Below are 57,671 nucleotides of genomic sequence, written 5' to 3' on the forward strand. Positions count from 1 at the left end.
CGGAACCGCCGGGGGCGGGGCGGCATTGCCCGGCGGGCGCACATCGCGTATGCAGGGACGCTCCGGTACCAGGGTGCCGGAGGTGAACTGCCGGGAACCGGCGGGTAGATGGAGAGCTACGGAGGCGACATGGCACTGCGACTGGGGCTGGGGCTGCCGCAGACCGGCGCGTACGACCTGACGGCCGACGTGACGGAGGTGGCACGGGCGGCCGAGGAACTGGGGTACGACAGCGTCTGGGTGCTGGAGCGGCTCATGCGCCCCGAGGAACCGCTGGACGACATGTACCTGGTACCGGGGATGCGGTGGGCGGACTACTTCCGGTCCGTCGCCGACCCGCTGGTCACCCTGTCACTGGCGGCCGCCGTCACCGAACGGGTGCGGCTGGGCACGGCGGTGCTGGTCGGCCCGCTGCACCAGCCGCTGCTGCTGGCCCGCGCCCTCGCGTCGCTGGACGCGGCCGGCGGCGGCCGGCTCGTCGCGGGACTGGGCACCGGCTGGTCCCGGGACGAGTACGCCGCGGCCGGCGCCGAGCACGCCGCCCGCGGGGCGGCCCTGGACGAACTGCTGGACGTGTGCGCCGCGGTGTGGGGGCCGGATCCGGCCGCCTACGAGGGCCGGCGGACCCGGTTCTCCCCCGCGGCGATCGGCCCCAAGCCCGCCCGCCCGATCCCCGTGCTGCTGGCGGGCGGCACGGACAAGGCGCTGCGCCGCCTGGTGCGGCGGGCCGACGGATGGCTGCCCTCGATGCTCTCGAACGAGCAGATCGCCGCCACCCGGTCGCGGATCGCGGAGCTGGCCGGGGAGGCGGGCCGGGACCCGGCGGAGCTGTCGACCACCGTACGGGCGGCGGTCGAGCTCACCGACCGGCCGGTGGAGGGCAGGCGCCGTCCGCACCACGGCAACGTCGAGCAGATCGTCTCCGACCTGGCCGGCGCGGTGCGGGCGGGCGTCCAGGAAGTCCTGCTGGACACGCAGTTGACGTGCCGCGACGCGCAGGAGCTGATCGGCACCGCCAAGGTGCTGCGGGAGGCGGTGACCGAAGCGGGCCTGTGAGGCGGGACGGGCGCCCCCGGGCTGCGCCGTCCCGCCCCCCGGCCGCCGGTCAGTCCTCCGGGAGCCGCACCGGCTCGATCTCCTCGAACACGTCCCCCGGGCCGGGGTTGGCGGGGTCGGTGGTGCCGCCCAGATGGTGCATGACGCCCCACACGGCGTTGAGCGCGGTCTGCACGGCGCCCTCGGCCCAGCCCGCGGTCCAGGAGATGTCGTCCCCGGCGAGGAAGAGGCCGCGCCGGTCGGCGGGCAGCGTCTCCTGCATGAAATGGGTGAACAGCCGCCGCTGGTAGCGGTAGTGGCCCGGCAGGTTGGCCTTGAACGCGCCGAGGAAGTACGGCTCGTCCTCCCAGGAGACGGTGAGCGGGTTGCCGGTGATGTGCTTGCGGATGTCGACGCCGGGATAGATCTCGCCGAGGGACTTGAGCATCACCTCCATCCGCTCGTTGGCGTCCAGCGGCAGCCACTTGAGGCTGTCGTCGCACCACGTGTACGACAGGCAGATCACGGCCGGCTTGTCGGGGCCGTCGTCCAGCAGGTAGGTGCCGCGCGTCATCCGGTCGGTGAGGGTCATGCTCATCGTGTCCCGGCCGGTCTCCGGGTCCTTGTCGAGCCAGAACGGCCGGTCGACGGGCACGAACAGCTTGGAGGACTCCATGTAGTGGGTGCGCTCCACCGCGGTCCAGTGGTCGATGGGCAGCAGCGCGTCGTCGCAGTCGATCCGGCTCAGCAGCAGCCAGGACTGGGCGGTGAAGACCGCCGCGCGGTAGGTGCGGATGTCCCCGTCCGCGTCGGTGACCGTCACCCGGTTCCCGGCCGTGCGGTGCAGCCTGGTGACGGCGGGGCGGTGCGCCCCGCCGGGGTGCAGGGAGCTGAGGCTGGTGCCCTGGGGCCAGTGGACGAGCTTGTCCGGCTGGTGCTCCCACAGCCGCAGCGGAAGCTGCTGGCAGCCGCCGACGATGCCGCGGTGGTCGTCGTCCGCGCCGGTGTAGACGACACGCAGGATCTCCAGGATGGAGTTGGGGAAGTCGGTGTCCCAGCCCCCGGTGCCGAATCCGACCTGTCCGAAGATCTCCCGGTGCCGGAAGGAGGAGAAGGCCGCGGAGTCGCACAGGAAGCCGTAGAAGGTCTGGTTGTCCAGCGTCTCCACCAGCCGGGACCAGATCTCCCGGATCCGGGGGACGTCACGCTCGCGTATCGCCTGCTGCATCGCGGAGAAGTCGGCGCCCTCCTCCAGGCAGGCGTTCCACGCCTCCATCACCTGGTGGTAGACGGGCGGCAGTTCCTCCAGGGTGCGCGCGTAGTGCGGCTCACCCTTGAGATCGACCACGGTGGAGGGGGTGTCGGGAGCCAGCGGGTTGGGGAACGGCTCGGTCTCCAGGCCCATCAGGTCGATGTAGTGCTGGAACGCGGTCGAGGACGGCGGGAAGCGCATGGCACCCATCTCCGCGCGCAGCGACGGGTCGCCGCCGTCGAACGTCGCCGTACGCAGCCGGCCGCCGAGCTGGTCGGCCTCGTGGACGACCGGCTTGAGCCCCATCCTCATCAGCTCGTACGCCGCCACCAGGCCCGAGAGGCCGCCGCCGATCACCGCGACCTCGGTGCCGTGCTCGGTCGGCGGGACGGCGCCCAGGCCCGTCGGATGCGCGAGGAAGTCGTCGTAGGCGAACGGGAAGTCGGGGCCGAACATGGTCAGCGGGCCCTGGGGCGGCTGCTGTGCGGTGTCGCCCTGCTCGTCGTGGTCGTGGGCGGCGGTGGGCACGGTGGAGGTCATGCGGGGGTCGCTCCTGGGAGTACGGGACGGCTGCGCGGGGCGCGCGGCCGGCCTGGAGGGGTCAGTGCGCGTAGAGCTCGGGGCGGCGGTCGGCCAGGTACGGGTTGCGGTCGCGCGAGGCCCGCAGCACCCCGGGGTCGACGTCGGCGACCAGCAGCGCCGCCGCGTGGCCGTCGGCCCGCACCGGCACGGTGCCGTCGGGCGCGGCCAGACAGCTCAGCCCGGCGAAGTCGAACGCGCCCTCGGGGCCGACGCGGTCGGCGTAGGCGACATAGAGCTGGCTCTCCACCGCACGCGCCGGGACGAGGGTCGTGGCGACGGTGTCGTAGGGCCGCATCAGCGCGGTGGGCACCAGCAGCAGGTCGGTACCCGCCAGGGCGTGGGCGCGGACGGCCTCCGGGAACTCGACGTCGTAGCAGATCAGCAGGCCCAGCCGGAGCCCGTCGAGGTCGGCCTGGACGGGCAGCCGGGTGCCGGGGGTGTAGTGCTCGGCCTCGTAGGGGCCGTACAGGTGCGTCTTGCGGTAGTCGGCGAGTGCCGCGCCGTCCGGGCCGACCAGGCGGACCGCGTTGTGCACGGCGCCGGCCTCGCCCGCCTCGGGGTACCCGTAGACGACGGCGACCCCGTGCTCGCGTGCGATGCGGGAGACGGCCGCCGCGGCGGGACCGTCGGCCCGCTCCGCGACCTCGGCCGGGTCCTCCAGCGCATAGCCGGTGAGCGAGAGTTCCGGCGTGACCAGCAGTCGGGCGCCGCGCGCCGCGGCGTCCCGCGCGGCGGCGTCGAGCGCGGCCGGCCCGCGGGAACCGGGCTGGTCCTGGGTCTGGAGGAGAGCGATACGCACGCATTCGAAGCTACGGGCGCGCCCGGTGCGCCACAAGCAGCGGATCTTGCGGAGGGACCCGCACTCCGTTGCGTGCCTCCGCCTCGGATCGGCGATGTGTTGCGCCGGGTGTCCTGGCTCACAGCCGGGACACCCGGATCACAGCGGAGGCCCGGCCGTGTAGCGCCGGAGCAGCGGGGAGAGCACCAGGACCGACTTCGTCCGCTCGACGAACGGCTCGCCCGCGATCCGTTCCAGCACGGCCTCGAAGTGCCGCATGTCCGCGGCGAAGACCTGCACGAGCGCGTCGGCCTCGCCGGTCACGGTTGAGGCCGCCGCCACCTCGGAGTAGTGGGCCAGCGCCCGGTGGATGTCCTCCGGGGAGGTGCGGGAGCGGCAGTACATCTCGATGAATCCCTCCGTCTGCCAGCCCAGCGCGGACGGATCGACCCGCACCGTGAACCCGGTGATGGCACCCCGCTCACGCAGCCGGTCCACCCGGCGTTTGACGGCGGGAGCCGACAGGCCGACCTCGGCCCCGATGTCGGCGTAGGTACGGCGGGCATCCTCGGCGAGGGCGTGGACGATGCGTTCGTCGAGATCGTTCAGTGGCACGGCGACAGTAGAACACGGCCCGGCGGGCGGTCCGGCGCGGCGGATACGGCGGGCCCGCGCAGCCGCGCCCGGAAGCGCCGACCCTGGTCAGGGCGACCGGTGGCTCCGGGGCGCGCACCGTCGGCGGCGCGGCGGGCGCCTCGGGGCCGCCCCGCGCGGCCCGGCCGGCGCCGGGCGGCGGGACGCTGCCGCGGGCCGGGCACCGGCGCGGACGGGCGGGGTCACCAACTGGCGTGCAGGGGCTTGCCCTCCGCGTAGCCGGCGGCGCTCTGCACGCCGACGACGGCGTTCCCGGCGAACTCCTCCAGCGTCGCCGCGCCCGCGTAGGTGCACGCCGAGCGCAGACCCGCGATGACCGAGTCGATCAGGTCCTCGACACCGGGGCGGGCCGGGTCCAGGAACATCCGGGAGGTCGAGATGCCCTCCTCGAACAGGCCCTTGCGGGCCCGGTCGTAGGCGGACTCCTCGGCGGTCCGGTTGCGCACGGCGCGCGCCGAGGCCATCCCGAAGGACTCCTTGTAGAACCGCCCGTCGGCGGACTGCTGGAGGTCGCCGGGGGACTCGTGGGTGCCGGCGAACCAGGAGCCGATCATCACGTTGGAGGCTCCGGCGGCCAGCGCCATGGCGACGTCGCGGGGGTGCCGTACCCCGCCGTCGGCCCATACGTGCTTGCCGAATCTGCGGGCCTCGGCCGCGCACTCCAGGACGGCCGAGAACTGCGGCCTGCCGACGCCGGTCATCATCCGGGTGGTGCACATGGCGCCGGGGCCGACGCCGACCTTGACGATGTCGGCGCCCGCCTCGACCAGATCGCGCACGCCTTCGGCGGCGACCACGTTGCCGGCCGCGATCGGCACGGTCGGGTCCAGCGCGCGGACCGCCCGCAGCGCCTCGAGCATGCCCTCCTGGTGGCCGTGCGCGGTGTCCACCACCAGGGTGTCGACCCCCGCGGCCAGCAGGGCCCCGGCCCGAGCCGCGACCTCGCCGTTGATGCCGACGGCGGCGGCGATCCGCAGGGCTCCGCCGGAGTCGACGGCGGGGGTGTAGAGCGTGGCGCGCAGTGCGCCCTTGCGGGTGAGGATGCCCACGAGCCGGCCGTCGGAGTCGACGGCGGGCGCGAACTTGCGGTGGGCGGCGTCGAGCCTGTTGAACGCCTCACGCGGGTCGATGTCCGCGTCGAGCACTGTCGGCTCGGCCGTCATGACCTCGGAGAGCTGGGTGAAGCGGTCGACGCCGGTCAGGTCGGACTCGGTGACGACGCCGACGGGCCGGCCGTCGCGGCAGACGACGCCCGCGCCGTGCGCCCGCTTGGGCAGCAGCGAGAGCGCGTCGGCCACCGTCTGGGTGGGCGCGAGGGTGATGGGGGTGTCGAGGACGTGGTGCCGCTGCTTGACCCAGCCGATGACCTCGGTGACGACATCGATCGGGATGTCCTGCGGGATCACCACGAGCCCGCCGCGGCGGGCCACGGTCTCGGCCATCCGGCGCCCGGCGATGGCGGTCATGTTGGCGACCACCAGCGGGATGGTGGTGCCCGTCCCGTCGGGCGAGGAGAGGTCGACGGCCTGCCGGGAGCCGACCGCGGAGCGGTTGGGCACCATGAAGACGTCGTCGTACGTCAGGTCGTACGGGGGCCGCTGATCATTGAGAAAACGCACGTACTTCAGTCTCCCATGTCCGCACACCCATGCGAGGGCGGACGATCCACCGGAGTAGCGGGATCCGACTGGTGGGATCGCACGAGGCCGTGACCGGGAGCGCGGGGGCCGCGTACGGGGAGTGAGCGCATCCGGGGTCCGCGGAGGGCGGCCCGCTCACGACGGGTGCCCGCTGCCGCCGACCCGGTCCGGTACGCCCTCGGCGTCCGGAACCGCCGCCTCGCGGCGCACCGCGTCGGTGCCGGCCGGCTCCCGGCGGGTACGGCGGGCGTCCAGCAGCCGTTTGAGGCCGCGTACGGCCGGTTCGGTCCAGCGGGCCGTCAGCGGGCCGAGGATCACCATGATCATCACATAGGAGGTGGCCAGCGGGGTGATCCGGGAATCCGTGCTCGCGGCGAGCCCCGCGATGACGATGGAGAACTCACCGCGCGCGACCAGCGCCCCGCCGGCCCGCAGCCTGCCCCTGCCGCCCACACCGGCCCGGCCCGCCGCGTACCAGCCGGTGAGCACCTTGGTCACTACGGTGACCGCGGCCAGCGCCAGCGCGGGAAGCAGCACCGGGGGGATCTCGGCGGGTGCGGTGTTGAGCCCGAAGAAGACGAAGAAGACGGCCGCGAACAGGTCGCGCAGCGGGGTGAGCAGACTGCGCGCGTTCTCCGCCGTCTCGCCGGAGAGCGCGATGCCCACCAGGAAGGCGCCGACGGCGGCCGAGACCTGGAGCTTCGCGGCGATCCCGGCGATCAGCAAGGTCAGTCCGAGGACGACGAGCAGCAGCATCTCGGGCGTGTCGGAGCTGACGGCGCGGCTGATGTGACGGCCGAACCGCAGCGCCGCGAAGAGCACGATGCCCACGGTCCCGACCGCGACGATCATCGCGAGGCTGGTCCCGGCCAGGCCGAGCCCGGCCACCAGCGCCGTGAGCAGTGGCAGGTAGAGGGCCATGGACAGGTCCTCGATCACCAGTACGCCCAGGATCACCGGTGTCTCCCGGTTGCCGAGCCTGCCCAGGTCGGTGAGGACCTTGGCGATGACGCCCGAGGAGGAGATCCAGGTGACGCCCGCCAGCGCCACGGCCGCGACCGGCCCCCAGCCCAGCAGCAGGGCGGCCACGGCGCCCGGCACCGCGTTCAGCGCGAAATCCACCAGCCCGGACGGGTACTGCGTCTTCAGACTCGTCACCAGTTCCGAGGCGCTGTACTCCAGCCCCAGCAGCAGCAGGAGCAGGATCACCCCGATCTCCGCGCCGACCTCGATGAACTCCTCGCTGGCGGTCAGCGGGAACAGACCGCCCTGCCCGAACGCCAGGCCGCCCAGCAGATACAGCGGGATCGGGGAGAGGCCGATCCGGCCCGCGAAGCGACCGACCAGTCCCAGGCCCAGGATGACGGCGCCGAGTTCGATCAGCAGGACGGTGGTGTCGTGCACGGAGGGCCTTTCAGTCGTCCGGCGGCTGTCCGTGGTCGGGCGGCTGTCCGGGGCGGCGCACGGCCCGGCGGGACCGGACCGCGCAAGCGGTGCTGCTCAGGTACCGGCGATGATCCGGGTCAGCTCGTCCACACCCTCGCGGGTGCCGACCGCGACCAGGGTGTCGCCCGCCTCCAGCCGGAAGTCGGGGGTCGGCGAGGGCACCGCGCCGGTCCGCCGCAGCACCGCGACGATGGACGCGCCGGTACGGGTCCGCGCCTGCGTCGCACCCAGCGGCTCCCCGCTGTAGGGGGACTGGCCCGACATCGGGATCCGGACGGTGACCAGGTCGATCTCCATCTCGCAGCTCCCCAGCCGCGGGCTCTCCCCCGGGGCGAGGATCTCCGCGAGGGAGGCGGCCTCCTCGTTGTCGAGCTGCACGGTGGCCTGGCAGGCGTCCGGGTCGTCCTCGCGGTAGAAGCCGAGGAACCTGCGGCCGTCCTGGTGGGCCACCACCGAGATGTGCCGGCCGTTCCGGGTGGTGATGTCGTACTGCTTGCCCAGCCCCGGCAGCTTGGTGCTCTTGGTCGTCATGGCTGGCTGCCTTTCGCGAACCTACTGTGAAGCGGCGGTACTGTCCGGGTCCGTGCGTTCCAACGCGGGGCGCGGCCCCGGTTGTTCCTCGTTCAACAGCCAGTCGGCGGCCGCGGTGTCGGTGACCAGGCTGGTGACCAGTCCGGAGCGGAGCACGGCGCCGATGGCCGCGGCCTTGCGGTGCCCCCCGGCGATGGCGACGACCTCCGGGATCCGGCGCAGCCGCTCGGCCTCCACGGTGATGCAGCGCTCCCCCAGATCCCGGCCGATCCGGCGGCCCTGCGAGTCGAAGAGGTGCGCCGACATCTCCGCGGCCACCCCCAGTGACGAGTAGTGGTCCCGCTCCTGCGCGCTGAGCATGTCGTGCACCGTGGAGATCCCCGGCTCCCAGGAGCCGATGGAGACGGCGGCCACGGTGACCTTGTCGAAGTACTCGAAGGCCCGGGCGATACCCGTCTGGTTGCGCAGCGCGGCGGCGGTGGCGCTGTCCGGCAGCAGCATCGGCGCGTAGACCGGGTGCGCCTCTCCGCCGGCCACCTCGGCCGCCCGCCGTACGGCCTCCACCGAGCCGCGGTCGGCCGTACCGGCGTCGTAGACCCCGGTCAGCTGCACGACGGTGCAGGGCGGCAACTGGCGTAGCGCGGTCGCCATGTGGATGGTGGAGCGGCCCCAGGCCAGTCCCAGCACATCGCCGTCGGTGACCAGTTCGCCGAGCAGATCCGCGGCGACCTCGCCGAGGTTCTCCGGATCCGCCGCGTCGTCCACGGCCTCGGTGGGCGACTCGACGACGACCGCATGCCGCAGGCCGAAGCGGGCGCGGAGCGCGTCCGAGCGCTCGGCGTCCAGCTCGGCCGGGACCCGGATCTCGATCCGCACCAGGTCACGTTCGAGCGCGGTCTCCAGGACCCGTGCCACCTTGAAGCGGCTCACCCCGAACTCGTCAGCAATCTGGATCTTGGATTTGCCCTCCAGGTAGAAGCGGCGCGCCATCGCCGCGGCCTGCATGAGTTCGGCGGGTCCCATTCGCGTGGATCGCCCCGACGACACCGCTCTCACCTCACTGTCTTGCTGTGTCCGCGCTGCCGGCGCTCACGCGCCGCGCGTTCATCCTTGCAGATCCCCGGCCCATGGTGACCGTCCTCACTCCCGGCCCTCCCCGGCGGGCCCCGCCGCCGCTGCTGCCTGCCGCCGCAGCGCCCGCACGGCCGCCGCCGGATCCTCGGCCCCGTAGACGGCCGAGCCGGCGACGAACACGTCGGCGCCCGCCTCCGCGCACCGCTCGATGGTGGCGGCCGAGACGCCGCCGTCCACCTGCAGCCACATCTGCAGCCCGTGCTTGTCGATGAGCTGCCGGGTCCGGCGGATCTTCGGCAGCATGATGTCCAGGAACGCCTGCCCGCCGAAGCCCGGCTCCACCGTCATGACCAGCAGCATGTCCAGCTCCGGCAGCAGGTCCTCGTACGGCTCGATCGGAGTGGCCGGCTTCAGCGCCATGGAGGCGCGGGCGCCCTTGGCACGGATCTCGCGGGCCAGCCGCACCGGTGCCGCCGCGGCCTCCGCGTGGAAGGTGACCGAGCCGGCGCCGGCCTCCACATAGGCGGGAGCCCAGCGGTCGGGCTCTTCGATCATCAGATGGCAGTCCAGCGGGATGTCCGTCGCCCGGCCCAGCGACTCGACCACGGGGGTGCCCAGGGTCAGATTGGGCACGAAGTGGTTGTCCATCACATCGACGTGGAGCCAGTCGGCGCCCTCCGCGCCTCCGACCCGCCGTGCCTCCTCGGCGAGGCGGGCGAAGTCTGCCGACAGGATGCTGGGGTTGATCTGAGCCATGACTACCAGTATTCCGTGTGTGCGTTCGAGGTGATCACGCGGTGCGGCGCAGCAGCGCCAGATACATCGCGTCGGTGCCGTGCAGATGCGGCCAGAGCTGGATGTCGGGGCCCGCGCCCAGGTCCGGGACGCCGGGCAGCAGCGGGCGCGCGTCCAGCCGCTCCGCGGCCGTCGTCCCCTCCTTGGCCAGCTCCCGCAGGACGTCGTCCACCACAGCACGGGTCTCGGCCAGGTGCGGCGAGCAGGTCACATACGCGACGACGCCCCCGACTCGGGCCGCCTCGAGCGCCTGACGCAGCAGCGCGCGCTGCAGCGGTGCGAAGCCCGCCAGGTCCTCCGGGCGCCGCCGCCAGCGCGCCTCGGGCCGGCGCCGCAGCGCCCCCAGCCCGGTGCAGGGCACGTCGACCAGCACCCGGTCGAAGCTGCCGGGCAGCCAGGCGGGGCGGGTCCCGTCCGCGGCGACCACGGCCCAGGGGCCCGGATTGCCCCGCAGGGCACGCTCCACGAGCCGGGCGCGGTGCGGCTGCTTCTCGGACGCGAGCAGTGCGGCGCCCCGCTCGGCCGCCAGCGCGCCCAGCAGCGCCGCCTTGCCGCCGGGGCCGGCGCACGCGTCCAGCCAGCGCGCGTCGGCGCCTTCCACGCGCGCCTCGGCCAGGGCCAGCGCCACGAGCTGGCTGCCCTCGTCCTGGACTCCGGCCCGGCCCTCGGCCACGGCCTCCAGCGCACCGGGCTCGCCGCCCTCGGCCAGCCGGACCGCGTATGGCGACCAGCGGCCTGGCACGGCCTCACCGGTGGCCCGTGCGGCGCTGTGCAGCTCCTCGGTGGTGGCCCGCCCGGGGCGGGCCACCAGGGTGACCTCGGGCCGTTCGTTGTCCGCCTCCAGCAGCGCGGTGATCTCCTCGCGTCCGCCGCCCAGCGCGTCCCACAGCGCGGAGACCACCCAGCGCGGGTGCGCGTACCGCAGTGCGAGGTGCTCCTCCGGGTCCTCGTCGTAGGGCGGTGCGACGCGCTCCAGCCAGCCGTCGAGGTCGTGCGCGGTCAGCCGCCGCAGCACCGCGTTGACGAACTTCGCCCGGCCGTCGCCCAGCACCACCCGGGCCAGCTCGACAGTGGCGCTCACGGCCGCGTGCTGCGGGATGCGGGTGCCGAGCAACTGGTGGGCGCCCAGCGAGAGGACGTCCAGCACCGGCGGGTCGACCTCGCGCAGCGGCCGGTCGACGCACTCGGCGATGATCGCGTCGTAGGTGCCCTGGCGGCGCAGCGTTCCGTAGACCAGTTCGGTGGCCAGCGCGGCGTCCCGCGCGTCCAGTCCGCCCTGTGCCGGGTCCTGCTCCCGGGCCTTGCGCAGCAGCGGCGGCAGGACGAGGTTCGCGTAGGCGTCCCGCTCGTCCACCGCGCGCAACGCCTCGAAGGCGAGGATGCGGACGGGATCCTTGCGGGGGCGCCGGTAGCGGTTGCCGCCCCGGCGGGGTCGAGTGCTCACAGGTGAAGGTGCTCCGCAAGATCAGGGTGTCGAGACCCCCACCCTACGGCCCGGCCGGGGAAAGGCGGCGACGGGTCGGTCACGGCCCCGGCCCGCCCGGTTCAGGAGTCCGGGGTGTCCGGGGCGTCGAAGCGGGCGCCCTGTTCGATGCGGGTGCCGCGGGCCCAGTCGGCGGCCCGCATCGGCTTCTTGCCCTGGGGCTGCACCCACTCCAGCTCCACGGGGTGCGAGCCCGTCCCGACGTGCACGGCGTTCTTGCCGACGCGCAGTTCACCGGGGGCGGGCGCGGCGGTTGCGGAGCCGGCGCCGCTGTCGGGCAGCAGCGAACGGACCTTCAGCCGCTCGCCGCGGAAGGCGGTCCAGGCGCCGGGCGCGGGCGAGCAGGCGCGCACCACCCGGTCGACGCGGAGCGCGGGCGCCGCCCAGTCGATCCGGGCGTCCTCCACGGAGATCTTCGGCGCCAGGGAGACGCCGTCCTGCGGCTGCGGCACCGCCTGCAACGTGCCGTCCTCGATCCCGTCCATGGTGGCGGCCAGCAGGCCGGCGCCGGCGAAGGCGAGCCGGGTCAGCAGGTCGCCGCTGGTGTCCCGGGACCGCACCTCCTCGGTCACCACCCCGTAGACCGGCCCCGAGTCCAGTCCTTCCTCGATGAGGAAGGTGCTGGCGCCGCTCATCTCGTCGCCGGCGAGCAGCGCGTGCTGCACGGGCGCGGCGCCGCGCCAGGCGGGCAGCAGCGAGAAGTGCAGGTTGACCCAGCCGCGGGCGGGCACGTCCAGCGCCACCCTGGGCAGCAGCGCGCCGTAGGCGACGACGGGGCAGCAGTCCGGCCCGATCTCGCGCAGCCTGGCCAGGAAGTCCTCGTCCCGGGGGCGTGCGGGCTTCAGCACCTCGATGCCCTCCTCCTCGGCACGCTGGGCCACGGGGCTGGGCACCAGCTTCCGGCCCCGTCCGGCGCGCGCGTCGGGCCGGGTGACGACGGCGGCGACCTCGTGCCGTGCGGAGGCGATCAGGGTGTCGAGCGCGGGGACGGCGACCTCGGGAGTGCCGGCGAAGACGAGCCTCATCAGTGGCGAACTACCTCTCACATGGGGAAAGACAGCACAGTTTACGGTCAGCGCGAGCCTGGCGCCCCGGGGGGCGTGCGGGCTTCCGCGCGCCCTGCCGGTACGACCTCCGCGCCCCCGGAGCGTGACCAGAGAGCCCATCGCGGCGTTGGTCAAGTCAGATTGACCGAACCGAGCGCCGCCCCGCCACCGCGCCGCGGCCTCGCTCCCCCCTCTTCCGCACAGCAAGCCATCCTATCCAGCTCCTCAGCTGAACACCCCCATGCCAACAGGTCCGAGAGGCTTCTTCATGGCCGACCACGCAACCCACGACGCCCAGGCGCGGGCCAGCCTGCATCTCCTGGTGCGGGACATCGAGCGGGTCCGCCGGCAGGTGGACGCGCTGCGCACGCTCACCGCGCAGTTGGGCAACGTCTACCGTCCGCGCCGCACCGGCCCGGCCGCGGGCTTCGTCGTCTACGGCCGCGCACCCGCGCCGACCGTCCGGCTCGCCCAGGAACTACGCGACAGCGTCGAGACCCTGGTGACGGCGGCGGTGGACTTCGACCGCTCACTCGGCTTCTCCTGGGACGCCGTGGGCTCGGCCCTGGGCGTCACCAAGCAGGCCGTACACCGCCGGTACGGCTCCAACCGGCGCGGCCCCGCGGCCGGCGCCCCGGAGAACGCCGAGGCTCCCGCACCGCCCCCGTCGTCCCCCTCGCCGGTGCCCCGGCAGTCCGAGGCCGTGCCCGCCGCCGCCCGGTCGCTCCCGACGGCGCCCGGTGGCTCTCCGGCGCACCGGTCGGCGCCGGTCCCCGCGGCCCGCTCGATCCCGCCGCAGCAGCCCCCCGCGCAGCAGCCGTACGAAGCCCGGCACGAACCGCGGCACGACGGACGCCAGGACGGCCGTCAGGACCCCTACCGGGAGGTGCGGCAGGAGCCACGTACGGGGGCACTGCCCGCTCCCCGCAACGGCTGACCAGGCGACGGGCCGAGCCCGTACGGCGCGCGCCGCCGCCGCGTGCCCGTACCGCGTCTCGGTCCGGTCGGACCCGGTCCCGCCGGGAGGGCTTCGCAGCCCCGCCGCGCCCCGCAGCACATCCGTACCCCGCCGCTGTCCGGTGCCGCCCGCACCGGACAGCGCGCCACGCCCGCACCGGTGTGCCGCCGCCGCGGGGCCGGCCCGACGGCGCGGCGCATGCCCGTCCGACACCGGCTGACCGGCTCCGCCGGGCCACAGCCCTCCCGCCCGGCGTCACCCGATGTCCAGCGGATCGATCCGCACCTGGGCGATCGGCCCCTCCCGGCGGGTCAGCCGGCCCACCTGCGCCGTCTTCAACGCCGCCGCCAGCGCTGCGCCACTGCCGCGCGGCACCCGCACCAACGCCCGCTCCCACTGCTCCCCCGGCGGCGGGTCCCCGGGGTTGCGTGGCCTTCCGGGCTCCAGCACCGGAAGGGGCACCGGGCCGAGCACCTGGGCGCCCTCGGGCAGCCCGGCGCCCTCGGCCGCGGCCAGCAGCCCGGCCACGGCCGCGGGCTGACCGGTGACCGCCGCCATCCGGGAAACCGGCGGAAAGCCCAGCTCAGCGCGATCGGCCAGCTCGCGCAGCGCATGTCCCGCCGGGTCCCAGCGCACCAGTGCCTGCACCGGCCGCACGGACTCCTCCGCGACCACCACCACCGTCCCGCCCTCACCCTGCGGCCGGACCAGCGAGGCGGCACCCAGCCAGCGGCGCAGCGCCTCCTCGCCCGCGCGGAGATCGGGGCGGCTCAGCAGCGCCCAGCCGTCGAGCAGCAGCGCGGCCGCGTACCCCTCGCCGCCCACCGGCACGGGCTCCGCGCCGGGAGTGGCGACGACCAGCGCGGGACGCCCCGGCACCGACTCCAGCACGTGGCTGCCGCCCGAGGTCCGCACCGGCACCGCGGGGAACGCCCGGCCCAGCTCCTCCGCCGTGCGGCGGGCGCCGATCACACTGCCGCGCAGCCGCGTCCCGGAGCACATCGGACAGCGCCACTGCGGGGTCTCCCGCGCGCACCAGCCGCACCGCAGCGCCGTGCCCTCCGCGGCCGCCTCCAGCGGGCCCGAGCAGTGCGCGCACCGGGCCGGCTCGCGGCACCGCTCGCAGACCAGCCGCGGAACATAGCCGCGGCGGGGCACCTGGACCAGCACCGGGCCGTGCTCCAGCGCGTCCCGCGCAGCACGCCAGGCCAGGCTCGGCAGCCGGGCACTGCGGGCTGCCGGATCGCGGCCGGCGTCGCCCTCGGCTGCCGTGCGGACCCGGGGCATGACGGCCCGCACGGTGTCCCGGTCGGCGGCCAGCGGCCGCGCGAAGCCCGATTCCACGAGCTGCGCGGCCTCCACCGTGCAGCCGTGCGCACCGAGCAGGAACGCCGCCTGCTCGGTCACCGCACGCTGGAGCAGCACCTCGCGGGCGTGCGGCTGCGGGGCCCGCTCCTCGCTGTGGTTGCTGTCGCCGTCCTCCCAGACGGCGGCGAGCCCCAGGCGGCGCACCGGAGCGAACATCGCCGCCCGGGTGCCGACGACGGCGCCCACCGCTCCGCGGCTGACCGCGAGCCACCGCCGGTAGCGCGGCTCGGGTCCGGCATCCGCGGTCAGCAGCACATGCTGCCCCTCGCCCACGAGCGTGGTCAGCGCCGCGTCCACCCGGGCCGCCGCCTTCCCGTCGGGCAGCACCGCGAGCGCCCCCCGGCCCGCGGCGAGGGCGGTGGCCATGGCGCGGGCCAGCTCGTCCGCCCAGCTCTGGGGGCCGGGCAGCGCGGTCCACACCGCACGGGGCGCGGCCTTCTCGGCGACGGCCCGCAGGAACGCGGGCCCCTCGGGATAGCGCGCCCACCCGCCGGGCTCCGGCGCCGCGGGGGCGGCCGGACGGCGCGGCGAGGGCTGCTTCTCCGCCCTGGCGCGGCGCGGCGGGACGGCGAGCTGGACGACATCGGCGAGCGATCCGGCGTACCGGTCGGCAACCGCCCGGCACAGCCCGAGCAGTTCGGGCGTGAGCACCGGTTCGGGCGAGAGCACCTGGGCGAGCGGGGCGAGCCGCCCGGTGAAGTCGGTGTCGGCCCGGCGTTCGACGATGAACCCGTTGATGAGGCCGCCGCCCTCGCGGCGGCCCTCCCGCTCCCCCGCGCCGAAGCGCACCCGGACCCGCACACCGGGCTGGGCCTCCTCGTCCATCGCGGCGGGAACGGCGTAGTCGAAGAACCGGTCGAGGTGCACCGGCCCCTTGTCGACCAGCACCCGCGCCACGGGAAGCCGCTCCGCCATCTCGGCACCCCGCCAGGTCCGCGGCTTGGCCCTCGGCTGCCTGGCCTTGCGCTCCCGCACGGTCTCCCGGATCAGCGCGAGCTGCTCCGGGGCATGCGGCTGACGCTCTCCTTCACCGCTGCCGTCGCCCCTGCTCACAGCCTCAGTCTCGCAAACGGCTCGGACAGCCGCCGCCCACCCGGCCGGCCCCGCGCCCCTCCGCCCGGCGGGGGCCGCGGACGGCCCCCCCTCGGGGTGACGGCCCCGGCTCCGGCCCGGACTGCCCGGACGGGTGACGGTCTCGGGCCGGTTCTGCGCCCCGGCCCGGCCGGGGTCCGGACACGCCGGAGGCCCGGCACCCCGCCAGCATGGGGTGCCGGGCCTCCGACGGTCGAACGGAGGGGATTTACTGACGATGCGGACGCGGCGGTGGGCTAGAGCCCGGCCGCCTTGCGCAGGGCGTCGACCCGGTCGGTGCGCTCCCAGGTGAAGTCGGGGAGCGCCCGGCCGAAGTGGCCGTAGGCGGCCGTCTGCGAGTAGATGGGGCGCAGCAGGTCGAGGTCGCGGATGATCGCGGCCGGACGGAGGTCGAAGACCTCGGAGATGGCCTGCTCGATCTTCTCGTGGTCCACCGCGGCGGTGCCGAAGGTCTCCACGAAGAGACCGACCGGCTCGGCCTTGCCGATGGCGTAGGCGACCTGCACCTCGCAGCGCGTGGCGAGGCGGGCGGCCACCACGTTCTTGGCGACCCAGCGCATCGCGTAGGCGGCGGAGCGGTCGACCTTGGAGGGGTCCTTGCCGGAGAAGGCGCCGCCACCGTGGCGGGCCATACCGCCGTAGGTGTCGATGATGATCTTCCGGCCGGTGAGTCCGGCGTCACCCATCGGGCCGCCGATCTCGAAGCGCCCGGTCGGGTTGACCAGCAGCCGGTAGCCCTCGGTCTCCAGCTTGATGCCCTCGTCCACCAGGGCCTTCAGCTCGGGCTCGACGACGAACTCGCGGATGTCGGGTGCGAGCAGCGAGTCGAGGTCGATGTCGGCTGCGTGCTGCGAGGAGACCACGACGGTGTCCAGCCGCACGGCCTTGTCGCCGTCGTACTCGATGGTCACCTGCGTCTTCCCGTCCGGGCGCAGGTAGGGGATCGTGCCGTTCTTGCGGACGGCGGAGAGCCGCTCCGAGAGCCGGTGCGCCAGGGTGATCGGCAGCGGCATGAACTCGGCGGTCTCGTCGCAGGCGTAGCCGAACATCAGGCCCTGGTCGCCGGCGCCCTGCTCGTCGAGTTCGTCCTCGTCGCCCTCGACGCGCTTCTCGTAGGCGGTGTCGACGCCCTGCGCGATGTCGGGCGACTGGGCGCCGATCGACTCCGAGACGCCGCAGGAGGCGCCGTCGAAGCCCTTCTTGGAGGAGTCGTAACCGATCTCGAGGACCTTGTTGCGCACGAGCGTCGAAATCGGGGCGTAGGCCTTGGTCGTCACCTCTCCGGCCACGTGCACGAGGCCGGTGGTGATCAGTGTCTCGACGGCGACCCTGGAGTGCGGGTCTTCCTTGAGGAGGGCGTCGAGGATGGTGTCGCTGATCTGGTCAGCGATCTTGTCAGGGTGACCCTCGGTCACAGATTCCGAGGTGAACAAGCGGCGCGACACATCGCTCCCTGGGGTTGCAGCGGCTGCTGGCTGAGCATGGGCGGACCGGTCGGGGGCTGCGCCCAAGCACGGTCCGCGGCCAGTTTATCCATCTCCACCCGCATCCAATCACGGACTCTCGAACTACGAGACGACCATGACCTGCTCGATCCGAACTCCAGGAGCACCGGAAGGGTACGGGAGATCTGGATATGTCAGGGTGTGTCGGACAGCGAAGACGCTGGTCAAGAGCGCCGTTCCAGCCGTGTTCGACGGCTTCCGGCCCACTCGGTCACCCTGTCGACATTTCCGGCGCCCCCGCGGCGGAAGCTCTGATTCCGCGTCCATTCCTCGGGACGGCTCCCGCGCCGTGCCGGACCGGGCCCCGGGCTCAGTCCCGGGGAAGCTCCGGGAGCCGCTCGGCGATCAGGTCCCAGACGGTATCCGCGAGCGCCTCCTTCGGCCCGTGCGGAACCGGCGTCTCGCTACCGTCGGTGCCCAGCACCACAGCCTCGTTCTCCTCCGAGCCGAAGGTCCTGCTCTCCCCCACCTCGTTGACGACCAGCAGGTCGCAGCCCTTGGCGGCGAGCTTGGCGCGGCCGTGCTCCAGCACCCGGTCCGTCTCGGCCGCGAAACCGACCACCACCTGACCCGGGCGGGGGCGATCCGCGGCGAGCCCGGCGAGGATGTCGGGGTTCCGGACCAGTGCCAGCGGCTCGGGCTCCTGGCCGGCCTTCTTCTTGATCTTCCCGGTGGCATAGCCGGCCGGGCGGAAGTCGGCGACCGCCGCGGCCATCACCACCGCGTCCGCGTCGGCGGCGGCCGCGGTCACGGCGGTCCGCAGCTCCTCCGCGCTGCCCACCCGCACCAGGTCCACGCCCGCGGGGTCCGGCAGCGCGCTGTTGGCGGAGACGAGCGTCACCCGCGCCCCGCGCGCCGCGGCGGTGCGGGCGAGCGCGTACCCCTGCTTGCCGGTGGAACGGTTACCCAGGAAGCGCACCGGGTCGAGCGGCTCGCGGGTGCCCCCCGCGCTGACGACGACATGGCGTCCCGCGAGGTCGGGGCCGGCTCCGGCCGCTCCGCGCCGCAGCACCCGCCGGCACACCTCGAAGAGCGCCTCCGGGTCCGGCAGCCGTCCCTTGCCGGTGTCCTTCCCGGTCAGCCGCCCGACGGCGGGCTCGACGACCAGCGCGCCGCGACGCCGCAGCGTGGCGACGTTCTCCCGGGTGGCGGGGTGCTCCCACATCTCGGTGTGCATCGCGGGGGCGAAGACGACGGGGCAGCGCGCGGTGAGCAGGGTGTTGGTGAGCAGGTCGTCGGCGAGTCCGTGCGCCGCCTTGGCCAGCAGGTCCGCGGTCGCGGGGGCGACGACGACGAGGTCGGCGCCCTGGCCGATCCGTACGTGCGGCACCTCGTGCACCGTGTCCCACACCTCGGTGGCCACCGGGTGGCCGGTCAGCGCCGACCAGGTGGCGGCGCCGACGAAGTGCAGCGCGGAGGCGGTGGGCACCGCCCGCACGTCGTGCCCGCTCTCGGTGAGCCGCCGGGCCAGCTCGCAGGCCTTGTAGGCGGCGATGCCGCCGCTCACTCCCAGTACCACCCTCGGCTTGCCGGCTGCCGGCCGGCCGTCCCGCTGCTGCGTCACTCGTCTCTCCCCACATGCCCGTACACGTGCCGCTACGCCCTTATGACACACCAGGGGCCCGGCAGCCGCGCTGCCGGGCCCCTGGTGGAAGTGGTGCCGACCGGCTACGGGACGACCGGCGGAGCCTCCACGGGCTCGGAGGTGAGAAGTCCGGCGTTGATCTCGCGGAGCGCGATGGACAGCGGCTTCTCGTGCACGTGGGTGTCCACCAGCGGGCCGACGTACTCGAGGAGGCCCTCACCGAGCTGGGAGTAGTACGCGTTGATCTGACGCGCGCGCTTGGCGGCGTAGATGACGAGGCTGTACTTCGAGTCGGTGGCCTCGAGCAGCTCATCAATCGGCGGGTTGATGATGCCCTCGGGCGTGGTGATGGAAGAGGACACTCTCTGCCTTCCGAAGGGTGGATGGAGCGGGAATCGACGCACGGGCAGCGCGCCGGGCGCGCTGGAGGTCAGCCGATACGCATCAAGGCTAGCAGCTCGGCGCCTACCTCCTCGACGGAGGTGTTGACCAGGGTCCGGTCGAACTCGGCCTCGGCCGCCAGCTCGGTGCGGGCCGCCTCCAGCCGCCGCTCGATGACCTCGGGCGCCTCGGTGCCCCGGCCGGTCAGCCTCCTGACCAGCTCCTCCCAGCTCGGAGGGGCCAGGAAGACGAGCTGCGCCTCGGGCATGGACTCCTGGACGAGCCGGGCGCCCTGCAGGTCGATCTCCAGCAGGACGGGCTCCCCCCGTTCGAGGTGCTCCAGTACCGCTCCCCGGGGGGTGCCGTAGCGGTTGCCCGCGAACTCCGCCCATTCGAGCAGGTCGCCGTTGGCGATCAGCTTGTCGAACTCCTCGTCGTCCACGAAGAAGTACTGCACGCCGTGCCGCTCGCCCGGACGAGGCCTGCGGGTGGTGGCGGAGACGGAGAGCCAGACCTCTGGGTGCGCCTTGCGCAGGTGTGCGACGACCGTGCTCTTGCCGACCCCGGAGGGGCCGGAGAGCACGGTCAGTCGCGATGTGCCGACCGGGGGTGCCGGGGTCTCCCCCCGGGGAACTGCAGAACTCATGCAGCGATTATCCCGGTTTACGGGAGTGCCCGGGACCTCAGGCGTTGGCGCCGCCGAACTCGCGCTCCAGCGCGGCGATCTGGTTGGACCCCAGACCGCGCACCCGGCGGCTCTCGGAGATTCCCAGTCGCTCCATGATCTGCTTGGCGCGGACCTTGCCGACGCCGGGCAGGGACTCCAGAAGCGCGGAGACCTTCATCTTGCCGATCACGTCGTTTTCCTGGCCCTGCTTGATGACCTCGTGCAGGGATGCGCCGGAGTGCTTGAGCCGGTTCTTGACCTCGGCGCGCTCCCGGCGAGCCGCGGCGGCCTTTTCGAGCGCGGCTGCGCGCTGTTCAGGGGTAAGGGGCGGAAGAGCCACGCCTGCGTCACCTCGGATGTCGAACTGTCGGATACGGATCGGTGAGGAACCTAGTAGGCCCACACCTGCGGAGCAACGAGCAACGCGCCTGTTGGCGGTGCTCTGGACGGAGACTAGCGGGCATGAGCCCCGGAGTCAGCGAGAACAGACGAAAAGTCCAGGTCAGCCTCTGCCGACCTGGACTTTTCGGGACATACTTGGTGCGTTTTCAGCTCTCAGCGTGGGATCTTGGACGCCGCGCGGCCCACAGCGGACCCGGACCCGGCACGGAAAGCGACGCGATCCGGCGCGCGGACGGCCCCGGAACCACGACGGCTCAGGTCACGGCGGTGCGGACCGCGTCCGCGAACGCCGTCGCGGAATCTCTCAGTCCGGTTTCGTCGGGGCCGTTCCGGAGCACACCGCGGCTGACGCTCGGCACCACGTTGCGGACCGCGTCCCCGAAGACCGCGGGCAGGTCCGCCGGGGTCGCCCCCTGCGCACCGATGCCCGGCGCGAGCAGCGGGCCGTTCACCGCCAGGTCGAACGCCGACAGATCACCGAGCGTGGCGCCGACCACCGCGCCGAAGGAGCCCAGCGGCTCGGCGCCCGCGTTCCGCTCCGCCAGCCGGCGCAGCACCGTCGCCGCGACCGTGGAGCCGCCCTCGCCGACCGCACGCTGCACCTCCCGCCCCTCCGGGTTGGAGGTGAGCGCCAGCACGAAGAGCCCCGCGCCGCTCGCCGCGGCCGCCTCGGCGGCCGGCGCGAGCGCGTCGAAGCCCAGGTAGGGGCTCACGGTGAGCGCGTCGGAGAAGAGCGGGCTGCCCGGATCGAGGTAGGCAGCGGCGTAGGCGTCCATGGTGGAGCCGATGTCCCCGCGCTTGGCGTCCATCACGACCAGCGCCCCGGCCCCCCGGGCCTCGGCCACCGTGCGCTCCAGTACGGCGACGCCGCGCGAGCCGAAGCGCTCGTAGAACGCCGACTGCGGCTTGAGCACGGCCACCCGGTCGGCCAGCGCCGCCACGACGGTGCGGCTGAACCGCTCCAGCCCGGCGACGTCGTCCGCCAGGCCCCAGGCGTGCAGCAGAGAGGCGTGCGGGTCGATCCCCACGCACAGCGGCCCCCGGCTGTCCATGGCGCAGCGCAGCCGCGCCCCGAAGGGCTCCGGGGCCCCGGAGCTCCCCGCGGTCGTCCCCTGAGCTGTCATGCGGCACCCTCCTGGCTGCGGTGTTCGGCGCCGACGGCCTCGGCGAGGGTCGTGTACGGGCTGGCCGCCAGCAGCCGGGCCAGTCCCCGGTGCATCCGGCGCATCCAGAACGGGCCCTCGTACAGGAACGCCGTGTACCCCTGCACCAGGGTGGCGCCCGCCAGAATGCGGCGCCAGGCGTCCTCGGCGGTGCCGACACCGCCGACACCGACCAGCACGAGCCGGTCCCCGACCCGGGAGTACAGCCGCCGCAGCACCTCCAGCGAGCGGTCGGCGACCGGTGCGCCGGACAGCCCGCCGGTCTCGGCCGCCAGCTGAGGGGCGCAGGTGAGGCCGAGCCCGTCCCGGGCGACGGTGGTGTTGGTCGCGATGATCCCTTCCAGGCCCAGCTCGACGGCCAGGTCGGCGACGGCGTCGACGTCCTCGTCCGCCAGGTCGGGGGCGATCTTGACCAGCAGCGGGACGCGGCGCGCGGGCACGGCGCGGCCGGCCGCCTCCCGTACGGCGGTCAGCAGCGGCCGCAGGTGTTCGGTGGCCTGGAGGTCGCGCAGGCCGGGGGTGTTGGGCGAGGAGACGTTGACGACAAGGTAGTCGGCGTGCGGCGCCAGCGCCTCGGTGGAGGTGACGTAGTCGGCGACCGCCTCGGACTCCGGCACGGCCTTCGTCTTGCCGATGTTGACGCCCAGGGTCGGGCGGAAAACGGGTTCCCGGGCGGCCAGCCGCGCCGCGACGGCGGCCGCGCCCTCGTTGTTGAAGCCCATCCGGTTGATCAGCGCGCGGTCCTCGACGAGGCGGAACAGCCGCTTCTTCGGGTTTCCCGGCTGGGCACTGCCGGTGACGGTACCGACCTCGACGTGGTCGAAGCCGAGCATGGCGAGCCCGTCGATCCCCTCCGCGTTCTTGTCGAACCCGGCGGCGAGGCCGAACGGGCCGTGCATGCGGCGGCCCAGCGCCTCGACGCGGAGGCGCCGGTCGCGCGGGGCGAGTGCCGCTGCCGTGAAGGTGCGGAGCACGGGGGTGGCCGCCGCCCTGCGGATCCAGGAGAAGGCCAGGTGGTGGGCCCGCTCGGGGTCCATGCGGCAGAAGACGGTACGGAAGAGGAGTCTGTACATGTGGGAGGGGTTCCTGTGAGGGGAGCCGGCCGGCCCGCCCGTCCCGCCCCGGGGCCGTGCGGGCGGCGGCGCCGGGCCGCCCGGACGCGGGGGTCCGGGCGGGGTCCGGCTCGGCGGGCGCCGCCGGGGCTCCGGGGGCTCCGGAGGGGGACGGGCGGGGCCGGGGTCAGCTCCTGCGGGAGGCGACCAGGTGCCGGGCGTGCTCCTGCAGCGAGCGCACACTGACCTCGTCGCGGGCCATCGCGTCGATGCCCTGCACGGCGGCGGCCAGCGCCTGCACGGTCGTCAGGCAGGGCACCGCCCGGGCGACGGCCGCCGTGCGGATGTCGTAGCCGTCCAGCCGGCCGCCCGTGCCGTACGGGGTGTTGACGATCAGGTCCACCTCGCCGTCGTGGATGAGCTGCACGATGGTCGGCTCCCCGGCCGGGCCGGTGCCCTGGCTCTGCTTGCGGACGACGGTGGCGTTGATCCCGTTGCGCTTGAGAACCTCCGCGGTACCGGAGGTCGCCAGCAGCTCGAATCCCATGGCCACCAGCTCCCGCGCCGGGAAGATCAGCGAACGCTTGTCGCGGTTGGCGACCGAGACGAACGCCCGGCCCTTGCCCGGCAGGGCTCCGTACGCGCCGGCCTGGGACTTGGCGTAGGCGGTGCCGAACACCGAGTCGATGCCCATCACCTCGCCGGTCGAGCGCATCTCCGGACCCAGCACGGTGTCCACGCCGCGGCCCTGCACATCGCGGAACCTGCTCCAGGGCATGACCGCCTCCTTGACGGAGATCGGCGCGTCCAGCGGCAGGTCGCCGCCGTCGCCCTCGGCGGGCAGCAGGCCCTCGGCGCGCAGCTCGGCGAGGGTGGCGCCCAGCGACACCCGGGCCGCGGCCTTCGCGAGCGGGACGGCGGTGGCCTTGGAGGTGAACGGCACGGTGCGGGAGGCGCGCGGATTGGCCTCCAGCACGTAGAGGATGTCGCCGGCCATCGCGAACTGGATGTTGATCAGTCCCCGCACCCCGACCCCGCGGGCGATGGCCTCGGTGGAGGCGCGCAGCCGCTTGATGTCGTAGCCGCCGAGGGTGATCGGGGGCAGCGCGCAGGCGGAGTCGCCGGAGTGGATGCCGGCCTCCTCGATGTGCTCCATGACGCCGCCGAGGTAGAGCTCGTGGCCGTCGTAGAGGGCGTCCACGTCGATCTCGATGGCGTCGTCGAGGAACCGGTCGATGAGGACCGGGTGCTGCTCGATCAGCCCGGCGTGCCGCTCCAGGTAGGACTCCAGCGAGGCCTCGTCGTAGACGATCTCCATGCCGCGGCCGCCCAGCACGTAGGAGGGGCGGACCATGACGGGGTAGCCGATCTCGGCGGCGATGCCCTTGGCCTGCTCGAAGGAGAAGGCGGTGCCGTACTTGGGGGCGGGCAGCCCGGCCTCGGTGAGCACCCGGCCGAACGCGCCGCGCTCCTCGGCCAGCTCGATGGCCTCCGGCGAGGTGCCGACGATGGGCACACCGTTGTCCTTGAGCGCCTGGGCGAGACCCAGCGGGGTCTGGCCGCCCAGCTGGACGAGCACCCCGGCGACCGGGCCCGCCTGCTGTTCGGCGTGGACGACCTCCAGGACGTCCTCCAGGGTGAGCGGCTCGAAGTAGAGCCGGTCGGAGGTGTCGTAGTCGGTGGAGACGGTCTCCGGGTTGCAGTTGACCATCACGGTCTCGTACCCGGCGTCGCCCAGCGCGAAGGAGGCGTGGACGCACGAGTAGTCGAACTCGATGCCCTGGCCGATGCGGTTGGGCCCGGAGCCGAGGATGATCACCGCGGGCTTCTCGCGGGGTGCGACCTCGCTCTCCTCGTCGTAGGAGGAGTAGAAGTACGGCGTGCGGGCTGCGAACTCGGCCGCGCAGGTGTCCACGGTCTTGTAGACCGGGCGGATGCCCAGCGCGTGCCGCACCTCGCGCACCACGTCCTCGCGCAGCGAGCGGACGGCGCCGATCTGCGCGTCCGAGAAGCCGTGCCGCTTCGCCTCTGCGAACATCGCCGGGCTCAGTTCGGGAGCCGCGGCGATCTCGTCGGCCGTCTCCTTGACGAGGAAGAGCTGGTCGATGAACCAGGGGTCGATCTTCGTCGCGTCGAAGACCTCCTGCGGGGTGGCGCCGGCCCGGATGGCGGCCATCACGGTGTTGATCCGGCCGTCGGTGGGACGCTCGGCCTCGACGAGCAGCTCGGCCTTGTCGCCGAGCTCGGCGACCGGGGTGGCGAAGTCGAACTGGCTGTCCTTCTTCTCCAGCGAGCGCAGCGCCTTGTTCAGCGCCTCGGTGAAGTTCCGGCCGATGGCCATGGCCTCGCCGACCGACTTCATGGTGGTGGTCAGCCGGGAGTCCGCGGCGGGGAACTTCTCGAAGGCGAACCGGGGGGCCTTGACCACGACGTAGTCGAGCGTGGGCTCGAAGGAGGCCGGGGTCTCCTCGGTGATGTCGTTGGGGATCTCGTCCAGCGTGTAGCCCACCGCGAGCTTCGCGGCGATCTTCGCGATGGGGAATCCGGTGGCCTTGGAGGCGAGCGCCGAGGACCGGGAGACCCGCGGGTTCATCTCGATGACGACGATGCGGCCGTCGGCGGGGTTGACGGCGAACTGGATGTTGCAGCCGCCGGTGTCCACGCCGACCTCGCGAATGACCGCGATCCCGATGTCCCGGAGGATCTGGTACTCGCGGTCGGTGAGCGTCATGGCGGGCGCGACCGTGATCGAGTCGCCGGTGTGCACACCCATCGGGTCGAAGTTCTCGATGGAGCAGACGACCACGACGTTGTCGTTGTGGTCGCGCATCAGCTCCAGCTCGTACTCCTTCCAGCCGAGGATGGACTCCTCCAGGAGCACCTCGGTGGTGGGCGAGAGGGTCAGGCCCTGTCCGGCGATGCGCCGCAGCTCCTCCTCGTCGTGGGCGAAGCCGGAGCCGGCGCCGCCCATGGTGAAGGAGGGGCGTACGACGACCGGGTAGCCGCCGAGCTCCTCGACGCCGCTCAGCACGTCGTCCATCGAGTGGCAGATGTAGGAGCGCGCGGACTCGCCGTGCCCGATCTTGCCGCGGACGGCCTCGACGACCTCCTTGAACCGGTCGCGGTCCTCGCCCTTGTTGATGGCCTCGACGTTGGCGCCGATCAGCTCGACACCGTGGGCGTCCAGGGTGCCCGCCTCGTGCAGGGAGATCGCGGTGTTGAGCGCCGTCTGGCCGCCGAGGGTGGGCAGCAGCGCGTCGGGGCGCTCCTTGGCGATGATCTTCTCGACGAAGTCGGGAGTGATCGGCTCGACGTAGGTGGCGTCGGCGATCTCCGGGTCGGTCATGATCGTGGCCGGGTTGGAGTTGACCAGGATCACGCGCAGGCCCTCGGCCTTGAGCACGCGGCACGCCTGGGTGCCGGAGTAGTCGAACTCGGCGGCCTGCCCGATGACGATCGGTCCCGAGCCGATGACCAGGACGGACTGGATATCGGTGCGCTTAGGCACGCTGGTCCTCCATGAGCTTGACGAAGCGGTCGAACAGGTAGGCGGCGTCGTGCGGTCCCGCTGCCGCTTCGGGGTGGTACTGGACGCTGAAGACGGGCCGGTCCAGGAGCCGCAGCCCCTCGACCACGCCGTCGTTCAGGCAGACGTGCGAGACCTCGGCACGTCCGTAGGGGGTCTCGGTGACGCGGTCGAGCGGCGCGTCCACGGCGAAGCCGTGGTTGTGCGCGGTGACCTCGACCTTGCCGGTCGTCCGGTCCTGGACGGGCTGGTTGATCCCGCGGTGGCCGTACTTGAGCTTGAACGTGCCGAACCCGAGGGCGCGGCCGAGGATCTGGTTGCCGAAGCAGATGCCGAACAGCGGGGTGCCGCGGTCCAGGACCTCGCGCATCAGGGCCACCGGGTGCTCGGCGGTGGCCGGGTCGCCGGGGCCGTTGGAGAAGAAGACGCCGTCGGGCGCCACTGCGTAGACGTCCTCGGCCGTGGCGGTGGCGGGGAGCACATGCACCTCCGCACCGCGCTCGGCCATCCGGTGCGGGGTCATGCCCTTGATGCCGAGGTCGACCGCCGCCACGGTGAAGCGCTTCTCACCGACCGCGGGGACCACGTACGCCTGCCGGGTCGCGACCTCGCCGGCGAGGTCGGCGCCCTTCATCGCGGGTGCCTCCCGCACCCGGGCCAGCAGCTTCTCCTCGCCGTCCGCGCAGGCCCCGCCGGAGAAGATCCCGACGCGCATGGCGCCGCGCTCGCGCAGGTGGCGGGTGAGGGCGCGGGTGTCGACACCGCTGATGCCCACCACACCCTGGTCGCGCAGCTCCTGGTCCAGGGTGCGGGTGGCACGCCAGTTGGAGGGGGTGCGCGCGGGGTCGCGGACGACGTAGCCGGCCACCCAGATGCGGGCCGACTCGGGGTCCTCGTCGTTGACGCCGGTGTTGCCGACGTGCGGGGCCGTCATGACGACGACCTGGCGGTGGTAGGAGGGGTCGGTGAGGGTCTCCTGGTACCCGGTCATCCCGGTGGAGAACACGGCTTCGCCGAGGGTCTCGCCCACGGCCCCGTAGGCGCGCCCGCGGAAGGTGCGGCCGTCCTCCAGGACGAGAAGGGCGGGTTCCGCCGTGGTTCCGGTCGCTCCCCTGGTGGAGGTCGTCATCATGCGCCTTCCTTGTGCTGCTGCATTGCCGCGACGCCGTTGTCGCCGCACATTGCGTTGATCTTCTCGACCCACCGGGCCTGCTCGGCCGAGTGGTCGAGGCGGAATCCGGAGTCCAGTCGCCGTCCGCCGTGCTCCCAGGTGACGACCAGCAGGCCGCCCTCGGTGAGCACCTTGCCGGCGATGCCGGTGTCGAGGCGGGCGCCGCGCAGCCGGTCGGCGGGGACGAAGAAGTCCTGCGCCGCGGGCCGGCGGGCGTCCAGTCCCCGCGGGCTGAGCGTCAGCTCGGCGCGGCTGCGGGTGCCCAGGCCGTGCGCGACGATCCGGTCGAGCCACTGGCCCGCGCTCGTGGAGCCGTGGTAGCGGCCGGTGCCGGTCAGCAGCGGCTCGCCGGTGTCCTCGGGCGGCTGCGGCAGCTCCGGCAGGTCGCTCTGAAGGGTGCCGCGCCACTTCCAGCCCTGCCGCATCAGCCAGTAGAGGAGCGCGATGAACAGGACGAGACCCACGACCCAGCCGATCCGGGCGGCCCAGTCGGTGACCTGCTGTGACTTCTGCTCGGCGGCGAGGCCGAGCAGGGGGAGGTTGGTTGTTGCACTCACACTGCTCACACTGCTCACACGAGTTTCCCGTCAACGACCGTCGGCCGACCCCGCAGCCAGCTGCCGATGACGCGGCCGGGCAGCTCACGACCCTGGTAGGGGGTGTTGGCGCTGCGGGAGGCGAAGCCGGCGGGGTCCACCTGTCCACGGTAGTCCGCGTCCAGCAGCACCAGGTTCGCCGGCTCACCGGGTGAGACGGGGCGGCCGTGGCCCGCCAGGCGGCCGATCTCCGCGGGCCGGTGGGACATCCGGTCGGCGACCTGCGCCCAGTCCAGCAGTCCGGTGTCGACCATGGTGTGCTGCACCACGGACAGCGCGGTCTCCAGGCCGACCATGCCCATGGCGGCCGCACCCCACTCGCAGTCCTTGTCCTCGTGCGGGTGCGGTGCGTGGTCGGTGGCGACGCAGTCGATGGTGCCGTCGGCCAGCGCCTCGCGGAGCGCCAGCACGTCGGCCTCGGTGCGCAGCGGCGGGTTGACCTTGTAGACCGGGTTGTAGGACCGGACGAGCTCGTCGGTGAGCAGCAGATGGTGCGGGGTGACCTCGGCGGTCACGTTCCAGCCCTTGGACTTGGCCCAGCGCACGATCTCCACGGAACCGGCGGTCGACAGGTGACAGATGTGCACCCGCGAGCCGACGTGCGCGGCCAGCAGCACGTCCCGGGCGATGATCGACTCCTCGGCGACGGCCGGCCAGCCCTGCAGGCCCAGCTCGGCCGAGACGATGCCCTCGTTCATCTGGGCACCGGCGGTCAGCCGCGGCTCCTGGGCGTGCTGGGCGACGACGCCGTCGAACGCCTTCACGTACTCCAGCGCGCGCCGCATGATCACCGCGTCGTCGACGCACTTGCCGTCGTCGGAGAAGACCCGCACCCCGGCGGCGGAGTCGTGCATGGCTCCCAGCTCGGCGAGCTGCTTGCCCTCCAGGCCGACGGTGACGGCTCCGACCGGGCGCACGTCGCAGTAGCCGTACTCCTTGCCCAGCCGCCACACCTGCTCGACCACGCCGGCCGTGTCGGCGACGGGGAAGGTGTTGGCCATGGCGTGCACGGCGGTGTAGCCGCCCTTGGCGGCGGCCCGGGTGCCCGTCAGCACGGTCTCGGAGTCCTCGCGGCCGGGCTCGCGCAGATGGGTGTGCAGGTCGACCAGGCCGGGCAGCAGCACGGCGCCGCCGGTCTCGACCACCTCCGCGCCGGCCGCCTCCAGCCCCGGTCCGACACCGGCGATCAGCGTGCCCTCGATCAGGACGTCCTGCGGCTCGCCGCCGAGGACCTTGGCACCGCGCAGCAGCGTCTTCTTCTGCTCAGTCATCTCAGTTGTCCTCCTCGGTACGGGGTGCCCCGGTGCGGGCTGCCGCGGTGGATGCGGCCTCGGCGGGCGCGGTCTCGGCGCGACTCTCCTCGGAGCGGGAGAGGGCCGGTTCGGCGCCGCCGAGCAGCAGGTACATCACGGCCATCCGGATGCTGACGCCGTTGGCGACCTGTTCGACGGCGGTGCAGCGGGGCGAGTCGGCCACCTCGGCGGTGATCTCCATCCCGCGGTTCATCGGTCCGGGGTGCATCACCACGGCGTGTTCGGGCATCCGCGCCATGCGCTCGCCGTCGAGGCCGTAGCGGCGGGCGTACTCACGCTCGGTGGGGAAGAAGGCCGCGTTCATCCGCTCCCGCTGGACACGCAGCATCATCACGGCGTCGGACTTGGCCAGCACGGCGTCCAGGTCGTAGGAGACCTCGCACGGCCAGCGCTCCACGCCGATGGGCAGCAGGGTGGGCGGCGCGACGAGCGTGACGTGGGCGCCCAGGGTGCTCAGCAGCTGGACGTTGGAGCGGGCCACCCGGCTGTGCAGGATGTCGCCCACGATCGTGATCCGCCGGCCGTCGAGGGCGGCCCCCTCCCGGCCCACCAGCCGGCGGCGCACGGTGAAGGCGTCCAGCAGCGCCTGGGTGGGGTGCTCGTGGGTGCCGTCGCCCGCGTTGATGACGGAGCCGCCGATCCACTCGGAGGTGGCCAGCCGGTGCGGGGCCCCGGACTCGTGGTGCCGGATGACCACGGCGTCGGCCCCCATGGCCTCCAGGGTCAGCGCGGTGTCCTTGAGGGACTCGCCCTTGGAGACGGAGGAGCCCTTGGCGGAGAAGTTGATGACGTCGGCGGACAGCCGCTTGGCGGCCGCTTCGAAGGAGATCCGGGTGCGGGTGGAGTCCTCGAAGAAGAGGTTGACGATGGTGCGGCCGCGCAGGGTGGGCAGCTTCTTGATCGGCCGGTCGGCGAACCGGGCCATCTCCTCGGCAGTGTCGAGGATGAGGACGGCGTCGTCGCGGGTGAGGTCGGCGGCCGAGATGAGGTGACGCTTCATCTTTTGCCTTGGGCCTTCCGTGGGTGGGATGTGAGGTCGTCGCGAGAGCTCGCGCGCGGGCGCGCCGGGGCAGCGTGCGCGTGCGCGTGCGGGCAGACCGGGGAGGGCGAGCGCCGGGGCGTGCGGTGGCGTGCCGCGCGCGGCGGCATGCGCACCGCGCGGGCGCGTGCGGCGCGGTGGAGCGGGCGCTAGCCCGCCGGGGCGTTACCGGGGCGGCCTGCTGCCGTTCTCCCGGCGCCGGACTCCGCCTCGGACTCCGCGCCGGACGCCTCGGACGCGGGGCGGCGGGTGCCGAGCAGGACGCCGTCGTGCCCGTCCTCCTCGGTGAGCTGGACCTTGACGGTCTCGCGCTGCGAGGTGGGCAGGTTCTTGCCGACGTAGTCGGCGCGGATCGGAAGCTCGCGGTGACCGCGGTCCACGAGGACGGCGAGTTGCACCGCCCGCGGACGACCGATGTCACCCAGGGCATCCAGAGCGGCACGAATGGTGCGGCCGGAATAGAGTACGTCGTCGACGAGCACGACGAGCCGTCCGTCGACCCCGTCGGCCGGGATCTCGGTGTGCGCGAGGGCCCGCGCGGGGCCGAGGCGGAGATCGTCCCGGTACATCGTGATGTCGAGCGAGCCGACCGGGATCGCGCTGCCGGTGATCTCCTGCAGCTTGGCGGCCAGCCGCCGGGCGAGGAAGACACCGCGGGTGGGAATGCCGAGAAGCACCACGTCGTCGGCGCCCTTGGCGCGCTCGACGATCTCGTGGGCGATGCGGGTGAGCACCCGCATGATGTCCGGGGCCTCCAGCACGGGGCGCGCCGGATGCAGGCTCGGAGTGTGGTCGTCCATGAAGAATCGGACCTCCTTCCCCGCCTCACGGGACGGGCCTTAAAGGACGTCTTGCTGTTGCCCGTCAACGCTACCAGGACCCGCTCACCGGTCCGTATGAGGGGGCGGAGCCAGCCGTTCGGCCCCCCTCGGCTTGACGCGGCACATTACGCTGCGTAACCTCACAGTGAGTTACGAAGCGCGCGGCGCAGCGAACCGCATGGCGCAGCCGCTCAGCGAAACAGCGTCCGGGGAGCCATATGTCCAGCGAATACGCCAAACAGCTCGGAGCCAAGCTCCGCGCCATCCGCACCCAGCAGGGCCTCTCCCTCCACGGTGTCGAGGAGAAGTCCCAGGGCCGCTGGAAGGCGGTCGTGGTGGGCTCGTACGAGCGCGGCGACCGGGCCGTGACCGTGCAGCGCCTCGCCGAGTTGGCCGACTTCTACGGAGTGCCGGTGCAGGAGCTGCTGCCGGGCACCACTCCGGGCGGGGCCGCCGAGCCGCCGCCGAAGCTGGTGCTCGACCTGGAGCGCCTGGCCCACGTCCCGGCCGACAAGGCGGGTCCGCTCCAGCGGTACGCGGCGACGATCCAGTCGCAGCGCGGGGACTACAACGGCAAGGTCCTCTCCATCCGCCAGGACGACCTGCGGACCCTGGCCGTCATCTACGATCAGTCGCCCTCCGTGCTGACGGAGCAGCTCATCGGCTGGGGCGTGCTCGACGCGGACGCCCGCCGGGCCGTCTCGCACGAAGAGGTCTGACCCGCTCGCCGAGGAGACCCTCCCCCTCGTTCCGTCGAGGGGGTCCGGCTCCTCGACGTCGGGCAGCACATCCGCCGGCGCCGGGCATCCTGCCCGCCGCGCGGCGGCGATCCGCTCCGCGGCGCAGACCGGCGGTGCCGGACCGGCCCCACCCGTCCTCGGACGGGTCGTGGTCGGTCCGGCGCCGCCGGTTCCGTTTCCCGCGGCCGCTGCTCCGGCGTCGCAGCCGTGCTCTCCGGTCATCGGACCGGGACACCCGCTGCCGACGGGCCGGGCACCTCCTGCCGGCGGGAAGAGCGGAAAGCCCTCCCCGCCGCGGCGGGCGGGTTTTCAGCGCAGGAGTGTCGGCTTGAGCTCCTTCAACCGGCCGAGCAGGCCGTTGACGAAGCCCGGCGACTCGTCCGTCGAGAACTCCTTGGCGAGCTGGACGGCCTCGTCGATGGCGACCGCGTCGGGCACCTCGTCCACCCACAGCAGCTCGTAGAGGCCCAGCCGCAGGATGCCCCGGTCCACGTCGGGCATCCGGTCCAGGGTCCAGTCGACCGCGTAGGTGGACAGCAGCTCGTCGATACGCGCGGCGTTGCCCGCGTAGCCCTCGACGAGGGTCATCGTGTACTCGGAGACCGGCGGCTGCCGGGAATCCGTCCGGGCGAGCCGCAACCAGTCCGCGAGCACGGTGCGTACGTCGGCACCGCGCTGGTCGGCCTCGAAGAGGATCTGGAAGGCGCGCTTGCGGGCCTTGTTGCGTGCGGCCACGGTTAGTTGTTCACCCGGCCGAGGTACTCGCCGGAGCGCGTGTCGACCTTGATCTTCTCATCGGTCGTGATGAAGAGCGGCACCTGGATGCTGTAGCCGGTCTCCAGCTCGGCGGGCTTGGAGCCACCGGTGGAGCGGTCGCCCTGGACACCCGGTTCGGTGTGCTTGATCTTGAGCTCGACAGCGGCGGGCAGCTCGACGTAGAGCACCTCGCCCTCGTGCTGCGCGACGGTGGCGTCGAAGCCCTCGATCAGGTAGTTGGCCGCGTCACCGACGGTCTTGCGGTCGATGTGGAGCTGGTCGAAGGTCTGCATGTCCATGAAGACGAAGTAGTCGCCGTCCATGTACGAGAACTGCATGTCCCGTCGGTCCACGGTGGCCGTCTCGACCTTGGTGCCCGCGTTGAACGTCTTGTCGACGATCTTGCCGGAGAGGACGTTCTTCAGCTTCGTACGGACAAAAGCCGGCCCCTTGCCGGGCTTGACGTGCTGGAACTCGACAACGGACCAGAGCTGGCCACCGTCGAGCTTGAGCACCATGCCGTTCTTGAGGTCGTTCGTGGATGCCACGGTTGCGGAATCTCCTGAGACTGCTGCGGAGACCAGGGCGACTGCCACGCCTCCGACGGCCCGTGGGCTGAGCCCCCGCGGGGGCTAGAGGGCGAGCAGCTCCTTGGTCGTGATGGTGAGTAGCTCGGGTCCGCCGTCCGCCTGCGGGCGGACGACGAGTGTGTCGTCGATCCGGACACCGCCCCGGCCCGGGAGATGGACCCCCGGTTCGACGGTGACCGGCACACAAGCGTCCAGTTTACCCACGGCCTCGGGCGACAGCCGAGGGTCCTCACCGATTTCCAGGCCGACCCCGTGCCCCGTCGACTCCCCCAGCGCCGCTCCGTGCCCCGCCGCCGCCAGCACCTGGCGCGCGGCGCGGTCCACCTCACGGCACTCGGTACCCGGCCCCAGCGACTCCCTGGCAGCCCGCTGAGCGGCGAAGACGGTGTCGTAGAGCTCGATCTGCCAGGTCTCGGGCGCGGTGCCGATGACGAAGGTGCGGCCGATCTGGCAGCCGTATCCACGGTAGCGGGCGCCCAGCCGCACGGAGAGAAAATCCCCCTCCTCCACCCGCCGGTCGGTCGGCCGGTGGCCGGGCAGCCCGGAGTTGGGACCGGCCGCGACCGAGGTGGGCAGTGCGGCGCCCTCGGCGCCGTGGTCGATGAGTCGGCGCTCCAGTTCCAGCGCGAGATGCCGTTCGGTACGCCCCACCAGGATCGACTCCAGCAGCTCGCCGAGGGCCTGATCGGTGATCTCCGCGGCGACCCGCAGCGCGGAGATCTCCTCCTCGTCCTTGATCACCCGCTGCTGTTCCACCGCCAGCCCGAGGTCCGCGAGCCGCACCGAGGGCGCGACGGCCGCCAGTGCCCGGTGCCGCGCGACGGTCAGATGGTGCTCCTCCACGGCCAGCGCACCGGCACCGCTCCGCTCGGCGATCCCGGCGGCGGCCACGGCGGCGTCGTACCCGGCGGCGCCGTGCGTCTCGGCGGAATCCGTCCCGCTCGGCACCTCCAGGGTGAGCTCGCGCAGGTCGTCGGCCGGGTGGGCGCCGTTGGCCGGGCCCTCCCCCGGAGCCGACACCAGGGTGTCCGCGCCGTCCGGCCCCAGCAGCAGGACGCTGCCGGGTGCCGCGCGGCCGGTCAGGTACCGGACATTGGCGGGACGGGAGATCAGCACCGCGTCGGCGGGGCCGTCGTGGGCGGTGCTCGCCGCGCAGCGGTCACGCAGCCGGGCACGGCGGGACACATGCACCTCGGACATATGCCGAGGGTACGCAGCGCCCGGCCGGACGGCCGCCCGGACACGGCCGTGCGGGCGACTCGGGAACAATGGTCAGCTCACCTGCCGGACGGCGGCGCGGCCGTACGGGAGCGCCGGGCCGCACCGGGGCCCGGCGGACGCCCCGGGATCGCCCCCGAGAGGGCACCCGGAACAGCGCTGCCGCCGCCGGTCACCAGCTCACCGGGCTGGCCAGGCTGCGGGCGACCACGTTGTCCAGCATGCGCGCGGTGCTGGCCACGTCCTGGCGCGAGTTGTCGATGATCGGCAGCCCGGAGCTGTACCAGCCCGCCATCCGGCCGTGGATGTGCGCCACCTCCTCGTCGGCGAGCCGCCTGTTGCCGGTGCGCTCCGCGTTCCGTTCCAGGACGATGTCCAGCCCGGGCAGCAGCACCACGGGGATGAGGCCGGGGCCCACGTGCCGCTTCCAGCCGCCGAGCCCGATGACGGGCCAGTCGGGGAAGACCGCGTCGTCCAGGATGCAGGAGATACCGTTGGCCAGGAAGTTGCGGGCCGCGAAGCCGCAGGTCCGCCGGGCCAGCCGGTACTGGGCCTCGGAGTTCTCGTTCCAGCCCGTCTGCGGGTCGGCGAAGCCCGAGTGCACCCACTCGCGTACGTCGTCGAGGCTGATGTGGGCCGTGGGGACCGCTCGGTGCCCGGCCCAGTAGCGGGCGACCGTGGTCTTGCCCGCACCGGCCGGCCCGATCAGCAGGACGGCGACCGCGGCCCGGGTGGCGTCCAGCTGGGCCGGGGTGGCGCCGGGGGCCGGGACCTCGACCGGCGCCCCCGGGGGGAGCTTGACGTGGCCCGTCGCCTCTCCCCCGGGCGGAGCGCTGCCGGGCTGCGGGGGTGCGCCCGCGGGGGGCCCGGGCGGCGCGGGGTCGGCCGGAGCCCGGTCCGGAAGAGGACGCGGGTGCTGCTGAGGCGGCTGCGCAGGATGCGGCGGCTGAGTCGGCTGTGGGGCCGGCGCGTGCGGGCGGGGCGGCTGCGGCGGAGGGGCCTGATGGTGTGGGCGCGGCGGTGGCGCCTGATGGGGATGCTGCGGCGCCGGTTCCGGCGCCGAACGGGCACCGGGGGCCGGCGGGGGTGCGGACCACTGCGCCCCGAAGCCTCCGTAGGCGCCTCGGGCACCGTTGTGCTGCATCCGGACCCCAACTCCGTCCCACGTGTGAAGGCGCTGCGGCGCAACGCCGAGTGTTGTGCGAATACTGACGGTACCTTCCCCGTCCGTCTCCGTGTGAACGGCCGGATCCGCTCCCGAGTGCCCGACGCGCGCGCCGAGCACCCCGGTTCCCGCGCGACCGGCCGCCCCGCCCGCCGGGCGGGGCCGGAGCCCGGGCAGGAGTGTCAGGCGGCGATCTCGGCGTGCGCGGCCAGCAGCATCGCGGGGTCGGGGCTCTCCAGGACGGCCGGCTTGGCCAGCCCTTCGAGCACGATGAAGCGCAGCCGGTCGCCGCGCGACTTCTTGTCGACCTTCATGGTGTCCAGCAGCTTGGGCCACTGGTCGCCGCGGTAGCTGACGGGCAGCCCCACCGACTCCAGCACCGCGCGGTGCCGGTCGGCCGTCGCGTCGTCGAGGCGGCCGGCGATCCGGCCGAGTTCGGCGGCGAAGACCATGCCGACCGAGACGGCCGCACCGTGCCGCCAGTCATAGCGCTCGTTCTTCTCGATCGCATGGCCGAGCGTGTGCCCGTAGTTGAGGATCTCGCGGCGGCCCGACTCCTTCAGGTCCTCGGAGACCACCTCCGCCTTCACCCTGATCGAGCGTTCGATCAGCTCGGCGGTGTGCGGGCCCTGCGGAGTCCGCGCGGCCGCCGGATCGGACTCGATGAGCTCCAGGATGGCCGGGTCGGCGATGAAACCCGCCTTGATGATCTCCGCGAGGCCGCTGACGTAGTCGTGCACCCCCAGCGACTCCAGCGCTGCGAGGTCGCACAGCACCCCGGCGGGCGGATGGAAGGCGCCCACCAGGTTCTTGCCCTCGGCGGTGTTGATACCCGTCTTGCCGCCCACCGCGGCGTCCACCATGCCCAGCACGGTGGTCGGCACCGCCACCCAGCGCACCCCGCGCAGCCAGGTGGCCGCGACGAAACCGGCCACGTCGGTGGTGGCCCCGCCGCCGACGCCGACGATCACATCGGTGCGGGTGAATCCGGTCTGGCCCAGCGCCTTCCAGCAGTAGGCCGCGACCTCCGCGGTCTTGGACTCCTCGGCGTTGGGCAGCTGGACGGCGATGGCCTCGTACCCCTGTTCCGCCAGGTCCTCGCGCAGTGCCTCCCCGGTCGAGGCCAGCGCCTCGGGGTGCAGGACGGCCACCCGCCGCGCGTCGGCGCCGAGCAGACCGGGGAGTTCGCCGAGCAGCTGCCGCCCCACGAGCACCTCGTAGGGGTCGGTGCCCGCGGTGCCGCCGACGGTGATCCGGGTGACGGCGGAGTCCTGGGTTGTCATTGCTGCTTCTCCGGCTGGGTGGACGGTGGCTGAAGGGCGGTGAGGATCTCGTCGGCGACCTGGTCGGGCGTGCGGTCCTCGGTGCTGACGACGACGCGGGCCACCTCGGTGTACAGCGGCCTGCGCTCCTCCATCAACCTGCGCCACTGCTGCCGCGGGTTGATGACGAGCAGGGGGCGCGGAGCGTCCAGCCCGACGCGCTTGACGGCCTCGGTCAGTCCCATCTCCAGGAAGACCACCGGCCGTCCGGCCAGCAGCGCCCTGGTCTCCTCCGCGAGGACGGCGCCGCCGCCGAGGGCGAGCACTCCGCGGTGCTCGCGCAGCGCGGCGGCCACGGCCGCCCGCTCCAGCTCGCGGAAGTGCGGCTCACCCTCCTCCAGGAAGATGTCCGAGACGGACTTGCCCGCCTGCTCCGCGACGTCCTGGTCGGTGTCGCGGCAGGTCACACCGAGCCGCTCGGCGAGGAGCGCGCCGACGGTCGACTTGCCGACCCCCATCGGGCCGACGAGCACGACGAGGGGGCCGGTCACCGGATCTCCAGGTTGTCGAGGAAGCCACGGACGTTGCGGCGGGTCTCGGTGACGCTGTCCCCGCCGAACTTCTCGGCCACCGCGTCCGCCAGCACCAGCGCCACCATGGCCTCGGCCACGATGCCCGCCGCGGGCACGGCACACACGTCGGACCGCTGGTGGTGCGCCTTGTCGGCTTCGCCGGTGCGCACGTCGACGGTGGCCAGGGCGCGCGGCACGGTCGCGATCGGCTTCATCGCGGCGCGGACCCGCAGCAGCTCACCGGTGGACAGACCGCCCTCGGTTCCGCCGCTGCGCCCGGAGGAGCGGCGGATGCCGTCCGGGCCCGGGACGATCTCGTCGTGCGCCCGGGAGCCGGGCACCCGGGCCAGGGCGAAGCCGTCGCCCAACTCCACGCCCTTGATGGCCTGGATCCCCATGAGCGCCCCGGCCAGCCGCGCGTCCAGCCGCCGGTCCCCGTGCACGTGCGAGCCCAGGCCGACGGGTACACCGTGCGCCACGACCTCGACGACGCCGCCGAGGGTGTCGCCGTCCTTGTGCGCCTGGTCGATCTGCGCGACCATCGCCTCGCTCGCCGCGGCGTCCAGGCAGCGCACCGGATCGGCGTCCAGCCGGGCCACGTCACCGGGCTCGGGGACGGTCCCGTACGGCGCCTGCGCCGCGCCCAGTTCCACCACGTGCGAGACGATCTCGACGTCGGTGGTCTCCCGCAGATACGAGCGCGCGACCGTGCCGAGCGCGACACGGGCCGCGGTCTCGCGGGCCGAGGCGCGCTCCAGGACCGGCCGGGCCTCGTCGAAGCCGTACTTCTGCATGCCCGCCAGATCCGCGTGGCCGGGCCGCGGCCGGGTGAGGGGGGCGTTGCGGGCCGACTGCTCCAGTTCCGCGGGGTCGACCGGATCGGCCGCCATCACCTGCTGCCACTTGGGCCACTCGGTGTTCCCCACCATGACCGCGACCGGGGAGCCGAGGCTGAGTCCGTGCCGTACGCCGCCGAGGAAGGTGACCTCGTCCCGCTCGAACTTCATCCGGGCGCCGCGGCCGTAGCCCAGGCGGCGCCGGGCCAGCTCGTCGGCGACCATGTCGGTGGTCACCGGGACACCGGAGGGCAGCCCCTCCAGGGTCGCCACGAGTGCGGGGCCGTGCGACTCCCCCGCGGTCAGCCAGCGCAACCTGCTCAACGGTGCTCCTCTCGGCCGCTTCGCGGCCCGTCCACGTTCCTGCGCACGATCCTCCCATGCCGCCGGTGAGGCGCTCGCCCCAAGCCCGCGCCGTCCCGCCATGTGGGCAGTGCCGGCCTTCCCCGTGCCACCTCCGGCCCACGGCGACCGGCCGGGCGGCCCGGCGGCCGCCGGGTCACCCCGCGCGGGCCGCCAGCTCCGCCTCGCCGGCCGCCCGCATGGCGGCGAGCGGTGCGGGGCCCCGGCCGGTCATCAGCTCCACCTGGAGCACGGCCTGGTGCACCAGCAGGTCGAGACCGCCCAGTACCGGGCCGTGCCAGGCGGCGGCCAGTGCGGTCGGCCACGGGTCGTAGAGGACGTCGAAGAGGGTGCCGCCCGCGGCGGGCGCGGCGGCGGCGAGTCCGTCGGTGGCGCCCGCGGGAGTGGTGGAGATGACCAGGGGCGCCGCCAGCCCCTCGGCGGCCCGTGCCCAGTCGGCCGTGCGAACGGTCACGCCGAGCCGCTCCCCCCAGCCCCGCATCTCGCGGGCCCGCTCCGCGCTGCGCACATAGACGGTGATCTCGCCGATCTCGCTGCCGTCGCGCCGGTCCGCGCAGATCTGCGCGAGGGCGGCCAGCGCCGAGGACGCGGTGGCGCCCGCGCCCAGCACGGTGGCGCTCTCCACGGAGCGGATGCCCCGCTCCCCGAGCGCGGCGACCATACCCGGGACGTCGGTGTTGTCCCCGGTGCGGCGCCCGTCCTCGGTGAAGAGCACGGTGTTGACGGCTTCCACGGAGGCGGCCGTCGGGCTGATCCCGTCGAGCAGCGGGATGACGGCCCGCTTGAGCGGCATGGTCAGGGACAGCCCCGCCCAACGGCCCGCACGGTCGTCCAGGCCGGCGAGGAAGTCGCCGATGCCCTGCTCGTCCACCCGGTACCGGTCGTAGGTCCAGTTGCCGAGGCCCAGCCCGGCGTAGGCGGCCCGGTGCAGTACCGGGGAGAGGGAGTGGGCGACCGGTGATCCGAGGACGGCTGCGCGCCTGGCCTCCTGCCCGGTGGTGGCCGGCATCAGCCCCCGTCCTCCTTCTTCTTGCGCTGTTCCCTGTTGAAGTCTTCGACGTTCTTCTGGTGTTCCCGCGCGCTGTCGGTGAAGCGGGTGTCGCCGGGCTTGACCGTGACGAAGTACAGCCAGTCGCCCTCGGTCGGCTCCAGCGCCGCTTCGATCGCCTGGTGCCCGGGATTGCCGATCGGGCCCGGCGGGAGTCCCTTGTGCAGGTAGGTGTTGTACGGCGAGGGGTACTTGGTGTCGGCAACCGAGGTGTTCAGGGTCGAGCGCCCCATCGCGTAGTTGATGGTGGAGTCGAAGCCCAGCCGCATGTCCTTCTCGAGACGGTTGTGGATGACGCGGGAGACCTTGCCGAACTCGTGGTCCTGCTGGGCCTCCGCCTGGACGAGCGAGGCGACGGTGAGGACCTCCTTCGGCGTCTTGCCGCTCTTCTCGGCCTTCTCCTCCAGCCCGGTCCTGGCGTACTCGGACTCGGCCCGCTTGACCATCTTGCGCAGCACGTCCCGCGGCTTGCTCTGCTTGCCGATGCTGTACTTGGAGGGGAAGAGGAAACCTTCCGGTTTGCCGTCCGCCCAGTCCGGCAGGCCGATGTCGCCGGACTCGGCAGCCTTCTTCGTGGTCCCCTTCGCCACGTCCAGCTTCTTGTCGATCTCGGCGTAGATCTTCGAGGCCCGCCAGCCCTCGACGACGATGAGGCCGTTCTGGCTGGCCGGGTCGAGCATCATCGCCACGGCCTCCGCACCGGACATCCGCTTGCGGAGGGTGTAGGTACCGGCCTGGATGCTCTGCGCCTTGGCGTTGCCGTCGGCTGCTTCCACGAAGGCACCGGGGCTCTTGACCACGCCCTCCTTCTCGAGGACCTGCCCCATCTCGGCGAGCGAGGCGCCCTCCGGGATGTCGACCATCACCTCACCGGAACCGCTGCCCGAGTAGTCGGGCGCCGCACCGAAGTGGCTCTGGTAGAAGTCGTGGCCGACATACCCGACGACCCCCACCCCGGCCACCAGGGCGACGGCGATGACCAGCCCGCAGCCACGCCGGCCCTTGGTCCTGCCACCGCGCTCCCGGCCCCTGCGGCCCCGGTCGCCACGCTCGTCGTGGTCCCCGAAGTCGCCGTCTTCGTCGTAGTCCTCGTCCCGGTCCGCGAAGAAGGCGTGCTCACCCTGGTCGGGGCCCGGGTCCCAGCCCGTCTCCGGGTCCGGTTCCGGCGCTTCCCGCGGCCGGGGCACCGGCTGCTGCTGCGGGTCGGCGGGAGCGGGCGGATAGCCGCCCTGCCCCCCGTAGTGGCCGGTCTGCGGTTCGGCCGGGTACTCGCCAGTGTGGTACTCGCCGGTGTGGTACTCGCCGGTCGGGTACTCGCCGGTGTGGTGGCCCCCGGGGTACGGGCCGGAGGGATACCCACCTGTCGCGTACGGATCGCCCGGGTACTGCGGATGCGGACCGGCAGGGTATCCGCCCGTGCCGTGGCCCGCTTCGGGGTGGGCACCGGCCGGATGGCTCCCGGCCGGATACCCGGGCTGATACCCGCCGGTGGCGTACTCGCCCGTGGCGTGACCGCCGGTGCCGTATCCGTCCGCGGCGTAGGGGTCCGCGTAGTGCCCGGTGTGCGGCGGCGCCGGGTAGCCGGGGTCGTATCCGGGACCGCCGGCGGGGACCTGCTGACCGGTGCCGTCCCAGCCGCCGGGGGCGTACTGCTGCGGGTACTGCTGCTCGGCGTACGGGGACCCGGGCCGGCCGGAGTACTGCCCCTGCTGCGGAACCTGCTGCCAGCCGTCCTGGTACCCGGCCTGCTGGGCCGCGTTCCACTCCTGGTCCCCGTAGAGGGGGTCGTCAGGGTGCCACGGTTGGGAGCCATGGCCCTGGTCGTACTCAGTCATCGATCCCCTTGCCACGCGAGAGCGGCAGCCATGACGCCCCGCAGCTGCCCCGGGTCCCCGCTGCGGACGAATCACGTCCGGGGTGCGCCGGGTGGGTGCAGCGGCGGCTGCCGTGTCGCGCGGAACGTTACCGTACAGCGATCAGACAACCACTTCGACGCACTGCCCCGGAGGCCGACCGGAGGTCCGCTCGGTCTCCAGCGCGCTCTGCAGGATCACCACGGCGGCCGCCTGGTCGATACGTGAACGTCCCTTTTTGGCACCGACCCCGGAGGCCCGCATCCCCTGCGCGGCCGTGACCGTCGACAGCCGTTCGTCGACGAGCCGGACCGGAACGGGTGTGATGTTTTTCGCCAACTCCTGTGCGAAGTCACGGACCTTGGCGGCCGCGGGACCCTCGCCGCCGTGCAGCGAACGCGGCAGCCCGACGACGACCTCCAACGGCTCGTACTCCGCGACCAGCGCCGCCAGCCGGCGCCGGGCGGCCGGGACGTCCCGCCCCGGCACCGTCTCCACCGGGGTGGCCAGGACCCCGTCGGGGTCGCTGGAGGCGACCCCGATCCTGGCGTCCCCGACATCCACGGCGAGCCGCCGGCCGCGCCGGAAGGGCGTGGCCTCCTCGGACGGCACGGCGCCGGGAACCATCAGGCGTTGCCCCCGGCCTCGGCGACCAGCCGCTCGACCGCGGCCACGGCCTGGTCCACGGCCTCCGGGTTCTGGCCGCCGCCCTGGGCGACGTCCGGCTTGCCGCCCCCACCGCCACCGAGTGTCCTGGCGGCCGCGCGCACCAGGTCACCGGCGCGGAGCCCGGACTCCCTGGCCGCCTCGTTGGTGGCGATGACGGTGAGCGGACGCCCGCCCGTGACGGCGAACAGCGCGACCACACCAGGGCGGCTGCCGAGCCGCTGGCGGACATCCAGCACCAGGGTGCGCAGGTCGTCGGCCGTGGTGCCGTCCGGCACCCGGGCCGCGGCCAGCGCGGTGCCCCGCACGTCCTTGGCGTCCCCGGCGATCCCCGCGGCGGCCTGCAGCACCTTCTCGGCGCGGAACCGCTCGATCTCCTTCTCGGCGTCCTTCAGCCGGCCCAGCATCCCGGAGACCCGCTCGGGCAGGTCCTCGGAGCGGCCCTTCAGCAGCTCGGTCAGCTGCGAGACGACGGTGTGCTCGCGGGCGAGGAACTTGTAGGCGTCCACCCCGACCAGCGCCTCGACGCGGCGCACACCCGAGCCGATGGAGGACTCGCCCAGCAGCTTGACCAGGCCGAGCTGCGCGGTGTTGTGCACGTGCGTGCCGCCGCACAGCTCCTTGGAGAAGTCGCCGATGGTCACCACGCGCACGGTCTGCCCGTACTTCTCGCCGAACTCGGCCAGCGCGCCCTGCTTCTTGGCGTCGTCGATGCCCATGTACTCGGCGTGCACGTCCAGCTCGCGGGCCAGCACCTCGTTGATCTTCTGCTCGACGTCGGTGAGCACCGTGCCGGGTACGGCGGCGGGCGAACCGAAGTCGAAGCGGAACCGGCCCGGGGCGTTCTCCGAACCGGCCTGCGCGGCCGTCGGACCGAGCGCGTCGCGCAGCGCCTGGTGGGTGAGGTGGGTGGCGCTGTGCGCCCGGGCGATGGAGCGGCGCCGGTCCCCGTCGATCTCCGCGTAGGCGGACGAGCCGACAGTGACCTCGCCGACCTGGACGGAGCCCTTGTGCACGCTGACACCGGGCACCGGCTGCTGGACGTCGCGCACCTGGACGACGGCGCCGCCCTCCAGCCGGATGCGGCCGGTGTCGGCGAGCTGGCCGCCGCCCTCGGCGTAGAACGGGGTGCGGTCCAGGACGACCTCGACCTCGTCGCCCTCGCCGGCGGCGGGTGCGGAGACGCCGTCGACCAGCAGGCCGACGACGGTGGCCTCGCCGGAGGTGCCCGCGTAGCCGGTGAAGTCGGTGGAGCCGGCGGTGTCGGCGATCTCGCGGTAGGCCGACAGGTCGGCGTGGCCGGTCTTCTTCGCCCTGGCGTCGGCCTTGGCGCGCTCCCGCTGCTCCTTCATCAGCCGGCGGAAGCCCTGTTCGTCCACCGACAGCCCCTGCTCGGCAGCCATCTCCAGGGTGAGGTCGATGGGGAAGCCCCAGGTGTCGTGGAGCTGGAAGGCCTTGTCGCCGGGCAGCACGGTGCTGCCCGCCTTCCGGGTCTCGGTGACGGCGGTGTCGAGGATGTTGGTACCGGCCCGCAGCGTCTTGAGGAAGGCGGCCTCCTCGGCGAGCGCGACGGCCTCGATGCGCTTCCGGTCGGTGATCAGCTCCGGGTACTGCTGACCCATCGTCGTGATGACGACGTCGATCAGGTCCTCCACGACCGGGCCGGTGGCGCCCAGGATGCGCATGTTGCGGATGGCGCGGCGCATGATGCGGCGCAGCACATAGCCGCGGCCCTCGTTGCCGGGGGTGACCCCGTCGCCGATGAGCATGACGGAGGTGCGGATGTGGTCGCAGACCACGCGCAGCGACACGTCGGTGTCCTCGGCGGCGCCGTAGGCGACTCCGGTCAGTGCGGTGGCCTTGTCGATGACGGCGCGCGAGGTGTCGATCTCGTACATGTTGTGCACGCCCTGCAGGACCATCGCCAGGCGTTCCAGACCGAGCCCGGTGTCGATGTTCTTGCTGGGCAGCTCACCGAGGATCTCGAAGTCGGTCTTGGTGGTGCCCTCGCCGCGCTCGTACTGCATGAACACGAGGTTCCACAGCTCGACGTACCGCTCGTCGTTGACGGCGGGGCCGCCCTCGGGGCCGAACTCGGGGCCGCGGTCGTAGTTGATCTCCGAGCACGGCCCGCACGGGCCGGGTACGCCCATGGACCAGTAGTTCTCCTCCATCCCCAGGCGCTGGATGCGCTCGGGGGGCACGCCGACGACCTCGCGCCAGATGCGCTCGGCCTCGTCGTCCTGCTCGTAGACGGTGATCCACAGCCGCTCGGGGTCGAGCCCGTAGCCGCCCTGCTCCGGCGAGGAGGTCAGCAGCTCCCAGGCGAGCTTCGCGGCCCCCTCCTTGAAGTAGTCGCCGAAGGAGAAGTTGCCGCACATCTGGAAGAAGGTGCCGTGCCGGGTGGTCTTGCCGACCTCTTCGATGTCCGGCGTCCGCACGCACTTCTGCACGCTGGTGGCCCGCTGCCAGGGCGGGGTGACCTCGCCCAGGAAGTACGGCTTGAACGGCACCATGCCGGCGGGGACCAGCAGCAGCGTCGGGTCGTCCGCGATCAGCGACGCCGATGGCACCACATGGTGCCCCCGCTCCTCGAAGAAGCGCAGCCAGCGGCGGCGGATTTCAGCCGACTCCATCAGTGGTCCTCATTCCGGTCGTTCGGGTGCTTGGGGGTGGACTGGTGGTCCTGGTGGTCCTGTTGGGCGGGGAGCGCGCCGCCGTGCGGCCCGGCCTGCCCGCGCAGCACCGTCCGCTCCTGCTGCCGCGGGAGCGGGGCGGACGGTCCGGCCGGGAGCTCCCGGTTGCGGTCGTCCTCCTCGGGTGCCGACAGGCCGAGCGCGTCCTTGAGTTCGCCCTCCCGCTGGGCCATGCCCGCGCGCACGTCGAGTGCGAACTCCCTGAGCCGCTGGCCGCCTTCGACGGCCTTGTCGGCGGCGCGCAGTGCCAGCGCGTCCGGCGCGAGGCTGCGGATCTTGCGCTGGACCTTGGTGGTGGCCCAGACACCGGCTGCGGCACCGGTGGTGAACCAGAAGGCTCGGCGGATCATCCGGGCTCAGCCCCTTCCACGCTTGCGGCCGCCGCGGCGGGCGGCGGGTACGGTGCGGCCGACGACCACGCCGCGGCCCGCGCGCGGCTCCCGCTCCGGTCCGTCCTTGCGCCCCAGTGCGCGGCGCACGCCGTAGCCGAAGGCGGCGACCTTGACGAGCGGGCCGCCGAAGGTGGTCGAGACGGTGGAGCTGAGGGCCGAGGCGTTGGAGGTGACCTCCTGGACGTCCGTCGCGATGGCGTCGACGCGGTCGAGCTGGGTCTGCGCGGAACGGACGGTCGCCGACGCCTCTCCCAGGAGGGGGACCGCCTGTTCCGTCACACCTGTCACCAGCTTGGTCGCCGCCCTGAGCGTCTGCGCGAGCCTCACCAGCACGACGGCGAGGAACGACACCAGGATCGCCCAGAAGACGGCCACGAGGAGGCCGGCCACTTCTCCACCGGACACGCTGCACCGCTTCCCTTGAGGTCATGGGGGTCGGCCGCCGCTCGCCGGGTGGCCGACCGCGGCGGCGTACGCGGTACCGACCTTATCGCGCCGGACCGCTGCGTCCGTACCGCATTCCGGGGCGGCGCGGGCGCACCGCACCAGCGCGTCCGCGCCGCGGAGCGCCCGGGAACGCCGCAGCCCGCCGTACCCGTACCGGAAGGAACCGGCGTCGGGCAGGCGGGCTGGCGGAGCCGGCCGCAGCGGGAGGGTCAGCGGGCGTAGTACTCGACCACGAGCTGCTCGTCGCAGATCACCGGGATCTCCTTGCGGTTGGGGTCCCGGTCCAGACGGAAGGCGAGCGCCTGCAGGTTGACCTGGAGGTAGCGCGGGGTCTCGCCCTCGCCGGCGTAGCCGCCCTCGCGGGCGACCTGGAAGGGGTGCTTGCCGCGGCTGCGCTCGCGGACCATCACCACGTCGTCGGGACGGACGCGGAAGGAGGGCTTGTCGACCTTGCGGTCGTTGACCGCGATGTGGCCGTGCACCACCATCTGCCGGGCCTGGTAGATCGTGCGGGCCAGGCCGGAGCGGAGCACGAGCGCGTCCAGCCGCCGCTCCAGCTCGATGACCAGGGCCTCACCCGTCTTGACCCCGGTCTTGCGGGCGCGCTCGTAGGCGCGGCGCATCTGGCTCTCGCTGATGTCGTACTGGGCGCGCAGCCGCTGCTTCTCCAGCAGCCGGACCTTGTAGTCACTGTTCTGCTTGCGGCCCCGGCCGTGCTCCCCGGGCGGGTACGGGCGCTGTTCGAAGTACTTGACAGCCTTCGGGGTCAGCGCGACGCCCAGGGCACGCGACTTCTTGACCTTGGGACGCGACTGGTTCACGTTGAACGAACCTCCGTGTAAGTTAGGTGAGCCTTACCTTAGCTGAGGAGTACGCATGTTTCGACCTGGGATCCCCCTGCCCGGCACCGACGCCGAGGGGGAACAGCCGCGTCCCGTGGAAGACGCCCGGCAGCCGACCGCCGCCGAACGTGTACGAACCCTCGCACAATCCAGCGTATCCGCCCTGCTGACCATTCCCGGAGCCGAGCCCGACCTGCGGGAACCCGGCTCGGGCATCCCCCAGGCCCACACCGTCACCCCCGAGGGCGACGTCCTGCTGCTGGTCGCTGCGGACTCGCCGGAGGCCCGGATGAGCGCGTACGCGCAGGACGACGACCTCACCGCGGTGATGGAGATCACGGATGTGGCACCCGTCTCCGTGCCGCACCGGGTGCGGGGGCGCGCCTGGATCGCCGGCTGGCTCACCCCGGTACGCGGCGAGGACCGCGCGGTCTGCGCCCGGCTGCTCGCCGAAGCGGCCCCCTCGGCTCCGGTGGCGGGGACCTCGCGGCGGATGCTGCGGCTGGAGGTCGGCGAGTGCTGGATCGACGACCTGTGGGGCGCGGAGTCCGTGGAACCCGACGCCTTCGCCGCCGCCGCGCCCGACCCGCTCGCCGGCCACGAGGCGGAGCTGCTGCAGCACCTGGCCGCCGCCCACCGGGAGCAGGTGCACGGGCTGTGCGCCTGCCAGGGGTGGGAGCAGGCGGTCCCGGTGGCACTCGACCGGTTCGGGCTGCGGGTGCGGGGCTGGAGCGCGCAGGGAGCCTGCGCCGACGCCCGCTTCGACTTCGCCGAGCCGGTCGGCACGGTGGCCGAGCTGCGCCGCGCGCTGCACGGGCTGTTCGCCGCGGGCGGCTGACGGGCCCGCCCGCAGGGGCGGAGAGCGGCCGGCGGACGCCGCGAGCCGCGCGGCGCCGGGGCCCGTCACGGCGCGGCAGACATCCGGACCAGGCGCGGCCGGCGGACGCGCGGGCCGTGACGCGCCGTCCCGGCCCGCGGTTCAGTCCTCCTCGCCGCGCAGCCGGGCGCGGACCCGCTCGGCGATGTCGGCGTAGCGGGCCTCGGCGCCGTAGCGGGTGGGTTCGTAGTACCGCCGCCCGTGCACCGCGTCGGGTGCGTACTGCTGCGCCGCGATCCCGCCCGGCAGGTCGTGCGGGTACTGGTAGCCCGCGCCGTGGCCGAGCTGCTGCGAGCCCTGGTAGTGGCTGTCCCGCAGATGCGCCGGAACAGGTCCGGCCAGCCCCGCGCGGACGTCCGCCAGCGCCGCGTCGATCGCGAGGTAGGCCGCGTTCGACTTGGGTGCGAGGGCGAGCGCGACCGTGGTCTGGCCGAGGGTGATCCGCGCCTCGGGGAAGCCGATCAGGGCGACGGCCTGCGCCGCGGCGACCGCCGTCTGCAGTGCCGTCGGATCCGCCAGCCCGATGTCCTCGCTCGCGGAGATCATCAGGCGCCGTGCGATGAACCGGGGGTCCTCACCGGCCTCGATCATCCGCGCGAGGTAGTGCAGCGCGGCGTCCACGTCGGAGCCCCGGATGGACTTGATCAGCGCACTGGCCACGTCGTAGTGCTGGTCCCCGGCACGGTCGTACTTCACCGCGGCCCGGTCGACCGCCTCCTCCACCGTGACCAGCGAGATCGCGGACTCGCCCTTGGCGAGCGCCGCGCCGGCGCCCGCCTCCAGTGCCGTCAGCGCCCGCCGGGCGTCGCCCCCGGCGATCCGCAGCAGGTGCGCCTCGGAGTCCTCGGGGAGCGTCACCCGGGCCGCCAGGCCCCGCTCCTCGGCCAGGGCGCGGCGCAGCAGCCCGCGGATGTCCTCGTCGGTCAGCGGCTCCAGCGTCAGCAGCAGCGAGCGGGACAGCAGCGGGGAGATCACCGAGAAGTAGGGGTTCTCGGTGGTGGCCGCGATCAGGGTCACCCAGCGGTTCTCCACCGCGGGCAGCAGGGAGTCCTGCTGGGCCTTGCTGAAGCGGTGGATCTCGTCGAGGAAGAGGACGGTGTCCTTGCCGTAGGCGCCGGAGGCGCGGCGCGCGCCGTCGATGACACTGCGTACTTCCTTGACCCCGGCGGTGATCGCCGACAGCTCCACGAACCGCTTGTCGGTGGCCTGGCTGACCACGTAGGCCAGGGTCGTCTTCCCGGTGCCCGGCGGCCCCCACAGCAGCACGGAGGAGGTTCCGGCCGGGCCGCCGCCGACCTCCCCCACCAGGCGGCGCAACGGAGATCCGGGGCGCAGCAGATGCTGCTGCCCCACGACCTCGTCCAGGGTGCGCGGGCGCATCCGGACCGCGAGGGGGCTGGCCGACGGGTCCTTCGCCTGGCGGTCCTCTGCTGCTGCGGTGAATAGGTCGGGCTCCACGACGGAAACCCTAAGTCAGCCCGCCGACAGTCGCGCCCCCCAGGCCGCCGCGGCCGGGCGGCTCCGGCCTCAGCCGGTCCAGAAGTCCCACCAGCGGGTCAGCACCAGGATGCCGATCACCCCGATGTGCAGCACCGGCACCACCCACGGGAACTCGTCCGCGAAGCCGCGCACCGCCGCGGGAGCCGGCAGGAAGCCGCTGCGGACGTTGTGCGCGGTCACGTACCAGAACATGATGATCGTCGCGACCCATGCCAGGCAGCACCACAGGCACAGGTTCCCGATGGTGTACAGCGACTGGTACTGGAGCCAGGTCACGAAGCCGACGCCGAACAGACAGCCCGCGTTGAAGGTCAGCCAGTACCAGCGGGGGAAGGCGGCGCGGGTGAGCAGGGTGACGCCGACGCAGATGACGATGCCGTAGGCCACCAGCCCGATCATCGGGTTGGGCGCCCCGAAGGCCGAAGCCTGGTCGCTCTGCATGATGTTGCCGCAGGCGACGACCGGGTTGATGCTGCACGCCGGTGTGAAGTCCTTGTCCTCCAGGAGTTCGAACTTGTCGAGCGTGATCACCCAGGCCGCGAGCAGCCCCGCGGCTGCGGTGACGATGAGCATCCAGGCGAAGGGCCTGCTCGCTCCGACGGCACCCCCCTTCGGTGCGTTCGCGCCCGTGTGCGCCTCGTCGAGGGGTGCCGTCGTCGTCATAGCCGTTCTCGTCCCGTCATCAGGTCATGGCCGGTTGGGGCACATTCTGCCCCAACCGGCCCGCCGGTCACCGCAGCTCGGCTCGCACTTCGGCCACCACCCGCTCCAGCGGGAGGGCCTGCTGCTCGCCGCTGGCGAGGTCCTTGAGCTGGGCCACCCCCTCGGCGAGGTCGCGGTCCCCGAGCAGCAGCGCGAACCGGGCCCCGGAGCGGTCGGCCGATTTCATGGCGTTCTTCATGCCCTTGCCGCCGTAGGCCAGGTCCGCCGCGACGCCTTCCCGGCGCAGCTCGGTGACCAGCCGGAAGAGCGCACGGCGGGCCTCGTCGCCGAGCGGCACGGCGAACAGCTCGGTGGCCGGGGCCAGTTCGAGCTCGACCCCTTCCGCCTCCAGCGCCAGGACCGTGCGGTCCACGCCCAGGGCCCAGCCGACGGACGGCAGCGCCGGGCCGCCGATCATCTCGGAGAGGCCGTCGTACCGGCCGCCGCCGCCGATGGCCGACTGCGCGCCGAGGCCGTCGTGAACGAACTCGAAAGTGGTACGCGTGTAGTAGTCGAGCCCGCGCACCAGCCGGGGATCGTCCTCGAAGGGCACGCCTGCCGCGGTGAGCAGCGCACGCACCTCCTCGTGGAACGCCTTGCACTCCGCGCACAGGTGGTCGCGCATCATCGGCGCACCGGTCAGCTGCCGCCGGACGCTCTCCCGCTTGTCGTCCAGCACCCGCAGCGGGTTGATGTCGATCCGGGCGCGGGTGTCCTCGTCCAGGTCGAGACCGCGCAGGAAGTCCTGGAGCGCAGCGCGGTAGACGGGGCGGCAGGTGCGGTCGCCGAGCGAGTTGAGGAGCAGCCGGAAGCCGGTCAGTCCCAGCGAGCGGTATGCGTCGCAGGCCAGGACGATCAGCTCGGCGTCGAGCGTGGGGTCCTCGGTGCCCACCGCTTCGGCTCCCACCTGCGAGAAGTGGCGGTAGCGCCCCTTCTGCGGGCGTTCGTAGCGGTAGTAGGAGCCCGAATACCACAGCTTCACCGGGAGGTTGCCCGCCCGGTGCAGGTTGGCCTCCAGCGCGGCGCGCAGCACCGAGGCGGTGCCCTCGGGGCGCAGCGCCAGTTCGTCGCCGCCCTTGGTGGTGAGGGTGTACATCTCCTTGGTCACGATGTCGGTGGACTCGCCGATCCCGCGTGCGAACAGCTCGACGCTCTCGAACCCGGGCGTCTCCACGTATCCGTAGCCGGACCGGCGCAGCGGCGCCGCGATGGCCTCGCGCACGGCGAGATACCTCGCGGAGTCGGGCGGCAGGAGATCGTAGGTGCCCTTGGGGGCCTTGAAGGTGCTCATGCGGCTTCTCGTCACATTCCTCGTCGCGGGGCGGCCGCGGCGTCGCTGCCGCCGCCTCCCGGGCCGTGCTCCGCCACCTGTCGCAGGAACGGGTTGGTGGCGCGCTCGCGGCCGATGGTCGTCTGGTGCATGTGCCCGGGCAGGACCACGGTCTCGTCCTCCAGCGGAAGGCACACGCGCGCCAGGGAGCGGAGGATCTCGTCCGGGTCGCCGCCGGGCAGATCGGTGCGTCCGATGGAGCCGGGGAACAGCAGGTCGCCCGAGAACAGCACCGGCGGGACATCCGCCTGCTCGGGCATCCGGAAGGTCACCGACCCCTTGGTATGGCCGGGCGCGTGCGCGACGCCCAGTTCCAGCCCCGCCAGGTCCAGGACCGCGCCGTCGGAGAGCTCCGCCACGTCGTCCGGCTCGCCGACCGTCAGCTCGCCCATCAGGGGCTGCCCGATCGTCATCCCCAGCGCCTTCTCCGGGTCGCTCATCATGTAGCGGTCGTCCGGGTGGATCCAGGCGGGGACGCCGTGCGCGCCGCAGACCGGGACGACGGACGCAACATGGTCGATGTGGCCGTGCGTGAGGATCACCGCGACGGGCTTGAGCCGGTGCTTGGCGACGGCCTCCTCGACGCCCTGCGCGGCCTGGTGGCCCGGATCGATGATCACGCACTCCTCACCGGCGGCGGGGGCGACCAGGTAGCAGTTGGTCCCCCAGGCCCCGGCGGGGAACCCGGCAACGAGCACGATCGTCCTTCATTCGTCCGACAGCGGGAGCGGCGACGCGGCCGGGCAGGCCGTTCGCCGGTCAGGAGCTGCCAGCCTACCGGCGCGGGTGTGCGCGGAGCCAACCAGTAGCGGGCGGCGCGTACCCGTGAGGGTGGCGTATACGGTACGTGAGGTCCCGCAGGTGCGACGCCTCGAAGACGCCCTCGCCAGACGCCTCGAAGGAGACGAGACCGTGGTCAGCAGTGAGCAGCGCAGAAAGCAGCTCGCCCGTGAGAAGTACGCGCGGCAGCTCAAGCGGCGGGAGGCGGCCCGCCGCAAGGCCCGCATACGCAACATCACGATCGCCCTCGGCCTGGTGATCGTGCTGGCCGCGGGCGGAGCCTACGCCGCCTCGGGCGGGCTGAACGGCGACAAGAAGAAGGACGAGTCCGACAGCGCCGCCGACCAGCCCTCGGCGCCGCCCACCAGCAAGGCCCCGGACCCCTGCGACAAGCCGGCCAAGGGCAAGCCGACCGGCAAGCAGTGGAAGAAGGAGCCGGCCATGGAGGTGGACGAGTCGGCGACCTACACCATGCGGCTGAGCACCACCTGCGGCGAGATCGACATCGCCATGGACGCCGGCGAGGCCCCGCACACGGTCAACTCCTTCGCCTTCCTGGCGGGCGAGAAGTTCCTCGACCACACCGCCTGCCACCGGATGACCGGCCCGCCCCAGCAGCTGTCCGTGCTGCAGTGCGGCGATCCGACCGGCACCGGCAGCGGCGGACCCGGCTACGAACTGCCCGACGAGAACCTCAAGGGCGCGAAGTACCCCGCGGGCACGGTCGCGATGGCCAACAGCGGCCCCGACACCGGCGGCAGCCAGTTCTTCCTCGTCTACGAGGACAGCGAGCTGCCGGCCAAGTACACACCGTTCGGCAAGGTCTCCGACTCCGGCATGAAGGTCCTGAAGAAGATCGCCAAGGCCGGGCTGACCCCGATGCGGGCCCAGGGCGACGGTCGGCCGAACGCCACCGTGGTGATCGACAAGGCCACGGTGCGCAAGTCCTGACGCTCCCCCGGCCTGCCGCCGGACGGAGCGCTCGCGGCCGGTCGCCGCCCGCGCGATACCGTTCCCGACCGGCAATTCGCCGCTCGCCGGATGCGGACAGCGCGGGCGCCGGTCGCCTATGTTGGCTGTGACGAGAACCGTGAACGATGCCGGGGGGCCACAGTCCCTCCGGGCATCTTGTGGAGGAGGCGCTGTGAGCAGCGACCCGTGGGGCCGCGTCGACGACGCGGGGACTGTGTACGTGCGTACGGCGGAGGGCGAGAAGGTCGTCGGGTCCTGGCAGGCGGGTTCGCCGGACGAGGCTCTCGCCTACTTCGAGCGCAAGTACGACGGTCTGGTCGTGGAGATCGACCTGCTTGAGCGCCGGGTGAGGACCACGGATCTGGCGGCCAAGGATGCCGAAGCCGCGATCGCGCACCTGCGCGAACAGGTGGACGCACACCACGCCGTCGGCGACCTGGATGCGCTGCGCACCAGGCTCGACAAGCTCACCGAGGGCGTCGAGAAGCGCCGAGAGGAGCGCAGGGCCCGCAAGGTGCAGCAGGCCGAGGAGGCGCGCCGGGCCAAGGAGGAGCTGGTCGCCGAGGCGGAGGAGCTGGCGGGCAGCGAGCAGTGGCGGGCCGCCGGGGAGCGGCTGCGGGCGCTGGTCGACACCTGGAAGGGCCTGCCGCGGCTGGACCGCAAGAGCGACGACGAGCTGTGGCACCGCTTCTCGCACGCGCGCTCGGCGTTCTCCAAGCGCCGCAAGGCGCACTTCGCGCAGCTGGACGCGCAGCGTGAGGAGGCACGGCAGCGCAAGGAGAAGCTGGTCACGGAAGCCGAGGCGCTCTCCGGCTCGCGGGACTGGGGCCCCACCGCGGCCAAGTACCGCGAGCTGATGCAGGAGTGGAAGGCCGCCGGACGGGCGCAGCGGGAGCACGAGGACGACCTGTGGGCCCGGTTCCGCGGCGCCCAGGACGTCTTCTTCCAGGCGCGCAGCGAGGTCTTCGCCGAGCGCGACAGCGAGCAGCGGGAGAACCTGGCGCGCAAGGAGGAGCTGGCCGCCGAGGCGGAGAAGCTGCTGCCCATCACCGACCTGAAGGCCGCGCGGAGCGCCTTCCGCGCGCTCAACGAGCGCTGGGACGCCGTGGGGCATGTGCCGCGGGACGCGCGGCCGAAGGTCGAGGGGCGGATGCACGCGGTCGAGCGGGCCATCCAGGAGGCCGAGGAGGCCGAGTGGCGGCGCAGCAACCCCGAGGCGCGGGCCCGCGCCGAGGGTCTGACCGGTCAGCTCCAGGACGCGGTGGACAAGCTGCGCGAGCAGATCGACAAGGCTCGTGCCGCGGGGAACTCCGCGAAGGCGGCCAAGCTGGAGCGCGAGCTGGAGGGCCGCCAGGCCCTCCTGGACCAGGCGCAGAAGGGCCTGCAGGAGTTCGGCGGCTGAGGCGGCCTTCCGCCAGGCTTGCGCGGGGCGGCGGGGCACCGGCCCCGCCGCCCCGCCTACCGCTGTCCCGGCTCGCCTCGCCCGCCTGTGCCGGGCGCTCTCCCGGCCCGCCCGTCCGCGCCGGTCCCGCGTGCCGCCCGCACTGCCGCCGGGCTGCTGCGGGGATCCCGCGCCCCGGGCTACTGCGGGCGCCGGGCCGAGGTGACGCGGTAGACGTCGTAGACGCCCTCGACACCGCGGACGGCCTTCAGCACATGGCCGAGGTGCTTGGGGTCGCCCATCTCGAAGGTGAAGCGGGAGATCGCGACCCGGTCGCGGGAGGTCTGCACCGCGGCCGAGAGGATGTTGACGTGCTGGTCGGACAGCACCCGGGTGACGTCCGAGAGCAGCCGGGAGCGGTCCAGCGCCTCGACCTGGATGGCGACCAGGAAGACCGAGGACTGGGTGGGCGCCCACTCGACCTCCAGGATCCGCTCGGGCTCCCGGGTGAGGGAGTCGACGTTCACACAGTCGGCGCGGTGCACCGAGACGCCATTGCCACGGGTGACGAACCCGATGATCGGATCGCCGGGAACGGGCGTGCAGCAGCGGGCCAGCTTGACCCACACGTCGGAGCCGGCGCCCTTGACGACGACGCCCGGGTCGGCGTTGGAGCGGCGCCGGGTGCTGCGCGCGGGCATCGGCGGCGCGGTCTCGGCGATGTCCTCCTTGGCTTCGTCCTCGCCGCCGAGCGCCTGCACCAGCTTCTGGCAGACGTTCTGAGCCGAGACGTGCCCCTCGCCGATCGCGGCGTAGAGCGCGGAGATGTCCGGGTAGCGCATCTCGTGGGCGAGGGTGACCAACGAGTCGCCGGTGAGGATGCGCTGGATGGGCAGGTTCTGCTTGCGCATGGCCCGCGCTATGGCGTCCTTGCCGTGCTCGATCGCCTCGTCGCGGCGCTCCTTGGTGAACCAGGCGCGGATCTTGTTGCGGGCGCGGGGTGACTTGACGAAGCCGAGCCAGTCCCGAGAGGGCCCGGCACCGGACGCCTTGGAGGTGAAGACCTCGACGGTGTCGCCGTTGTCGAGGGTGGACTCCAGCGGCACCAGGCGGCCGTTGACGCGGGCGCCGATCGTCCGGTGGCCGACCTCGGTGTGGACGGCGTAGGCGAAGTCCACGGGGGTGGCGCTCGCCGGCAGCGCTATCACGTCGCCCTTGGGCGTGAAGACGAAGACCTCGTTGCGGGACAGGTCGAACCGCAGGGACTCCAGGAACTCGCCGGGGTCCTCGGTCTCCTTCTGCCAGTCGAGCAGCTGCCGCAGCCACGACATGTCGTTGACCGTCTCGTCCGCGGCACCGCCCTTGCCCGCGCCCTTGGGCGCGTCGGTGCGGACCTTGGAGGCACCGGCGACCGCCTGCTGCTTGTACTTCCAGTGCGCGGCGATGCCGTACTCGGCACGGCGGTGCATGTCGAAGGTGCGGATCTGCAGTTCGACAGGCTTGCCGCCGGGCCCTATGACCGTCGTGTGCAGCGACTGGTACATGTTGAACTTGGGCATCGCGATGTAGTCCTTGAACCGCCCCGGAACCGGGTTCCACCGGGCGTGGATGGTCCCCAGCGCGGCGTAGCAGTCGCGGACGGTGTCCACCAGGACGCGGATGCCCACCAGGTCGTAGATCTCCGCGAAGTCCCGGCCGCGGACGATCATCTTCTGGTAGACGCTGTAGTAGTGCTTCGGCCGCCCGGTGACGGTGGCCTTGATGCGCGCCGCCCGCAGATCGGCCTGGACCTCGTCGGTGACGACGGCCAGGTACTCGTCCCGCTTGGGCGCCCGCTCGGCGACCAGCCGGACGATCTCGTCGTACATCTTGGGGTAGAGGATCGCGAACGCGAGGTCCTCCAGCTCCCACTTGATGGTGTTCATGCCCAGCCGGTGGGCGAGCGGGGCGAAGATCTCCAGCGTCTCGCGGGCCTTCTGCTCCTGCTTGGAGCGCTTGAGATAGCGCATCGTGCGCATGTTGTGGAGCCGGTCGGCGAGCTTGATGACCAGGACGCGGGGGTCCTTGGCCATCGCGACGACCATCTTGCGCACCGTCTCGGCCTGGGCGGCCTCGCCGAACTTGACCTTGTCCAGCTTGGTGACGCCGTCGACCAGGAGCGCCACCTGGTCGCCGAAGTCGCGGCGCAGGGTGTCGAGCCCGTACTCGGTGTCCTCGACCGTGTCGTGCAGCAGCCCGGCCATCAACGTGGCCGGGTCCATACCCAGCTCGGCGAGGATGGTGGTGACGGCCAGCGGGTGGGTGATGTACGGGTCGCCGCTCTTGCGCTTCTGGCCGCGGTGCCAGCGCTCGGCCACCTGGTAGGCGCGCTCGATCTGGCGCAGCGTGGAGGACTCGATCTTGGGGTCGTTGCTGCGCACGATCCGCAGCAGCGGCTCCAGCACCGGGTTGAACGGACTCGACCGCTGCACCCCCAGACGCGCCAGACGGGCGCGCACACGGTTGGAGGAGCCGGAACGGCCCGACACTCCGGAGACGGCACGCGCGGGCGCCACACGGTCGCGAGCGCCGTTCTCGGCGCCCTTGGCGCGGTCCCCGCCCTTGCCGCCGCGCGCCGGTGCGGCGGGGGCGCCGGACTGCTGCCCGGCGTGGTCCTGTGCACCGGAGCGGCCGCCGTTCCCGCTCTTCGAGGGCAGTCCGCCGCCGGCCGCGGCGCCGGGCCGCCGGCGGGCCGCCTCGCCGGCGGCCTCCGCTTCCTGGCGCTGAGCGGCGGTGAGCTGCTGGGCCTCGTCTGGCAAGAGCACTCCTCGGTGGACCGCAGGTCGGACTGCCATGGTAGCCACCCCGGCCGGACCGGGCCCTCCCGGACGGCGAAGCGGTGGACCCGCGGCCGCCGCGGGCCGGGCGGCCGGCCCGCGAGGACGGCGCAGGCGGCCACCCCCGCCGGCCCGCCCCGGACACTCCCGGGGGAACCGTACCGGGTGACCGCCTGGCGCCGGCCAGGCCCGGTGGCCGGTCGGGGACCTCGGCTCAGACGCTGACGAGGACGTCGAGGGGCGCACCGGCCAGGGCCCGCTCCACCCGCTCCCGCCCTTCGAGGAAGCCGAGCTCCAGCAGTATGGCCACGCCCGCGACCTCGGCGCCGGTGCGCCGGATCAGCTCGACGGACGCCTCGGCGGTACCGCCGGTGGCCAGTACGTCGTCGATCACCAGCACCCGGTCGCCCTCCGCGAGCCCCGAGGCGTGCACCTCGATCTGGGCGCTGCCGTACTCCAGGTCGTACGCCTGGGAGAGGGTGGCGCCGGGGAGCTTGCCGGACTTGCGCACGGGGACGAAGCCGATGCCCGAACGGACGGCGGCGGGGGCGCCGAGGATGAACCCGCGCGCCTCCAGACCGACGATCTTCGTCGCCCGGTGCCGCTCGGCGAGCCCGGCGAACGCGTCCGTGAGGACGGCGAACGCCCGGGCGTCGGCGAGCAGCGGGGTGATGTCCTTGAACATCACCCCGGGCTTGGGGTAGTCGGGCACGTCGTGGATCCGGCTGGTCAGCAGCTCCCGCACCTCGGCGGGGACCGGCAGGGCCGGCGAGGAATCCGTGGCACTCATCGGCTCACCTGCGCTTTCCGGACGGCCTGCCGCGGCCCCGGCCGCGGGAGGGCGGCTGACGGCGCTGCCCCCCGACTCCCGCGCCCGCGGCGGCGGGACCGCCGCCGCGGCCGTTGTCCACG

51 protein-coding genes (1 of these 51 only partly in view) are annotated in these 57,671 nt (G+C 73.1%); 6 read left to right on the plus strand and 45 right to left on the minus strand.

All coding sequences use genetic code 11. From position 1 onward, the window contains the following. The first annotated feature begins 129 nt into the window (after positions 1–129). A complete protein-coding gene (locus ACFYMO_RS18860) occupies positions 130–1,056 on the plus strand; it encodes a TIGR03619 family F420-dependent LLM class oxidoreductase (RefSeq protein ID WP_366771959.1) in 927 nt (308 codons plus the stop codon). A 49-nt stretch (positions 1,057–1,105) separates the two neighbouring features. Here the strand turns inward: ACFYMO_RS18860 and ACFYMO_RS18865 are convergent, their stop codons facing one another. The 10 genes from ACFYMO_RS18865 to fmt form a co-directional block, all read right to left on the minus strand. After that, positions 1,106–2,827 carry an NAD(P)/FAD-dependent oxidoreductase gene (locus tag ACFYMO_RS18865; protein ID WP_366771960.1) on the minus strand — a complete coding sequence of 574 codons (1,722 nt, stop codon included), beginning with the start codon at positions 2,825–2,827 and terminating at the stop codon, positions 1,106–1,108. 61 nt (positions 2,828–2,888) lie between these two features. Continuing rightward, positions 2,889–3,668, minus strand: coding sequence for a carbon-nitrogen hydrolase family protein (locus tag ACFYMO_RS18870; RefSeq protein ID WP_366771961.1), 780 nt, complete (start codon positions 3,666–3,668; stop codon positions 2,889–2,891). 138 nt (positions 3,669–3,806) lie between these two features. Further along, positions 3,807–4,262: an Lrp/AsnC family transcriptional regulator gene (locus tag ACFYMO_RS18875; protein WP_019356172.1), complete on the minus strand. Its 456-nt coding sequence runs from the start codon at positions 4,260–4,262 to the stop codon at positions 3,807–3,809. Positions 4,263–4,483: 221 nt separating this feature from the next. Then, positions 4,484–5,920, minus strand: a complete 1,437-nt coding sequence (locus ACFYMO_RS18880) for a GuaB1 family IMP dehydrogenase-related protein (protein WP_366771962.1) — start codon at positions 5,918–5,920, stop codon at positions 4,484–4,486. 156 nt (positions 5,921–6,076) lie between these two features. After that, on the minus strand, positions 6,077–7,345 hold the full coding sequence (locus tag ACFYMO_RS18885; protein WP_388547534.1) for a cation:proton antiporter: 1,269 nt from the start codon (positions 7,343–7,345) through the stop codon (positions 6,077–6,079). Positions 7,346–7,441: 96 nt separating this feature from the next. Continuing rightward, positions 7,442–7,918, minus strand: coding sequence for a cation:proton antiporter regulatory subunit (locus ACFYMO_RS18890; RefSeq protein ID WP_019356169.1), 477 nt, complete (start codon positions 7,916–7,918; stop codon positions 7,442–7,444). 21 nt (positions 7,919–7,939) lie between these two features. Then, positions 7,940–8,941 carry a sugar-binding domain-containing protein gene (locus ACFYMO_RS18895; protein WP_366771964.1) on the minus strand — a complete coding sequence of 334 codons (1,002 nt, stop codon included), beginning with the start codon at positions 8,939–8,941 and terminating at the stop codon, positions 7,940–7,942. 117 nt (positions 8,942–9,058) lie between these two features. Continuing rightward, positions 9,059–9,748: a ribulose-phosphate 3-epimerase gene (gene rpe / locus ACFYMO_RS18900; RefSeq protein WP_366771965.1), complete on the minus strand. Its 690-nt coding sequence runs from the start codon at positions 9,746–9,748 to the stop codon at positions 9,059–9,061. 34 nt (positions 9,749–9,782) lie between these two features. After that, positions 9,783–11,231 carry an RsmB/NOP family class I SAM-dependent RNA methyltransferase gene (locus ACFYMO_RS18905; protein ID WP_388547536.1) on the minus strand — a complete coding sequence of 483 codons (1,449 nt, stop codon included), beginning with the start codon at positions 11,229–11,231 and terminating at the stop codon, positions 9,783–9,785. A gap of 101 nt (positions 11,232–11,332) precedes the next feature. Beyond that, positions 11,333–12,295, minus strand: coding sequence for a methionyl-tRNA formyltransferase (gene fmt / locus ACFYMO_RS18910; protein WP_366771967.1), 963 nt, complete (start codon positions 12,293–12,295; stop codon positions 11,333–11,335). 289 nt (positions 12,296–12,584) lie between these two features. Between fmt and ACFYMO_RS18915 the strand changes: the two genes are divergently transcribed. After that, positions 12,585–13,253, plus strand: a complete 669-nt coding sequence (locus ACFYMO_RS18915) for a hypothetical protein (protein WP_366771968.1) — start codon at positions 12,585–12,587, stop codon at positions 13,251–13,253. 276 nt (positions 13,254–13,529) lie between these two features. On the opposite strand, the gene ACFYMO_RS18920 is transcribed toward ACFYMO_RS18915, so the two are convergent. From ACFYMO_RS18920 to pyrR, 14 genes are all read right to left on the minus strand, one after another. Then, positions 13,530–15,695: a primosomal protein N' gene (locus ACFYMO_RS18920; RefSeq protein ID WP_366771969.1), complete on the minus strand. Its 2,166-nt coding sequence runs from the start codon at positions 15,693–15,695 to the stop codon at positions 13,530–13,532. 275 nt (positions 15,696–15,970) lie between these two features. Further along, positions 15,971–17,179 carry a methionine adenosyltransferase gene (gene metK, locus ACFYMO_RS18925; RefSeq protein ID WP_026004561.1) on the minus strand — a complete coding sequence of 403 codons (1,209 nt, stop codon included), beginning with the start codon at positions 17,177–17,179 and terminating at the stop codon, positions 15,971–15,973. Between the two features lie 370 nt (positions 17,180–17,549). Next, positions 17,550–18,803: a bifunctional phosphopantothenoylcysteine decarboxylase/phosphopantothenate--cysteine ligase CoaBC gene (gene coaBC, locus ACFYMO_RS18930; protein WP_388547541.1), complete on the minus strand. Its 1,254-nt coding sequence runs from the start codon at positions 18,801–18,803 to the stop codon at positions 17,550–17,552. 104 nt (positions 18,804–18,907) lie between these two features. Continuing rightward, positions 18,908–19,186: a DNA-directed RNA polymerase subunit omega gene (gene rpoZ, locus ACFYMO_RS18935; RefSeq protein ID WP_019356160.1), complete on the minus strand. Its 279-nt coding sequence runs from the start codon at positions 19,184–19,186 to the stop codon at positions 18,908–18,910. A gap of 68 nt (positions 19,187–19,254) precedes the next feature. After that, on the minus strand, positions 19,255–19,851 hold the full coding sequence (gmk, locus tag ACFYMO_RS18940) for a guanylate kinase (RefSeq protein ID WP_388547545.1): 597 nt from the start codon (positions 19,849–19,851) through the stop codon (positions 19,255–19,257). Positions 19,852–19,888: 37 nt separating this feature from the next. Then, a complete protein-coding gene (locus ACFYMO_RS18945; RefSeq protein ID WP_019356158.1) occupies positions 19,889–20,212 on the minus strand; it encodes an integration host factor in 324 nt (107 codons plus the stop codon). Between the two features lie 316 nt (positions 20,213–20,528). After that, on the minus strand, positions 20,529–21,398 hold the full coding sequence (pyrF, locus tag ACFYMO_RS18950; RefSeq protein WP_388547549.1) for an orotidine-5'-phosphate decarboxylase: 870 nt from the start codon (positions 21,396–21,398) through the stop codon (positions 20,529–20,531). Further along, positions 21,395–22,510, minus strand: coding sequence for a quinone-dependent dihydroorotate dehydrogenase (locus ACFYMO_RS18955; protein ID WP_366771973.1), 1,116 nt, complete (start codon positions 22,508–22,510; stop codon positions 21,395–21,397). The genes pyrF and ACFYMO_RS18955 overlap by 4 nt, the downstream gene beginning before the upstream one ends. 166 nt (positions 22,511–22,676) lie before the next feature. Beyond that, positions 22,677–25,997, minus strand: a complete 3,321-nt coding sequence (gene carB / locus ACFYMO_RS18960; protein WP_388547553.1) for a carbamoyl-phosphate synthase large subunit — start codon at positions 25,995–25,997, stop codon at positions 22,677–22,679. Next, a complete protein-coding gene (gene carA / locus ACFYMO_RS18965) occupies positions 25,990–27,144 on the minus strand; it encodes a glutamine-hydrolyzing carbamoyl-phosphate synthase small subunit (protein ID WP_366772047.1) in 1,155 nt (384 codons plus the stop codon). Before carA ends, carB begins: the two co-directional genes overlap by 8 nt. Continuing rightward, positions 27,144–27,743: a hypothetical protein gene (locus ACFYMO_RS18970; RefSeq protein WP_366771975.1), complete on the minus strand. Its 600-nt coding sequence runs from the start codon at positions 27,741–27,743 to the stop codon at positions 27,144–27,146. The genes carA and ACFYMO_RS18970 overlap by 1 nt, the downstream gene beginning before the upstream one ends. A gap of 14 nt (positions 27,744–27,757) precedes the next feature. Beyond that, positions 27,758–29,053, minus strand: coding sequence for a dihydroorotase (locus ACFYMO_RS18975; protein WP_366771976.1), 1,296 nt, complete (start codon positions 29,051–29,053; stop codon positions 27,758–27,760). A 1-nt stretch (position 29,054) separates the two neighbouring features. Beyond that, positions 29,055–30,095: an aspartate carbamoyltransferase catalytic subunit gene (locus ACFYMO_RS18980; protein WP_366771977.1), complete on the minus strand. Its 1,041-nt coding sequence runs from the start codon at positions 30,093–30,095 to the stop codon at positions 29,055–29,057. Between the two features lie 188 nt (positions 30,096–30,283). After that, positions 30,284–30,934, minus strand: a complete 651-nt coding sequence (gene pyrR / locus ACFYMO_RS18985) for a bifunctional pyr operon transcriptional regulator/uracil phosphoribosyltransferase PyrR (RefSeq protein WP_366771978.1) — start codon at positions 30,932–30,934, stop codon at positions 30,284–30,286. A 239-nt stretch (positions 30,935–31,173) separates the two neighbouring features. Between pyrR and bldD the strand changes: the two genes are divergently transcribed. Then, on the plus strand, positions 31,174–31,674 hold the full coding sequence (gene bldD / locus ACFYMO_RS18990; protein WP_019356149.1) for a transcriptional regulator BldD: 501 nt from the start codon (positions 31,174–31,176) through the stop codon (positions 31,672–31,674). Between the two features lie 330 nt (positions 31,675–32,004). Here bldD and nusB read toward each other — a convergent pair whose 3' ends face one another. From nusB to rpsD, 14 genes are all read right to left on the minus strand, one after another. Further along, entirely contained in the window at positions 32,005–32,430 is a 426-nt protein-coding gene (nusB, locus tag ACFYMO_RS18995) for a transcription antitermination factor NusB (RefSeq protein WP_019356148.1), read from the minus strand. Positions 32,431–32,432: 2 nt separating this feature from the next. After that, positions 32,433–32,999, minus strand: coding sequence for an elongation factor P (gene efp / locus ACFYMO_RS19000; RefSeq protein ID WP_019356147.1), 567 nt, complete (start codon positions 32,997–32,999; stop codon positions 32,433–32,435). Positions 33,000–33,083: 84 nt separating this feature from the next. Then, positions 33,084–34,241: an aminopeptidase P family protein gene (locus ACFYMO_RS19005; RefSeq protein ID WP_388547560.1), complete on the minus strand. Its 1,158-nt coding sequence runs from the start codon at positions 34,239–34,241 to the stop codon at positions 33,084–33,086. Between the two features lie 190 nt (positions 34,242–34,431). Then, positions 34,432–35,403 carry an AAA family ATPase gene (locus ACFYMO_RS19010; RefSeq protein ID WP_366771980.1) on the minus strand — a complete coding sequence of 324 codons (972 nt, stop codon included), beginning with the start codon at positions 35,401–35,403 and terminating at the stop codon, positions 34,432–34,434. Positions 35,404–35,606: 203 nt separating this feature from the next. After that, entirely contained in the window at positions 35,607–36,707 is a 1,101-nt protein-coding gene (gene aroB, locus ACFYMO_RS19015; protein WP_366771981.1) for a 3-dehydroquinate synthase, read from the minus strand. Further along, positions 36,704–37,237 carry a shikimate kinase gene (locus tag ACFYMO_RS19020; RefSeq protein ID WP_366771982.1) on the minus strand — a complete coding sequence of 178 codons (534 nt, stop codon included), beginning with the start codon at positions 37,235–37,237 and terminating at the stop codon, positions 36,704–36,706. The genes aroB and ACFYMO_RS19020 overlap by 4 nt, the downstream gene beginning before the upstream one ends. After that, on the minus strand, positions 37,234–38,418 hold the full coding sequence (aroC, locus tag ACFYMO_RS19025; protein WP_366771983.1) for a chorismate synthase: 1,185 nt from the start codon (positions 38,416–38,418) through the stop codon (positions 37,234–37,236). The genes ACFYMO_RS19020 and aroC overlap by 4 nt, the downstream gene beginning before the upstream one ends. A 175-nt stretch (positions 38,419–38,593) precedes the next feature. Further along, positions 38,594–39,466 carry a shikimate dehydrogenase gene (locus tag ACFYMO_RS19030; RefSeq protein ID WP_388547565.1) on the minus strand — a complete coding sequence of 291 codons (873 nt, stop codon included), beginning with the start codon at positions 39,464–39,466 and terminating at the stop codon, positions 38,594–38,596. Beyond that, complete coding sequence (gene mltG / locus ACFYMO_RS19035; RefSeq protein WP_388547568.1) at positions 39,466–41,340, minus strand: endolytic transglycosylase MltG; 1,875 nt, start codon at positions 41,338–41,340, stop codon at positions 39,466–39,468. Before mltG ends, ACFYMO_RS19030 begins: the two co-directional genes overlap by 1 nt. 141 nt (positions 41,341–41,481) lie before the next feature. Further along, positions 41,482–41,985, minus strand: coding sequence for a Holliday junction resolvase RuvX (gene ruvX, locus ACFYMO_RS19040; protein WP_366771986.1), 504 nt, complete (start codon positions 41,983–41,985; stop codon positions 41,482–41,484). Then, positions 41,985–44,660: an alanine--tRNA ligase gene (gene alaS / locus ACFYMO_RS19045; RefSeq protein WP_388547571.1), complete on the minus strand. Its 2,676-nt coding sequence runs from the start codon at positions 44,658–44,660 to the stop codon at positions 41,985–41,987. The genes ruvX and alaS overlap by 1 nt, the downstream gene beginning before the upstream one ends. Further along, positions 44,660–45,070, minus strand: coding sequence for a DUF6167 family protein (locus ACFYMO_RS19050; RefSeq protein WP_366771988.1), 411 nt, complete (start codon positions 45,068–45,070; stop codon positions 44,660–44,662). Before ACFYMO_RS19050 ends, alaS begins: the two co-directional genes overlap by 1 nt. 6 nt (positions 45,071–45,076) lie before the next feature. Then, entirely contained in the window at positions 45,077–45,517 is a 441-nt protein-coding gene (locus tag ACFYMO_RS19055) for a DUF948 domain-containing protein (RefSeq protein ID WP_366771989.1), read from the minus strand. Positions 45,518–45,768: 251 nt separating this feature from the next. Beyond that, the gene (gene rpsD, locus ACFYMO_RS19060; protein ID WP_366771990.1) at positions 45,769–46,380 is read right to left on the minus strand and encodes a 30S ribosomal protein S4; all 612 of its coding nucleotides are present in this window, start codon (positions 46,378–46,380) and stop codon (positions 45,769–45,771) included. A 55-nt stretch (positions 46,381–46,435) separates the two neighbouring features. Here rpsD and ACFYMO_RS19065 point away from each other — a divergent pair, with 55 nt between their 5' ends. Beyond that, on the plus strand, positions 46,436–47,239 hold the full coding sequence (locus ACFYMO_RS19065) for a DUF2470 domain-containing protein (RefSeq protein WP_388547575.1): 804 nt from the start codon (positions 46,436–46,438) through the stop codon (positions 47,237–47,239). Between the two features lie 141 nt (positions 47,240–47,380). On the opposite strand, the gene ACFYMO_RS19070 is transcribed toward ACFYMO_RS19065, so the two are convergent. The 4 genes from ACFYMO_RS19070 to ACFYMO_RS19085 all read right to left on the minus strand — a co-directional run bounded on the left by ACFYMO_RS19070 (position 47,381) and on the right by ACFYMO_RS19085 (position 51,508). Continuing rightward, positions 47,381–48,736: a replication-associated recombination protein A gene (locus ACFYMO_RS19070; RefSeq protein WP_388547578.1), complete on the minus strand. Its 1,356-nt coding sequence runs from the start codon at positions 48,734–48,736 to the stop codon at positions 47,381–47,383. Positions 48,737–48,805: 69 nt separating this feature from the next. Then, on the minus strand, positions 48,806–49,441 hold the full coding sequence (locus tag ACFYMO_RS19075; RefSeq protein ID WP_366771993.1) for a vitamin K epoxide reductase family protein: 636 nt from the start codon (positions 49,439–49,441) through the stop codon (positions 48,806–48,808). Between the two features lie 67 nt (positions 49,442–49,508). Next, positions 49,509–50,771, minus strand: coding sequence for a histidine--tRNA ligase (hisS, locus tag ACFYMO_RS19080; RefSeq protein ID WP_388547581.1), 1,263 nt, complete (start codon positions 50,769–50,771; stop codon positions 49,509–49,511). Positions 50,772–50,782: 11 nt separating this feature from the next. After that, the gene (locus ACFYMO_RS19085) at positions 50,783–51,508 is read right to left on the minus strand and encodes an MBL fold metallo-hydrolase (protein ID WP_366771995.1); all 726 of its coding nucleotides are present in this window, start codon (positions 51,506–51,508) and stop codon (positions 50,783–50,785) included. 214 nt (positions 51,509–51,722) lie between these two features. Between ACFYMO_RS19085 and ACFYMO_RS19090 the strand changes: the two genes are divergently transcribed. Both ACFYMO_RS19090 and ACFYMO_RS19095 read left to right on the plus strand, forming a co-directional pair. Continuing rightward, complete coding sequence (locus ACFYMO_RS19090; RefSeq protein ID WP_366772048.1) at positions 51,723–52,541, plus strand: peptidylprolyl isomerase; 819 nt, start codon at positions 51,723–51,725, stop codon at positions 52,539–52,541. Between the two features lie 193 nt (positions 52,542–52,734). Continuing rightward, positions 52,735–53,964 (plus strand): DUF349 domain-containing protein, encoded by a 1,230-nt coding sequence (locus ACFYMO_RS19095; protein ID WP_366771996.1) that lies wholly within the window; start codon positions 52,735–52,737, stop codon positions 53,962–53,964. 179 nt (positions 53,965–54,143) lie between these two features. Here the strand turns inward: ACFYMO_RS19095 and ACFYMO_RS19100 are convergent, their stop codons facing one another. The 3 genes from ACFYMO_RS19100 to secF form a co-directional block, all read right to left on the minus strand. Then, positions 54,144–56,741, minus strand: a complete 2,598-nt coding sequence (locus ACFYMO_RS19100; RefSeq protein WP_366771997.1) for a bifunctional (p)ppGpp synthetase/guanosine-3',5'-bis(diphosphate) 3'-pyrophosphohydrolase — start codon at positions 56,739–56,741, stop codon at positions 54,144–54,146. 232 nt (positions 56,742–56,973) lie between these two features. After that, on the minus strand, positions 56,974–57,549 hold the full coding sequence (locus tag ACFYMO_RS19105; RefSeq protein WP_366771998.1) for an adenine phosphoribosyltransferase: 576 nt from the start codon (positions 57,547–57,549) through the stop codon (positions 56,974–56,976). 4 nt (positions 57,550–57,553) lie between these two features. Next, positions 57,554–57,671, minus strand: the end of a protein-coding gene (secF, locus tag ACFYMO_RS19110) for a protein translocase subunit SecF (protein ID WP_366771999.1). The gene runs 1,067 nt beyond the window's last position; 118 of the gene's 1,185 nt are visible here — the last part of the coding sequence; its start codon lies beyond the right edge, outside the window; it ends in the stop codon at positions 57,554–57,556.

It is taken from the genome of Streptomyces sp. NPDC007025, from assembly GCF_042869455.1.
Classification (GTDB): Bacteria; Actinomycetota; Actinomycetes; order Streptomycetales; family Streptomycetaceae; genus Streptomyces.

Bases quoted from the DNA above. Each gene is read 5' to 3' on its own strand.
- ACFYMO_RS18955 (WP_366771973.1), bottom strand. From the start codon at position 22,510: ATGTACAGACTCCTCTTCCGTACCGTCTTCTGCCGCATGGACCCCGAG.
- ACFYMO_RS19050 (WP_366771988.1), bottom strand. From the start codon at position 45,070: ATGATCCGCCGAGCCTTCTGGTTCACCACCGGTGCCGCAGCCGGTGTC.
- pyrF (WP_388547549.1), bottom strand. From the start codon at position 21,398: ATGACAGCTCAGGGGACGACCGCGGGGAGCTCCGGGGCCCCGGAGCCC.
- ACFYMO_RS18865 (WP_366771960.1), bottom strand. From the start codon at position 2,827: ATGACCTCCACCGTGCCCACCGCCGCCCACGACCACGACGAGCAGGGC.
- aroB (WP_366771981.1), bottom strand. From the start codon at position 36,707: ATGACAACCCAGGACTCCGCCGTCACCCGGATCACCGTCGGCGGCACC.
- ACFYMO_RS19065 (WP_388547575.1), top strand. From the start codon at position 46,436: ATGTTTCGACCTGGGATCCCCCTGCCCGGCACCGACGCCGAGGGGGAA.
- ACFYMO_RS18915 (WP_366771968.1), top strand. From the start codon at position 12,585: ATGGCCGACCACGCAACCCACGACGCCCAGGCGCGGGCCAGCCTGCAT.
- ACFYMO_RS18860 (WP_366771959.1), top strand. From the start codon at position 130: ATGGCACTGCGACTGGGGCTGGGGCTGCCGCAGACCGGCGCGTACGAC.
- rpe (WP_366771965.1), bottom strand. From the start codon at position 9,748: ATGGCTCAGATCAACCCCAGCATCCTGTCGGCAGACTTCGCCCGCCTC.
- ACFYMO_RS18895 (WP_366771964.1), bottom strand. From the start codon at position 8,941: ATGGGACCCGCCGAACTCATGCAGGCCGCGGCGATGGCGCGCCGCTTC.
- fmt (WP_366771967.1), bottom strand. From the start codon at position 12,295: ATGAGGCTCGTCTTCGCCGGCACTCCCGAGGTCGCCGTCCCCGCGCTC.
- ACFYMO_RS18975 (WP_366771976.1), bottom strand. From the start codon at position 29,053: ATGACTGAGCAGAAGAAGACGCTGCTGCGCGGTGCCAAGGTCCTCGGC.
- ACFYMO_RS19010 (WP_366771980.1), bottom strand. From the start codon at position 35,403: ATGCAGCACAACGGTGCCCGAGGCGCCTACGGAGGCTTCGGGGCGCAG.
- ACFYMO_RS19105 (WP_366771998.1), bottom strand. From the start codon at position 57,549: ATGAGTGCCACGGATTCCTCGCCGGCCCTGCCGGTCCCCGCCGAGGTG.
- pyrR (WP_366771978.1), bottom strand. From the start codon at position 30,934: ATGGACGACCACACTCCGAGCCTGCATCCGGCGCGCCCCGTGCTGGAG.
- ACFYMO_RS19075 (WP_366771993.1), bottom strand. From the start codon at position 49,441: ATGACGACGACGGCACCCCTCGACGAGGCGCACACGGGCGCGAACGCA.
- ACFYMO_RS19005 (WP_388547560.1), bottom strand. From the start codon at position 34,241: ATGTCCGAGGTGCATGTGTCCCGCCGTGCCCGGCTGCGTGACCGCTGC.
- ruvX (WP_366771986.1), bottom strand. From the start codon at position 41,985: ATGGTTCCCGGCGCCGTGCCGTCCGAGGAGGCCACGCCCTTCCGGCGC.
- alaS (WP_388547571.1), bottom strand. From the start codon at position 44,660: ATGGAGTCGGCTGAAATCCGCCGCCGCTGGCTGCGCTTCTTCGAGGAG.
- ACFYMO_RS18890 (WP_019356169.1), bottom strand. From the start codon at position 7,918: ATGACGACCAAGAGCACCAAGCTGCCGGGGCTGGGCAAGCAGTACGAC.
- gmk (WP_388547545.1), bottom strand. From the start codon at position 19,851: ATGAGTTCTGCAGTTCCCCGGGGGGAGACCCCGGCACCCCCGGTCGGC.
- mltG (WP_388547568.1), bottom strand. From the start codon at position 41,340: ATGACTGAGTACGACCAGGGCCATGGCTCCCAACCGTGGCACCCTGAC.
- ACFYMO_RS18980 (WP_366771977.1), bottom strand. From the start codon at position 30,095: ATGAAGCGTCACCTCATCTCGGCCGCCGACCTCACCCGCGACGACGCC.
- bldD (WP_019356149.1), top strand. From the start codon at position 31,174: ATGTCCAGCGAATACGCCAAACAGCTCGGAGCCAAGCTCCGCGCCATC.
- ACFYMO_RS19030 (WP_388547565.1), bottom strand. From the start codon at position 39,466: ATGCCGGCCACCACCGGGCAGGAGGCCAGGCGCGCAGCCGTCCTCGGA.
- carA (WP_366772047.1), bottom strand. From the start codon at position 27,144: ATGACGACCTCCACCAGGGGAGCGACCGGAACCACGGCGGAACCCGCC.
- hisS (WP_388547581.1), bottom strand. From the start codon at position 50,771: ATGAGCACCTTCAAGGCCCCCAAGGGCACCTACGATCTCCTGCCGCCC.